Genomic DNA, 55,749 nt, shown 5'->3' with positions numbered 1-55,749 from the left:
TGCTTCAACCCGGTTTCGACCCGGGAAATCGCCGGCATCAGGTCGCGCGGCACCCCGTGCCGGGCGCCGGTCTTGGCGGCTATGGCCTCGCAATCGACCGTGCTGGCCCAGGTGGGCGGCCCGGCCAGGGCGACAAGCGCCAGGACGATTGCGAGGCCAATTCTGCGCAACGATGCAGCCACAGTACCGTACATGTCGCCTTGACCCTTCATCAGCCGATGAAATCGAACAGCGTCTGGGTCGAAATCTTGGTATAGGTCTGCTGCGCCGCTTCGCGGTTCAGCATCAGCGCCTGCAGCTCGGTGATCGCGGCGGCGATATCGATGCCCTCGTAGCCGGCCAGCGCGCGTTCCACCATTTCCAACCGGTTGTCGAGCGCGCTGCTCTGGCGCTCGCCGACCTGCTGGATCGCACCGATTTCGGCGCGCTTGTCGGCGATGTGGTTGATCGCGGCGGCCATCGCGTCGATCTGCGCATCGGCCGACAGGCTTTCGGGGATGAACACCTGGTTGTCGCCCTCGACCCCGCCGGTGATCGGGGTGACGGTCACCCGCTTGGTGCTGCGGTCGCCGCCGCCTTCCATCTGCAGATCCGACAGGGTCATTTCCCCGCCGCTGAGCCGCAGCGCCGCCGGGACGGAGGGATCGATCACCGCGCTGATCCCGGTGGTGGCGCTGACCGCGTTGATCGCGTCGCGCAGCGCCTCGGGGGAACTGGCCATATAGGGCGCGGTGATGGTCGCGGTCCCCGACGGGCCTTCGATGGTCATGGTGATTTCACCGGCCGCGCCGTTCGGCAAGAAGCGCATCTCGTCCTCGGCGCTGACGCTGTCCAGACGCGATCCGCCGCCGGTGCTCAGCGCATTCAGCGTGTCCTCGACGATCGAGAAGATATCGACGGTCTCGGTGCTGCCATCGGCGCCTGGGACCTCGACCTCCATGAAGATTTCCTGCCCGTGCAGCGAGGTCGCCAGCATGGTGTTTTCCGACACCCGCAGCGAATGGCGCCCGGTATCGCCGATGAATTCCACATTGGTGCCGTCGTCGGAAAAGGCATCGCCCTTGGTCTGATAGCCGCCGAACAGCGCCCTGCCGTTATCGTCGCGCGACTGCGCCAGCTGCACCAGGTTGTCGCGCAGTTCGTTCGCTTCGATCAGCAGGGCCGCGCGTTCGTCTCCGCTCACCGAAGCGGATGCGCCGCGAATGGCGATTTCGGAAAACCGTTCCAGGATATTGCCGACCTCTTCCAGCGTCGTGTCCGACAGGCTCAGCCGCCGGTCGATGGTTTCCAGGTTCAGGCTGAACTGTTCCAGCAGCGCCTGCTGGTCCTGCGCCGCCGACATGTTCAGCGCCCGCACCGGATCGACCGAGGCGCGCGGGTCCGCTTCGCCCGAGGCGATCTGCGCCTGCAGGCTGGAAATCTCAGTATCCAGGCGCGTGAAGTGCTTCTGCGCAAGGGTGTGATGTAAAGCAGTCCCGATCGTCATGTTACACCTCAGAGGCTATTGAGAAGGGTCGAGAAGATTTCCCGCGCCACCGACATCACCCGCGCGTTGGCCTGATAGGCCTGCTGATACTTGATCAACGCCGCGGCTTCGGTATCCAGGTCGACACCGGCGGTAGAGGATTGCGCGATTTCGGCGGCCTCATAGCGGGCCCGGTCGACCTCGACCTTGGTCTGCACCGTGGCCAGCATACCACCGACTTCGGTCCTCATATCGGTGAACATTGCATCGTATCCGCCGACCCCGGTATCGGTATCGCGCAGCCGCAGCCCAACCAGTTCATTGAGCCCGCGCGCATCGCCGCTGCCGCTGCTGCTGGCTTCGACATCATAGACATCGCCGGTCTGGATCGTGCCCGCCAGGTTCAGGCTGAAGCCTGCGATTTCGACATTGCCGTCGGCATCCAGAATGCCGCCGCCCAGCCGGTGGCCGGTGGCCTGGTCGGTCAGTTCGACCTCGCCGGTGCCTGCGTCGATCACTTCCACCCGGACCGAGCGGTCGTCGGGTTCGGTGCCGTTGCCGATGGTGATATTGCCGCCGATTTCCAGATCCCCCGCACCCGCGACGATAATCAGGTCCTCATAGGGCAGATCGGTCAGTTGCAGCCATTGCGCGCTGGCGCCGCTGCCGTCGGTGGACAGCTGGGTGCCCAGGTAATTGTCGGCCTGATCGGTCAGGCTGCCGTCATAGATCGCGCCGTCGGCAAAGCCGTTGGCGGTGGTCATCAAGGCCGAGGCTGCAGCAGCGCTCAGCGCCGGACCGGCGATCTGGGTGCCTTCGCGGGTGAACACCATGATGTCGGAAATCGACCCGCCGGTGTTGAGGCTGGCCAGGGTCACCGCGCTGGCGTTGGCGGGCACCACGCCCACCACCCCGGCGCTCAGCAGCGTGGTGGAGCTGCCATCGGCGGGCAGGATATCGGACATCTGAGGCAATCCGGTGCTGCCGACATCGGTGGTCCCCACCGTCAATTCCGCATCCCCTGCATTCGTTGCATCGGCCACCACGGTCATGCCGCCACCGGCGGCGATCTGATCGATATCGTCCAGCAGGTAGCGCATGTTCTGCGCCTGGCCGTGGGTGGCGACCAGGTTGATCACATCGGCCTCGGCGGCGCTGCCTTCGAGATCGATGATCATGCCGGGCAGAACCACCTGGTTGGTGCCCGATCCCAGCAGGGTGCCGGTATCGTCATAGGCCTGCCACAGGCCCAGGGTTTCGTCCCGCACCAACCGGATGTCGCCAGCGGGCGGGGTTTCGTCGGGAATCTCGGTGGTGGTCACGATGGTGGTGCCGCGATTGGCCGGGGCCGGTTCCGCTTCCCAGCCGACCAGCGAAAACAGCCGCCCGCCCGGGTTGCCGTCTTCGTCGCGCGACGCCATGTGCACCGCGTTCATTTCCTCGACCACCGCCCCGGCCCAGTCGTTCAGGTCGTCCATCGTGGCGTTGATCGCGCTCAGGACGCTGGACAACCCGTGCAGGCTGCCGCCCGAAGCCGCGCGGGTCTGGGTTTCCGACGCCGCGCTGCCCGCCGCCGCCGGGCGGATGACCAGCGCCAGATCGCTGTTGATCGATACCCGCGCCGCGCCGCTTCTGTCGACCAGAACCGGGCCGCCGGGCCCGTCGCCCAGGGTGACGCTGGCCACGCCCATATTGTCGTAATCCACCTGGATCTCGACCAGCTTGGACAGGTCCTTCAGCAGTTGGTCGCGCTGGTCCAGGATGGTGTTGTTGGTCCCCGGCACCGAAGAAACACCGATCTTTTCCTGCAGCCGGCTGATTTCCTGGATGATGTCGTTGACCCGCTCGACCACCTGTTCGCCCTGCCCCTGCAGGTAGTCGCCCAGTTCGTTGATGTCGTCGGCCATGTCGGCCACCGCCCCGGCGAAGGATTCGGCGGCGTTCATGAACACGCTGCGCAGACCGCTGTCGTCCGGGGTCCCGGCCAGGCCTTCGATCGCATCGAAGAAATCGGCCAGGGTTTCCTTGACCCCGCCCGCTTCGGGCAGCAGCCGGTTTTCCAGCTGTTCCAGCACCGGTTCCTGGGTTTCCGAGGAGGCCAGCGCCGAAGAAGTTCGCAGCACCTCGCCCGCGATCAGTTCGTCGAAGGCGCGGCGCACATCGGTGATCATCACGCCGTGACCGTTCAGCGCGCTGAACAGCGGGTTGGCCGAGGCCCCCGACACTTCGCTGGTGATCACCTCGCGGCGGGAATAGCCATCGGTATTGGCGTTGGCGACGTTTTCGCTGGTGGTGGCCAAGGCCGCGCTGCTGGCGGCCATGCCGGATTTTGCGATGCTGAGAAAATCGGCCATGCGTTATTCCGCCTTGTTGGTCACGAAGGGAGTGAACTGGCGCACGATCGCATCCGCCAGCCCCAGCCCGGCTTGGCCGGACGCGGTTTCGGTCAGCGTGGTGTCGAGCATGTCCTGCATCCGTTCGGTCCCGGTGCCGCCCAGCAGGTCGTCGCCCAGCGACGCGGCGCGGCCCGCTTTCATCATCTGCTGCAGGAACAGGCCCTCGAAGCCTTCGGCGGCCTGCTGCATCCGGTCCATGTCGCGGTTCGGCTCAGCCGGTTTCACGCTGCTCTGGGCCGCTTTCTGCGTCGCCAGGAAGGTCGCGTTGTTCGAAATGGACTGCGTCATGGCGCCGGTTCCTCAGATAATGATCAGTTCTGCGCGCAGCGATCCGGCGCGGTGCAGCGCCTCGAGGATCGCCACCAGGTCGGCCGGGCTGGCACCCACCGCATTGATCGCGTCGACCAGAGACGACAGCGACACGCCGGGATCGAACACGAAGGCGGGGTTGTTTTCCTGAGTCACGTCGATCTGGGAATCCGGGGTCACCACCGGATCGCCCGGGGCGACCACCACCGCGCCGTTGCCGCCGACCACGGTGGCGCCGCCCTGATCGACGTTGAAATCTTCGTTCACCCGCACGGTCAGCGATCCGTGGCTAACCGCCGAGGGCGTCACCCGGACCGACCCGCCGATCACCACGGTGCCGGTGCGGGCGTTGACGATCACCTGCGCCGCCGCTTCGGCCGGCACCACCTCGATATTTTCCAGCAGCCCCATGAAGGACACGCGCTGCGCCGGGTCGGCCGGGGCGCGCACCCGCACCGAAGTGCCGTCCAGCGCCACCGCCACGCCCTTGCCGAACATGCCGTCGATCGCGTCGACCACCGCCGAGGCGGTGCTGAAATCGCCGCGATGCAGGTTCAGCACCAGGTATTCGGATTCCAGGAACGGGGTTTCGACCAGACGTTCGATGGTCGCCCCGCCCGGCACCCGGCCCACGGTGGGCACATTGACCACCAACGACGATCCGTCCCCGGCCTCGACCCCCAGCCCGCCGACCACCAGGTTGCCCTGGGCGATGGCGTAGACCTCGCCGTCGGCGCCCATCAGCGGCGTCATCAGAAGCGTGCCGCCTTTCAGCGACTTGGCCTTGCCGGCGGTGGACACGGTCACGTCCAGCACCTGGCCCGGCTTCATGAAGGGCGGCATGTCGGCGGTGACCATCACCGCCGCCACGTTCTTGGTATCCAGGTCGCCCGGATCGGTATCCAGACCCAGGCGCGAGATCAGCGATTGCATCGATTGCTGGGTCAGCCGTGAGCCGCCATCGCCGGTCCCGGCCAGACCCATCACCAGCCCGTAACCCACCAGCGCATTGCTGCGCACCCCCGCGACCGAGGCCATATCCTTGATCCGGTCGGCCTGGGCCATGGCCGCACCCGCGAAGATGCAGACCAGGGTCATCAGGGCGGCGATCAGCTTGCGCATCATCAGGTGGCTCATCATCGCGGATACCTCTTACGATCAGAACGGGGAAACGGCGTCGAAGCCGCGCCGCAGCCAGCCCTTCTTGGCGCTGTCGGCGACGTCGCCGGCGCCGATATACTTGATCTCGGCATTGGCCAGGCGGTCGGAATCCACCGTGTTGTCGGCGCTGATATCGGCCTGGCGCACAATGCCGCGCAGCCGGACATATTCATCGCCGTTGTTCAGGGTCAGCTTCTTCTGCCCCATCACTTCCAGGTTGCCGCTGGGCATCACCCGAACGACGGTGACCGACATCCGGCCGGTCAGCGAATTCGACTGGGTGGCGCGGCCGTCGCCGTCGAAGGACCGCGAGGTCCCGGCGCTCAGCCCGCTGCTGTCGAAACTGCCGGTCAGCGCCGTCGGCAGGGTCACCGAGAAACTGTCGGACTTCGACGAAGACGCGCCCTGCGCCTTGCTGGCGGCAAATTTTTCCTTCAGCTCAACGGTCAGGATGTCGCCCACCTGCGCCGCACGGCGGTCGGTGGCGAACAGGCCCATCTGGCCGCCCGAGAAGATCGCGCCGCTGGCCATCCGGCTGGTCGCCTGCGGCATCGGTTCCTGGTAGATCGGTTCCCAATCCGCCGAGGCTGCCGCTTCCATTTCCGTGCTGCAGCCCGACAGTGCCATCGCGGCGGGAACAGCAAGCAAAACCAATGCCTTATTGAAATTCATAGCTGTCTCTCCTTACAGCTTGTTGGACAGGAAGCGCAGCATTTCGTCGGTGGCCGAGATCGATTTCGAGTTCACCTCATAGGCGCGCTGCGCCTCGATCATTTCCACCAGTTCCTGCACCACGTTCACGTTGGAGGCTTCCAGCGAACCCTGGATCAGCTTGCCGGATCCGTCCTCCATCGGGGTCGTAACCACCGGGGCGCCGCTGGCCGTGGTTTCGACCGAGAAGTTTTCGCCGATCGGGCTCAGCCCGCGCGGGTTGACGAAACGCGCCACGGTCAGCTGACCGATTTCCTGCGCCTGGGTATCGCCGGGCTGCATCACGCTGACGATACCGTCGCTGGAAATGTTGATGTCGACGACATTCTCGGGGATGTAGATTTCGGGCTGCACCGCATAGCCGCTGGCGGTGGTCAGCAAGCCTTCGGAATTCATCCCGAAGGTGCCGTTGCGGGTATAGCCCATCTGCCCGTCCGGCAGCAGCACCTGGAAGAAGCCTTCGCCGTTGATGGCGAGATCCAGCGCGTTGCCGGTTTCGGTCAGGCTGCCCTGCTGGAAGATCTTTTCGGTGTTCACCATGCGCACGCCGGTGCCGATTTCCGACCCTGCGGTCAGTTCGGTGGTTTCCGAGGTCTGCGCCCCGGCCGGCCGGACGGTCTGATACAGCAGCGTCTCGAAATTCGCGCGGTCGCGCTTGAACCCGGTCGTGTTCACGTTGGCCAGGTTGTTGGAAATCACCTGGATCCGCGACTGCTGGGCGTTGAGGCCGGTTTTGGCCACGTGCATTGCATTGGTTGACATGCCAATCCTCCTTAGAGCGGCTTTCTCACCTGTGTTGCGATTACAGGTGCAAGTGCCGTGCCAAGCAGGATTACGGGCGTTTTATCGGGAAATTATCACGCGTCAGGCGCGCGCAGCAGGCGTTCGCCCGCCTCGTCCAGCTTGCTGGCGGTGGACACCATGCGGATGCCCAGTTCGAAACTGCGTTGCATCTCGATCGAATTGACCAGTTCCTCGACCGTGTTCACGTTGCTGCCTTCCAGCACGCCCTGCGACAGGCTGGCCAGCTGGTTGGGCGGCGGCACGGTGCCGTCGGCATTGCGGATCTGGCCGTCACCGCCCTTCAGCAGCTGCTGATTGGGATCGGGAATGACCGTGGCCAGCGTGCCGACAAGAATTGGCGGATCGTTGGGATTGGCGTCGATCGGATCAACCCAGATCTCGCCGATATCGGTGATCTGGATTTCACGGTATTCCGGCACCTGGACCGGCTGCATGTTGGTGTCGAGGATGGTGTCGCCCGCCCCGTTGGCCAGCGTGCCGTCCACCGTCCGGCGCAGGTCGCCGCGCCGCGACAGCGCGGGATCGCCGATCCCGTCGGGGCGGACATAGAAATAGCCTTCGTCGATCACCGCGATATCGAGATCGGACCCGGTCTGTTGCAGCGGGCCGGATTCTTCGGAAAATCCGGCCGGCCCCGTTTCTGTCTGGAAGGCGCGCACCATTTCGGTGTTCAGCGCCCCCGCAAACCAAGCCTCGCCCTCGTTGTTGAGGTCGCGGCGGAACCCCGGCACGTTCTGGTTGGCCAGGTTTTGCGCCTGGGTCACGCGCTGGTCCCTCTGGTTGGAGAGGGCATTCAGCGCGGTATAGATCATGCGGTCCATGGGTTCAGCCTAGCTTGGTCCGGATCAGCCCCGGATGTTCATGATGGTCTGGGTCACCGAATTCGAGGTTTCCAGAGCCTTGGCCGATGCCTGATAGTTCCGCTGCGCGGTGATCAGGTTCACCAGTTCCGAGGTCAGGTCCACGTTCGACATTTCCAGAGCACCGGAATCGACCTTGCCGAAACCGTCGCTGCCGGCCTGCCCCATCAGCGCATCGCCGGATTCAACCGTCTGGGCGTAGCTGGATTCACCCAGCTGTTTCAGACCCTGCGAGTTGGGGAAGTTGGCAATCGCCAGCTGGCCCAGCGAAATCGCCTGGTTGCCCGCATAAGAGGCCCAGACCACGCCGTCATCGCCGACTTCCAGACCCGACAGGCCGCGCGGGCGTTCGCCGTCATGCGCGCTGCTCAGCACCTGGTAGGTGTCGTCGCTCATCTCGGTATCGGTCAGATCGAGGCTGAGGTTCCAGCTGGTGCTGGAAAAATCCATCGGCGCGATGGTCGAGGTGGGGGTGCCGTATTCGTCGAAGTTGATCTGCGCGGCGGTCGCCGGGGTGGTGGTCAGAACCTCGCCATCCACTTCCATACGCATTTCATAGGTGGTCGAGGGATCGCCCGCAGTGGGTTCCTGCACCTGGATGAAGAACACCTTCGCCGGCATCGCTTCGCCGTCATTGTTCCAGACGTTCACATCGGCCGAAAACGCATAGCTGGTATCGTCAGCCGGGTCGAAAGCGTTGGTCGGCGGCACCGCGTCCTGGTTGCCGACCCCTTCCGCGCCGAAGGGCAGGTTCACCGACAGATCGACAGCGGTGGTGGCCTGCGGATCGCCGACGGTCGACGGGATCCGCATCTGCTGCAGTTCCAGCGAGGTCGCGATGCTGCCGTCGGCGTTGGTCGGGTACCCTTGCAGGTAGCCGCCCGAGGCGTTCACGATATAGCCTTCTGCATCGACGCCAAAGGCGCCGGCGCGGGTATAGGTCAGGTTGCCGTCGGTCACGGCGTCGCTGACCGCGAAGAACCCCTGCCCCTGCAGCGCCAGGTCAAGCGTGTTGGAGGTCTGGTTCACCGGACCCTGCGAAAAGCTCTGACGCACGGTATGGACCCGGACGCCGGAGCCGCTTTCGGTGCCCGAGGCCGAAAAGGCCGAACGCGTGAACAGGTCCGCGAATTCGGTCCGGCTGGCATGGAAACCGTAAGTGTTGGCGTTGGCGATGTTGTTCGACGTCGTTCTCAGGTCCGCTTGCGCGGCGTTAAGACCCGACAAAGAGATAGAACTGGTCATGTGCGTCCTCTTAGGTTGCGAACTCTGATTTCAGCGCTTAGCGCAGAGCGGTAATTTCCGAGCCAAGGAAGGCCCCGTAATCCTTAACCTGCAGCGTCATTCCCCCCGATGAGGAATCCACTTCGACGCCTTCGATCTCGGCATATACCTGGGTCGATGCATCAACCGTGCCATCTTCGTAGGTCGCGTTCACATTTATCCTGATCTGGCGCCCGTCGGTGGGGGCTTCATCCCAGGAAAAGTCAATCCCGCCAGCATATTGGTTGGTCAGCGTTTCGCTGTGCAGCACCTCGCCGGATTCTGCATCGGCGTATTCGATCACCATCGTATCGGCGAAATCGTCCAGCTCGACGCGGCCGGCCACGAGGCCGGTTTCATCGGGCCGCGCCACCGAACCGGTGACCAGCGCGCTCTGCCCCAGCATGCTCGACGCCTGGCTGATCAGCGATCCGCTCATCTGGGACGCCATGCTCGACAGGGTTTCATTCAGATCGTCGATCCCGCCCACCGTCGACATCTGCGCCAGCTGGCCCAGGAATTCGCCGTTTTCCATCGGCTGGAACGGGTCCTGGTTCTGCAGCTGCGTCGTCAGCAGGGTCAGGAAATCGGTGCTGCCCATGTCGCTGGCATCGGTGACGGTCGAGGTCGCAGCCGTCGTGGAGATATCGCTGGCGCTGCGCAGGCTGCTGTAATCAATCGAGGTCACGCTCATTGACCCATCCTCATCGTTTTTGCCATCAGGTTGCGGATCGTCGACACCGCCTCCAGCGTGTTCTGGTACTGGCGGCTGGCTTCCATCATCTCGACCATTTCCTCATCGGTGTTGACCGCCGCCTCGTAGACATAGCCTTCCTCATCGGCGAGCGGGTGATCGGGCTGGAAGCTGCGGCTCACCTCCCGGTCCAGCGACACCACGTCGGTCACGTTGACGGTGGCCAGGCCCGATTGCTTCATCTGGTCGGCGAATTCGGTCTCGAACACCGGGCGCATCGCGCGATAGGCGTCTTCCTCGCTGGAACTGACCGTGTTGGCGTTGGCGAGGTTGCTCGCCACCGTGTTCAGCCGCAGCATCTGCGACGACATCGCGCGCGCGGAGATGTCAAAGACATTCATTGCCATGGTTATTCTCCTCTCATCGCCTGGTGCAGGCCGCGGATCTTGCTGTTCAGGAATTCCAGGCTGGACTGGTAGCGATAGGTGTTTTCGGCGAATTCCATTTGCTCCACCGCCAGTTCGACCGTGTTGCCGTCGAGCGAGGTCATGGTCGGATCGCGATACAGCATCTGTGCGCCGCCTTGGCCGCCCAGCGGGATATGGCCGGAATTCGTCGTCGACATCTGGCTGTCGTCGATCGCCTGGGTCAGCGCCGACTGGAAATCGATGTCGCGGGCCTTGAAGCCCGGCGTCGCCGCGTTGGCGATATTGGATGCCAGGATGCCGTTGCGCTGTTCACGCAACTGCAACGCCTGGGCATGGACGTTCAGGTGATCGCGGATGGCAGACATCTTTGGTCCTCTTTCTTCCTGTTTTTTTCAGGCCCCGGCCCGGTTGGTGCGATACTTGCAATCTTCGCTCTGTCCGGCGGGGCGCCACTCGAAGCGATCCATGCAAGGACAATGCCAACCGAGCGAAGCGAGGACCCAGAATGGCCAGGCCAACGAAACGTGTACCGGCGGTCATCACGAAAATTCTGAAGGCGGTCGAAGAGATGTCGACCGTCGACGCCGCCGAGGCCCTGCAGGAAGCGGCGCGGTTCGAAGGCACGGTCGACAACCGCGTGTTGCTGCTGCAGGCGCGGATCAAGCTGCTGCAGGACAGCCAGAAACCCAAACGCCCCACCCGCAAGCGCAAGCGCAAGGCCCCCAAGGTCGAAAAACCCGTCGAGCCCGCCCCCGCGCCCGAAAAGGCAGAGAACCAGGGCACGGTCACCTCGATCGATCTCGACAGCCTCGGGGCGCTGTTCGGCGCGGTGGAAAGCAGCGCCGCCGAACTCGACGCCCCCGCGAAACCGGCCAAGCCCGATACGCCCGGCAAGGTGGATTTCGGCGATCTCGATGCGCTGCTGGCCGTCGATGACGACGATTACGATGATGACGATGATGACGATGATGACGACGCCCCGGAGGACACCCCCAAGCGCGCCCCCGCCGCCGAGATCGACTTCGGCGGGCTGAACGATCTGATGGCCGATGACGACGATGACGATGAAAGCGGCTCTGCGGCGGATATCGACCTGTCGGCCCTGGCCGAGCTTGCCGCCCCGGCCAAACCCGGCGGTGCGATCGAAATGCCCGACCTGTCGGCGCTGAACGACCTGGGCAGCGACGATGCGGATGCGGACGACGACGGCTCCGACGACCTCACCGCGCTGATGGCGGCGATGAGCACCGGCAACACGTCATCCCCCGCCCAAGCGGAGAAACCCACCGCCCCGACAACAGCAAATCTCCCCGACCTCTCCGCCCTCGCCGCCTTGGACGATGCAGATGAGGACACGGAGGAGGATGACCTTTCCGCCCTCATGAGCGCCCTGTCGGTTGAGGACGGCGCAGAAGCCGCCACCGGGGAAGCGCCAGAGGCAACCAACGCCCCGGACCTCTCCGCGCTCGACGCATTGGATGAAGCCCCCGAAGAAGACACGGCGGAAGACGATCTCTCCGTCCTGATGGGGGCCCTGTCGGAAGAGGACAGCGAAGAAGCCGCTACCGAAGAGGCACCGGAGGCAACCAACGCCCCCGATCTCTCCGCCCTCGACGCCCTGGATGACGCCGACGAGAACACGGCAGAGGACGACCTCTCCGCCCTGATGAACGCCCTGTCGGAAGAGGACGGCACGGTAACTGCGACCGAAGAGGCACCGGAGGCAACCAACGCCCCCGATCTCTCCGCGCTCGACGCTCTGGATGATGCCGCCGAAGAGGACACGGCAGAGGACGATCTCTCCGCCCTGATGAACGCCCTGTCGGATGAGGACGGCGAGGAAGCTGCGACCGAAGATGCGCCGGAGGCAACCATCGCCTCCGATCTCTCTGCACTCGATGCATTGGATGATACCGCCGACGAGAACACGACAGAGGATGAACTCTCCGCACTGATGGACGCCTTGTCGGAAGAGGACGGCGCGGAAACCACCGCCGAGGACGCACCGGAGACAACCGCCACCCCCGACTTCTCCGCGCTAGATGCATTGGACGACGCAGCCGAGGAGGACACGGTAGAGGACGATCTCTCAGCCCTGATGGATGCCCTGTCGGATGAGGACGGCGTGGAAACCGCCGCCGAAGAGGCACCGAAGGCAACCGACGCCCTTGATCTCTCCGCACTCGACGCATTGGACGACGCGTCTGACGCGTCTGAAGAAGACACGGCAGAGGACGACCTCTCCGCTTTGATGGGCGCCCTGTCGAAAGAGAACAGCGCTGATGCCTCCGCCGAGGAGGCACCGGCGGACACCGCCATCCCTGACCTCTCCGCCCTCGACGCCCTGGACGATGCCCCCGAGGAAGACAGGACGGAGCAGGCGCAAACGGAAGATCCGGCTGGAGATACCGTCGAACCGGATTATTCCGAGTTCGAAGCGCTGATGGGATCGGTTACGAGCAAAACCGCCACGGATCCGCATGGCGACGTGGCGGATGACCTGGCGGACAGTGGGGCAGTTGCCGAGCCGGTTCTCGATGATGCCCAGACGGATCATGCGGCTCAGGACACAGTTGCCGCTGTTCAAGACGACACCGCGACGGCTGGCGATGCAGGGGCCGAACCGGACTATTCCGAATTCGAAGCCCTGATGGGAAATGTCGCGCTGGAAAGCGATCAGGCCCCGGCTGGGGAGGCGGAAACCGTTGAGAACGAAGCCGTGGCAGAAGCAGGGGTCGAGGTCGAGGTCACGGAACCTCGGGATGAACCTGACCTGCAAGAAACTCCCACGGCCGATGCGGAAGCGGCCCTGACAGACCCGTCGGCGGATATTCCCGAACCGGCCGCGGAGCCGGATTTTTCGGAATTCGAGGCCCTGATGGCCGCGGCAAGCAGCCAGGCGATGTCGGAGGACGGCTCGGCCGACGCCCTTGCGGCGGCCGACGCAGATGCCCCCGAAACCCCGGAGCTTTCGGCGCTCGATGCGCTAGAAGGTGAGATCGTGGATACCGATGCCGTTGGCGAGACAGAAACCCCGGCAGAGGAAGCGGAGCCGTTCCCCGCATCCGACCTGCCCGACCTGTCGGCACTGGCGGAGCTGGACGACGCGCACGAGGCAACCGACCCCGAGGACGCGCCTGAAGCGATTGCCCCACTGGACGCACAGGAATCTTCCGCCCAGCCCGAGCCCGTCGATCTGTCGGCCCCGGACGAACTGAACGAACCGGACGACATATCCGAACCCGCTGAAACACAGGCTGCAACGGAAACTTCCGAACAGCCTTCCGCCGACTTGTCAGTACTGGACGAGTTGGATGACGGCCCCGAGGTCACCGAGGCGCCGGATGCGCCGGACGCCCCTGCCCACCCCTTCCCCGACCTGTCGGTATTGGATGAGCTGGAGGACACGCCCGAGGACGACGCGCCACAGCCAGAAGTCACCGACCAGAAAGCACCCTTCGACCTGTCGGCACTTCAGGAGCTGGACGATGCACCCGAACCTGCCGAACCGCACGCCGTACCGGATGCCCCCGCGACGCAACCGGCCGCGACCGACACGACCGCGGCCTCTTTCGCGGCAGGAAAGAAGAAGGCCACGCTCGACGACCTGTATAATCTATTTCCGAAGGCGGATCAGTGACGCGGCGCGCGCATCCGTCAGCTGTTGTAGCTGCACAGGTCGGGGTGATCGAGCCCGTGGCCGTCGCACCATTGCTGATAGATGCTGGCGGCGCGTTCCTGCGCGGTCAGGCGCTGTTCCTGGTCGAGCTGGCGCGCCGTCACGTCGCGCCAGGTGCTGGCATGCGGCTGCTGCAGCGCCGCCGCGATGGTGAACCAGACCAGCGCCAGTTCCGGTTCCGACGGATCGGTCAGTTCCAGGTACACCCGGCCGAGGGCGAGCATCGCTTCCTTCTGACCCTCGTTGATGTTCTGGGTCAGGTCGTCGCGCAGCCGCGTCTGGACCTTTTCCATCAGGTCGGGCGTGGCGCTGCGGCTGAGGTATTTTGTCAGCGGCTTGGCCCGCTTCACCCCGGTGAATCGGGCGCGCCAGGCCCAGTAAAGCGCCATTTCGTCGCTTTGCGGCACGCCGATGCCGCGGGCGTAGAGTACCGCCAGGTTATACTGCGCCTCGCCGTTGCGATCCTGCGCCAGGGTGCGGAACATCCTGACCGCCTGCGCCGCCTGCCCGTCGCGCGCGGCCTGAATCGCCTCGGAAAACGCATTGGGCTGCGCCGGCTGGCCCGCAGCCGACAAGGCCGCGCCCAAAACCAGGATATGCGCGCCCCGCCACTTCATCTTCCGGCCATCATCACCAGTTGCAAATACATCACACGCTTGGGCAATTCGCCGGGGCGATGTTCGTAGACCACGACCTTGGAGCGCTCTCCGGGGTCGGTTTCGACCGACACGGTGATGTCTTCGGGAAGGAAGACATGGTAGTCGGCCAGCGTATCCTTGGGCGCCATATAGAAGCTTTGACGGAACATTTTATCGATCCAGCAACGCGCCAGCGCCCGGCCCAGAATGTCAGGCAGGAAGCGTTCGACTTGCGACACGTTCGACAGGTGGGTTTCCTGCCGTACCAGCTGGAAACCCTGATTATCCTCGTCATTGCGCGCATTCACCATGCGGTATTGGCCCAGATTGCGCGTCAGCGATCGCACCTTTTTCGAAGACATTCACTCAGTCCTTTTGGAATCTCGCCCTGAAGGTTCACACAGTAAAACGTCGCGCCCGGCATCTATCTTAGCGACCGGTCACATTTCAGCCATAAAACTCCGCTTTGCCGCTTTGTTTGGCACGGTCCTTGCTGTGAACAGTCAGGGCTTGACACGCAATGCGGGTGTTGATCAATCTGTGGGAGAAATGCGCGCCCGGTCAGCCAGCCACTCAGGCAGCCGGGCTTCTAGCAAACAGCAGAAAACCGCCGGGATGACGGAAGAAAGCACTAAGTGATGACTAAAGAAAGATTTTTAGCCAGCACCATCCATCATCTAGCGCATACGCTGGAAACCGTTGCCGGTGTCGAAGAGGCAGAAGCCTTCCTCAGCACCGTCGGCGCAGAGCTGGCGCAGGAGCTCTCAGACGGTCAAAATGCACAACCGGGAGAGGAGCCCTCCGCCTCCCAAGCGCTGTCGCAGCGGCTCATCGGCGTCGAAACCGGGATCGGGGCGGCGTTCGAGTTGGTCGAACAGGACGAGAACCTGATCGTTCTGGAAAACCACAGCTGCCCGTTCGGCCAGCAGATCGACGGCACCCGGTCGGTCTGCATGGTGACGGCGAACCTGCTAGGGCACCTGGCGTCGAAAGACACCGGATACGCCAAGATCCACCTGGAAAAGACCATCGCGCGCGGCGACCGGATGTGCCGGGTGAACGTGTCGCTGGACGAAAACGACAGGCCGGGGCTCGAGTATTTTTCCAATGACTGAGCTGGTGACCCTGACGCATGATGACAGCCTGGCGCGCTATGCCGATATCATAGCGCTGGACGTGTATCCCTGTTATCTGCTGACGGTCGACGGCAAGGTCGTGTTCAGCAACGCCGCCGCCGAACGGCTGTGCCCGGCGGATCAGTTCGAAACCGCGCTGCAGACACAGCCGCAGAATGCCGACTTCCTGATCCGCTGCGCGAAATCCACCAATCCCAAGATCGGCCGGTTGCTGCTGCAGCACGATCACGGCGGCACGTTCGGTATTCGCGGCCGCATGGCCCGCCTGCCCGCCCGCACCGCGATCCCGCTGCTGCTGGCGCGTCTCGATCCCGGCGATGTCGAGGATCAGTACCAGAAGCTGCGGTCGGAAAGTTCCCAGCTGCAGCGTGCCATCCGCGCCCGCAAGCGCAGCGACAAGCGGTTCCGGCAATTCCTCGACAGCGCGGTGGACGGGATCGGCGCGGTGGCCGCCAACGGCCGCTTCACCATGGCCAACAAGGCGCTGCTGCAGATGCTGGGGGTGGCCGACCTGATCGGTAAATCGCTGTTCAGCTATGTCGATATGGGCGCCGTTCTGCACGGATCGGCCGCGCCGTTCGAAGCGCCGACCGACCCCGGCAGTTTCCTGGAAAAAGTTTCCGGCACGCCGCTGGAAGTCTATATCGAAAGCGTCGAACACGACCGCTATCCGGTCGAGGTCACCTTCACCCCCACCGACGAACCCGGGTCTCGGCAATTCGTGGTGGTGATGCGCGACATCACCGCGCGCACCGAATATCGCGACGCGCTGGACCGGTCGCAATACCTGGAAGCGGCGCGCGATATCGCCCGGGCCAACGAACAGTCCAAGACCCAGTTCCTGGCCACGGTCAGCCACGAAATGCGCACCCCGCTGGGGGCGATCGCGACGGCGGCGGACCTGTTGCTGCAGGGCGACGACCTGAAACCGGAACAGCGGCAGCTGATGGAACTGATCCGCGGATCGTCCGACACCGCGCTGGAACAGATCAACAACACGCTGGAACATGTGCGTATGGACATGCGCCCGATCAAGGATCACCCGGTTTCGCTGTTCACCCCCAACCAGGTGCTGACACGTCTTGCCGAACAAAGCCGCATCGCCGCCGAGGCGAAGGGGCTTGAGATCAAGCTGGCGCTGGATTGCCAGGCCGACCAGCAGGTCGCGGGCTATCACCACCTGTTCCAGCGCGTGGTGCAGAACCTGATGGGCAACGCGGTGAAATATACCGATGCGGGCAGCATCACCCTGTCGGCGCGCTGCGAACAAATCGGCAAGCGCGGCGGGCAGAAACGGATGCTGGGCATCGAGATGAGCGTCGCCGACACCGGCAGGGGCATCGCCGCCGAAGAGGTCGACCGTCTGTTCGATCCGTTCGAAACCGGCAGTTCCGACTATAACAGCCTGGCGCAAAGTGCCGGCCTGGGGCTGAGCATCGTCAAGCGCGCGGTGGATGCGATGGGCGGGTCGATCCGGGTCAGCTCCACCCCCGGGATCGGCACCGAATTCCGCGTGTCGCTGAGCTTCGCCCTGCCCGACGCGGGCTTGCTTCCCGCCAGCGACGAACCCGAAATCCAAGAACCGGACGCCAACGGGTTCCGGGTTCTGGTGGTCGACGACAATCCGCTGAACCGCGACCTGATGGTCAAGCTGCTGACCAGCGAAGGCTGCATCACCACCTGCGCCGAAAGCGGCGAGGCGGCGCTGAAAGCGGTCGAAACCGATGCGGTGGACGCGGTGCTGATGGATATCGGCCTGCCCGGGATCGACGGGCTGGAAGCGACCCGGCGGCTGCTGACGCAATCGGGACATGCCGGGATGAAGGTTTTCGGCCTGACCGGGTTCAGCGACCCCGAGACCACCGAACGCGCCGGTATCGCCGGGATGGACAAGGTCTATGTCAAACCGCTGCGCCGGCCGCAGCTATACGAAATCATCCAGCGCGTCCGCAGCGCTGGCGGTGCAATGCCCGCGCCGCGGCAGGCGGCGCAGATGCCTGACCTGCTGGACAAATCCGTGTCGCGGCAGATCGCCAAGATCGCCGGTGAAAACTGGTCGGTCTTCGTGCACCAGCTGCAAAAGGAATGCCTGACCACGCTGGACCACCTGCGTAACGCTCTTGCCGCTTCGGCCAGCGACGACATCGTGGCGATGGCGCGCAAGGCCAGCGTGACGGTCACCACCGTCGGCGCCACCGCCCTGAACCAAAGCTTCCTCGAGATCGAGGAACGGGCGCAGACCGGACGGCTGGACGACCTGCCCCAGCTGCTGGACGCGACCGAAACCCTGCTTGAAGAAACCCGTCTTGCCCTGGCGCTGCTTTAACCGCCGGACCGGAGTATGTTATGATTTCCCTACCCTTTTCCACCAACAACCTGATCGGCCCCGCCGCCTTTCTCGCGGTGACGCTGACCTTTACCGGCGGGATGTTCATCTTTGCCAACCCGATCACCGTATCGCTGGCCGAGATCCAGGCCGAGGCCGCGGAAAACGATCCCAACCGCAACCGTCACTACGTGACCTTCCCGATCGACATCACCACCAACGCGCCGCGTCTGGGCGTGACGCTGCATCTTGAGATCGGGCTGGCGGTGCGCAACGAGATTTCGCTGGAAATGGAAAGCATGATCCGGGTCAATTCCGAACAGATCGTGCCCTCGATCACCGAAGCGATCCGGCTGTTGCTGGAAGACCCGACCGTGACCGATGTCGAAGCCTTCCAGCAGGAATTCCCCATCTATGCCCGCGATGTCCTGAACCGGTCGCTGAAGACCGACGAATTGCCGGACCCGGTGCTGGAAGTGCTGATTTTGAAGCTGATTGCCGCCTCCTGACCCGATTGCGCCCGCAGTTGGCAAGGAACTTGCAACCCGTATGGCAGGACAAAGCAAAGGAACTGCCATGCTTAATCAAAGCCTGAAGACCCTTTTCTCTCAGACCGAGGGCGATGCCGTCAAAATGGGAGTTGAAGTTGTGCATTTCGACGCCAATGACATCCCCGCCAAGCGCAGCGTGATGTCGATGGAGCACCTGTTGTCGCCGCTCGACGCGGAGCAACTGTCGCGGGGCAGCGGACGGGGCTGAGGATCAGCCCCCTCGCCTCAAGTTTCCTGCTCAGCCTTCCTGCTTGACCAGGCGGGCCCAAAGCCAAAGACGAAACACGAAAGCCACAGCGCCCAGGACCATGCCGCCGACTGCCAATGACAGGGGGTCAGGCATCATCGCGGCAACGACCTGGGCGGCTTGCGGTTTCATTCCGATCAGGACGATGAGGGCGAAACCGGCCCCCAGAAAGGCCCTGAGCCACTGGCACCGCTGGCATGTGTTTCGCTTACTCATCACCACAACTCCTTATTTGCGAGAATAGGCCAACCTGACCTTCTGGTCCGCCTCACGCCGTGCCTTGAGCATCTGGCGTTCCTGCTGAATCTCGCCTGCCGCGGTACCCAGACGGGCCACCGCATCCCGCAACGCATCGACATAGCGATCGTCCGAGGGTTCCATATCGGGCATCCCGCCGATCAGTGCCAGCGCCTTGCTGCGCAGCACATGATCGAGGCGGCGGAATTCGTTCAGGTCACCGTCGCGGGCGGCCTTTTCGAATTGCTCAAGAAGGGTGTCGAACTCCTCCAGCAGATCCGTTTCGGGTTCGCCGCTCTGCGGAACGTCGCTCATCCGGCTTGCCTTTCCACCTGCGGCCCGATTTCGGTCCAGGCATCCAGGATGCCGGTAATCGCATCCGCGGCGCTGGCGATATCCGCGCCCTCTTCTCGGCGGAACGCCTGCAGCACGGTCTGGCGGCAATATTCGTACAGTTCGAACAGGCTGGTGGCGATGTCGCCGCCCTGTTCGAAATCGAGGCTGGATTGCAGCAGGTAGATCGCGCGCAGGGATTTGTTGACGTGATCCTGCGGATAGGTGCTGTTGCTTGCATCGGCCGCTTTGAGAACACTCAGCGACTGCTCGAGCTCACTCAGGATCACGCGAATGATCTGATAGGGATCGTCGGGAATGTTCACACCCGATGTGCCGGTCTGGCGGTACTTGTTACGAGCGAGAGCAAATGTCATCGGGCGGTTCCTCTGGTAACATCCATCTGTCTGTCCCTAATGAAAACGGCACGGCGGGCCGCTTTATTTAGCTGTTTTTTCGGGATCGTATTTTCGATCAGACCCAGTCCGGGCGCAGCGCCCTGCGGGGGTCTGATGCGGCCTGTTGCGCCCGTCGCGGCGCGCTGCCGACATCGGCGGGGCGCCGGATCGCGGCCGGCTGCGCCGGGCGCCCTGCCCCGGCACGCACCGGCGGCCGGATCAGCCTGCCGGTGAAACGCGCGGCCCTGCTCAGGCCGGCAAAAAGGAGCCGCCGCAAGGCGCCGGCTCCGATGAAAAGGGCGAATGCCAGGTGTTGTCGTAGTGATTTCATCGCCTCGTTGTCGCTGTGTGATGCGTTCAGGCCGCGTCGGCCAAACGATCTACAGCAACAACCATGCCGACTTCGCCGCCCGACAGCAGTGCAAGCCCCATCATATTGCGAATTCCCACCAGCGGCCCCTGCAGCGGGCGCAGCAGAACCAGCTGCTGACCCAGCATTTCATCGACCGGCACCGCGATGCGGGTGTCATCGCTGCGCAGCACCACATAGAGGTTCGCCGCGCCGCCGTCGTTGGCCGCGTTCAACTTGGACAGAACGCCGCCCTGCAGGCCGGTGGCGTCCAGCGGCCGGATCGGCGCCAGTTCGCCGGTATCGGTGCGCAGCATGGCGTTGTTCTGCGACGCCGCGATCGGCAGCAAAGCGTCCGAGGCGCCCAGCTGGATCCGCTCGATCGAATTGACCGGCATGACATAGCAGACATCGCCGACCCGCACGACCATCCCGTCCAGCAGCGCCATATGCACCGGCAGCGACAGGTGGAACCGCATGCCGCCCGACGGCATCTGCACGGGGCGGAATTCGCCGCCTTCGCGCACCGCCACCTGGTGCAGTTCCTGCAGCACTTCCTGATCGGGATCGGATTTGCCGTCGTCTTCGAGCTGGACCGAAATCCGGTTGTCGTTGCGCGACAGCGACAGGTGGAACTGGGCCGGGCCCTCGGCGCCGGTCAGGCGGCTGCGGATCAGCTTCTTCAGCAGCTTGGCCAGCGAATCCAACATGGTCTGGTCGATCACTTCGTTTTCGCCGTTATGCGACATCCGCGCTTCCTTGCCGGCCTGGCGCGACCGCGCCTCGACAAAGGCCGCGAGGGTGCGCAGCAGGATGCCCGCGGGACGTTCGCGCAGCTTGGCGGTTTCTTCCTGCAGCCGGCCCATCTGGGTGTTCAGCTGGGTTTCGGCCTCGGCGGCGCGGGCGACCTTGTGGGTATAGGTTTCGATCAGATCGCGCAGCGCGTTATAGGTGTCGCCCTCGATCGCCGGCCCGGCATCGGAACCGCGGCGGCGCAGCACGTGATCGACCGCCTGCATCAGGTCGCTGGAGGACAGATCGTCCAGGATGTGGTGCACCATCGCCTGACCGGCCGAAATCTCGCCGATCGCTTCCATCAGCGGCAGGCTGATCGACGGGCCGGCATGGCCGCCCTCGGCGATATGGTCGTCCTCTTCGTGGTCGTCCTGGTCTTCTTCCGAACTGTAATCGGGTTCCAGCACCAGTTCGACGAACAGCTTGGTCGCCGACGGGTCCATCGCGGTCATGTCGCCGACGATGGCATCCTGTTCCAGCTCGGTGGCCAGCAGGAAATCGAACAGCGTCTTGTCGTCCTGGAACACCGTCACGTTGGTGATCATCTGCGCGTTGCCCGCGCCGATCCATTCCAGGAACTTCTCTGCCAGGGCTTCGTCTTCGTTCAGATCGGCCCGGATCACGTAGAAATGCTTGCGGTCCAGCAGCGCCTGATGCGCCGCCTTGACGCTGTCGGGCGACAGCACGCGGTGGAATTCCTCGGGCAGGCCCAGCTTGCGTTCGATGGTGCGGGCCGACACGACGCCGCCCTGCTGGAAGGAAATATTGGTGGCTTCCTCGAACAGGTCGTCGATCTTGGACAGGTCGGGATCGTCGCCCTGGTCCAGCGCGTCGAACACCAGCTCGATGGTTTCCAGGAAACCGCGCGCCATATGCAGCATCAGCGCATCGGCGACCGAATTGGTGTCGTTCACCCGGCCGAACAGATCGACCAGCGCCATGGTCAGCTGACCGGCGGTATCCATCCGGTAATGGCTGCAGGCATGGTACACCAGCCGCATGTGATGGTTGAACGAGGCGAACCAGTCGTCGCCCTCGCCGGTCAGCGACACCCGTTCCATCATGTTGCGCAGTGCGCCCAGGGTGTCGAAAATCTGATCGGTGGCCCAAAGCTGCACCAGATGCGACGGCCGCACGGTCAGATCGCCCGACACGCTGCTTTCGATCGGCATCACGTGTTCGTAGCTGATCAGTTCCTCATAGAAGGACAGCTGCTGAATCCGGGCCGCCTTGACGGTTTCGGCCTTGGCGATGCGGCGCACCGCATCCTCGGCGCGGACCAGGCCGAAGGGGTCGACCTTGGAAACGACTTCCTCGGCCAGGTCGTTCAGGGTGGCCTGCGAGCCTTCGAGATCGTCGTCCAGCTTCAGCACCGCCTCGGCGATCTTGCTGTAATAGGGTTCCAGCTGGCGGAACAGATCGTCGGCCTCGTCGCTGCCCGATCTGGGCTGGGCGATCGCCCCGCCCTTCTGCAGCGCCTCGGCATTGGCGAGGAAGCCGTCGATACCTTCCTGGATCGCCGCGTCGCTGCTCAGCTTGGCGGCGTTGTTTTCGAACGCTTCCAGCAGCACGATCCAGTTGTCGAAGCCCATCTGCTTGGCCGCGTGCAGCAGGTTGCCGACCTGCTTGACGATGCTGTCGCGGCGCTCTTCGACGCTGTCGGAGGATTTGCGGATGCCTTTCAGCTTCTTGACCAGGTCCTCGGTCATATCGGCATAGATGGCGCGATAGGTCGGGTCGTCGGCCAGGGATTTCTTCCCGCCCGCCGCGTCTGGCGCGGCGGCAGGTTCGGCAGCGGGCGCTTCGGCCACGGGGGCCGGGGCCGGTGCGGGCGCCGGTTCAGGAGCCGGGGCCGGTGCGGCCTGGGCGACGGGTGCAGGTTCCGGTTCCGGCGCGGGGGCCGGTGCAGGCGCGGCGGCCGGGACGGCGGCCACTTCGCCGCCGTTCTGCAGCGTCTCGACCTGACCCAGGAAGGTGTCGATCCCGCCCTTCAGATCGGATTCCATGGCGAAACTGGCAGCGCTCGCCTCGAACCCTTCGAGAACCGAAATCCAGTTGTCGAATTCCATCTGCTTGGCCGCGTGCAGCAGGCCACCGACATGTTTGACGACGTTGTCGCGACGCTCTTCGAGATCGTCATCGGCATCGCGGATGGTTTTCAGCCGCCCGACCAGATCCTCGGTCATATCGGCGTAGATCTTGCGATAGGTCGGGTCGTCCGACAGCTTCGCCTTGCCTTCCTCAGTGGCAGGCGCCGCTTCGGCCGGGACTGCGGCGGCTGCCGGTTCCACCGGGGCTGCGGCGGGCGCCGGTTCAGCTGCGGGGGCCGCAACCACCTCGCCGCCATTCTTCAGCGCCTCGACCTTGCCAAGGAAGCCCTGCAGGCCAGCGACCAACGCATCGGCGGTTTCCAGCGCCGGGCAATCGAAGGCGAAATCTTCAAGCAACGACACCCAGTTGCCGTATTGCATCTGCTGGGCGGCGTGCAGCAAGCCGTCGACCTGGCGTTCGGCCGCCTTTCGGCGTTCTTCGAAATCGTCGTCCGAACGGATGATCGTGCCGATCTTCTCGATCATCTCCTCGGTCATTTCGTCGTAAATCTTGCGATAGGTCGGGTCGTCCGCCAGCGTGTTCAGCGGCGGGCCGTCATCGACCGGGACCGAAGATTCCACCGGGGCCGCCGGGGCGGCGGCGGGGGCGGCCGATGCCGCTTCCTGCGCTGCCAGTTTCGCCGCCGCGTCGCTGCCATTGCGTACCGGGCCTTCGGCCTCGTGCGCTTCCATATCGGCCTCGGCCGCGGCCTTCTTGGCGGCCAGCGCGTCGGGGTCGAGATCTTCGTCGAATTCCCAGAAATCATCATCGTCCGAGGACCCGGACTCTTCGCCGTCGGACATTTCGTCGAACAGCGCCGACATGTCCATGCCGCCGACCGCTGCCGGGGCTGCGGCCGGGGTTTCAGCTTCCGCAACGGGTTCCTCGGCGGGCTCTTCTGCCGGGGCTTCCGCCTCGGCGGCGGGTTCTGCCGGGGCCGCGTCGGGATCGCATTTGGCGATCATTTCCTTCAGCTGGCGCAGCAGGTCTTCGGAGGGTCCGGGATCGACATCGGCACGCGTCGCGGCCACGTCTTCCAGCATCTCGCGCAGCGTGTCGCCGGCGAGGAACATCAGGTCGAGGATTTCCTGGCTCAGCGGCACGCCGGAATCGCGCACCAGACCGATCAGATCCTCGGCCAGGTGGGCCCGGCTTTCGACGACCGACAGGCCCAGGACCCGGGAATTACCTTTGAACGTGTGAACCGCGCGGAACAGGGCTGAAATATGCGGCACCTGATCATCGGCGCCGTCGGACAACGCGTCCAGCGCCGCTTCCATCGCGTCCAGGGACTGTGCGCCGTCATCGGCAAAGAGTTCCCAGATTTCATCCATTTCCGACATGGCTCACCCGTTCCTACAATTGTTACTTGCTACCGATCCCGCCGACCTTATCGACCCTATCGACCTTATGCCGCGACCAGCCTGCGCATGGTGTCGCGCAATTCGTCCCCGGTCTTTTCTTCCAGGTCGTGCGACACGGTACCCGAGGGTTTGGCGACGACGCCGTCGGCGCCCAGTTCGCGCGCCTTGGCGGCGTGCGGCGACCCCTGCACGGTGACCGAAGACAGCATGCAGATCTTGGCCCGGGTCTTCAGCTTGGCGTGACGCAGGAATTCCAGCCCGTCCATCACCGGCATTTCGATATCCAGCAGGATCAGGTCGAGATCGGGATGATCGGACAGTTTGTCCAGCGCTTCCTGGCCGTTGGCGGCCTGGGCCACCATCTTGAATTCCGGCAGGGAATTCAGAAAGCTGGAAATATAAAGCCGCATCATCGCAGCGTCGTCCACGATCATCACTTTATAAGACATTGTGGTTTCTCCTTGAGGAAAGGTTTGCCCCCTGCCCCGCGGCAGGAGGCATGAAGCGTCAGAAGTTGCTGAACCCGCGTTCGTCGTAATCGCCGTGGCCGTTGGCGTGGCCATTGCTGCGGCCGTTGCCCTTCATCACGGCGGCGGCGGCGACCGGCGGAACCGCGTGGCCCGCATCCATCATTTCCTGCAGCTTGGCCATCATTTCGGGCGGCAGGTTGTCCAGCCCTGCGATGGCATCCCACTGGCCGGCATTGACGGCGGTTTCGCTGAGCCGGAAGCGGCCGATTTCCTTCGCCATATGTTCGGTGGCGGCGGTCATTTCGGCCGAGGTCGCGGCCAGTTCGTCGGCCTGCTGGCTGGTCGACAGCGCGGTGCGGGCGACTTCGCCGATGGCGGTGTTGATCTGGGCCACGCCGCGCGACTGTTCTTCCGAGGCGCGGTTGATGGTTTCCACCAGGTCTTTCACCTCGGCGATGTTGACGGCGATCTTTTCGAAGCTTTCGCTGGTTTCGGCGGCCAGACGCACACCGGCGGTCACGCGGTTGGCGGCCCCTTCGATCAGGTCCGAGGTTTCGCGCGCCGCCTTGGCCGAACGTCCGGCCAGGTTGCGCACTTCCTGCGCCACCACCGCGAAACCGCGGCCATGTTGACCGGCCCGCGCCGCTTCCACCGCGGCGTTCAGCGCCAGCAGGTTGGTCTGGAAGGCGATTTCGTCGATCACCTTGATGATCTTGGCGATATCCTGCGACGAGGCGTCGATGCCTTCCATCGCTTCGACCATTTCGTTGATCTTGCCCTGGCCTTCCTGCGCCACTTCGGCGTTCACGTTGACCAGGTGCGCCGCGTTCTTGGCGGCCTCGGCATTGGCCTTGACCTGAACATCGGTTTCTTCGGTCGAGGCCGAAACCTCATCCACCGAGGAGGACGCGATCTGCGAATTGGTGGCCAGTTCCTGGCTGGCGCTGGACATCTGGCCGACGGTCTGGGCGACCTGATCGACCTGCGATTTCAGCGCGTGGAACGACCCGTTCAGGCTGGTGAAGGCGGCTTCAAAGGCTTCGACGACTTCGCGGTATTCGCCGCTGAATTTGTCGGTATCCGCCTTGACGTCCAGGTTGCCTTCCATGATCGCGTTGGACAGGCGCTTGATTTCCTCGGTCACGTCGGTGAACCGCTTGCGGGTGCTGTCGATGGTGCGGTTCAGCTGCGCCTTGTCGCCCGGCAGCTGCGCCATATCCGCGGAAAAATCGCCCTGGCTGAACTTTTCGAAAACGTTGATGCCTTCGAGGATCGGCCCGACATGGCCGCGGGTCATCGTGTTGATCGCCTCGGCGGCTTCCTTCACTTCATCGCAGCTCAGATCGTCATGCTCGATGAAGTGGCCGATATCGCCGCTTTCCTGCGCGTCGCACATGGCCTTGATCCGCGCCAGAAGCGTCTTCAGTTCGCTAGCCTGCTGGGCCTCTTCATTTGCATTGGTCATCGGAGTAGTCCTTTCCTGGGGGCGGGCTGTTCTCGTATTTCTCTTATTAGCGGCAGGTTTCAGATTTTCTTTAGGCTCTGCGGCCTGCGCCTCTGTCGGTTTTTCGTTTTCAATCTTCGGTGGTTCGCTATCGGTTTTCAGCAATCTCGGCTTTGGCTGAACCCGGCGCCGGCTCTGGGCTTGCGGCTTACGCTCAGTCATGTGGTTACCTCTGAAATTTCAAATCGTTACCAATCAAAGCTCACCCCTGCGGCGAACCTGTATTCCTTCGGTTTCAGGCCGTGGGGCCCCGCCGAAGGCCGTCGCTCCGGCCTTCGGTATCGTCACAGTTACGTCTGGCCTTGATCAGGCGGAGACCGCTTCGGGCATGCTCAGTTCCACATCCGAAACCAGCATCGCGCTGTTGAGGATGATGGCGACGTTTTCGCCGACGCGACCCAGGCCTTCGACCAGGCCCTGGCCTTCGCCGCCGCCCATGCCGCGGGCGCTGTCGATATGATCGTCGGCGATTTCCAGAACCTCGCTGACGCGGTCGACGATCAGGCCGACGGGCGATCCGCTCAGTTCCAGCACGATGATCACGGTGCGGTCGTCATAGGCGCGTTCTTCGAGGTTGAAGCGCAGCCGCACATCCATCAGCGGGATCACCTTGCCGCGCAGGTTGATCACGCCCTTGATGTAACGCGGCACGTCGGGAACGGTCATGATCCGCTGCATGCCCACGATTTCCGTCACCACCGCGATCGGAACCCCGTAGGTTTCCTTGCCGATGGCGAAGGTCAGGTACATGTTGTCGATATTGTCATCGTCATGCAGCAGGGTTTCTGCCTCTGCCGGGACGGTTTGGTCCTTGGTCATATCGGTCATCCTCAGGATCCTTTCAAACCTTGTAACTTTCGAGCCTGTCGCCCGCGGTCGCGCGGGCACAGGAATTCATCAACCACGAAGACACGTCGTCGAGGGGAAGCAGCGTTTCGGGCGCCCCGATCTGGTGCGCGGCGTTCGGCATCCCGAACACGACGCAGCTCGCCTCGTCCTGCGCGGCGGTACGACCGCCGGATTTCCGAATGGCCAGCTGGCCTTCGGCGCCGTCCTTGCCCATCCCGGTCAGGATGGCCGAGGACACTTTCCCACCCGCCACCTGGGCGACGGAATGGAACAAGACATCGACCGAGGGGCGCGAGAAGCAGACTTCGGGCCCGTCGATCAGCCGCACCTGGTGGCGGCCCATATGCTTGATGACGGTCATGTGTTTCGGACCGCCCGGCGCCAGCAGAACCAGGCCGTTTTCCAAAACGTCGCCGTCTTCGGCTTCCTTCACCCGCAGCGGCCCCATCTGGTTCAGGCGCTTGGCGAAAGAGGCGGTAAAACCTTCCGGCATGTGCTGCACGATCACCACCGGCGGGCAATCGGCGGGCAGCGTTTCCAGCACCCGGGTCAGCGCCTGCACCCCGCCGGTCGAGGCGCCGATGGCGATCATCCAGTCGGGTACCTTGGCCAGCGACGAGGGCGCCACCGGTTTGGGGCGCATCGGTTGCGCGGCGGGCTGACGCGCCGCCGACATGCGCACCTGCGCGCCCGCGGCCACCTTCACCCGCTGGGCGATGCTGGCCATCATGTCGCCCAGGCCACCGCCCAGTTCCATCCGCGGCTTGGCGATCACGTCGACAGCACCGGCAGCCAGCGCATCGACCGTGGCCTGCGCGCTGCGTTGGGTTTGCGACGAAATCACCACGGTGGGGATCGGGTCGGTCTTCATGAAGCTGCGCAGGAAGGTCAGCCCGTCCATATTGGGCATTTCCAGGTCCAGCGTGATCACGTCGGGCTTTTTGCGCGCCAGGTATTGCATCGCCATATTGGCGTCGGCGGCGGTGCCGATGATTTCGATTTCCGGGTCCTGGCCCAGACCGATCGACAGGATTTTGCGCACCATCGCGGAATCGTCGACGATCAGGGTGCGGATCTTGCGTTGCTCCTGCATCAACCCGCCCTCCGGTAAATCCCGGTGGTGACCGGGATCCAACCCGGGCAGAGGTCGCGCACCGCTTCGGTGACACTGGTGATCAGCCAGCCACCGGGTTCGGTGGCGTCATAGAGCGCGCGCAGCGTCGCGGCCTGATCTTCGGGTTCGAAGTAGTAGAGGATGTTGCGGCAGAACACGACCTGGAACTGCTTGGCAAAGGGGTAAGGCGTGGCCTTCAGGTTCAGGCGGCGGAAGGTGCAGGTGTTGCGCAGCTCTTCCTTGACCCGGTGCTGTTCGATCCCGGTGGGGATCATGTATTTCTGCCGGATGCCCGGATCCATCTGGGCGATCTGGCGGCTGGAAAACACGCCCAGTTCGGCCCGTTCCAGCACCGGGGCGCTGATATCGGTGCCCAGGATCATCAGCTTGTTCAGTGCGTGCATGCCCAGATGTTCGGCCACCAGCATGGCGATGGTATAGGCTTCGTCGCCGGTCGAAGCGGCGGCGGACCAGATCCGCATCTGTTCGCGCTGGTTCAGCTGCGGCAGGATGTTCTTGGCGAAAGTATCCAGCACTTCCGGTTCGCGAAAGAAATAGGTGTGGTTGGTCGAGGCCGCGTGCATCACCGCCAGTTCGACATCGTGACGGTCGCCCTTGATGATGGTGCCGGCCAGTTCGTCCAGGTCGGTCAGGCTGAAGCTGCGGGTCACCCGCGCCAGACGCTGGCGCAGCAGGTCGGCCTTGTGATCGGGATAGGAAATGCCGCAGCGATCGCCCAGCCAGGACCGGATACGCTCGTACCCGGCGTGATCCTGATAAGCGCCATGATCCATCACAGACATTAGTTTTCTCCCGCCGCCAAGCGCTCGGCATCCAGCACGAGAGCGACTTCACCAGTACCCAACAAGGCGCAGCCCCAGCTGGCACGCACCTGCGCCAAAACGCCCGAAAGCGGCTTCATCACCACCTGCTGACGGTCCAGAACTTCGTCCACCGGCACCGCGATCAGGCGGCTTCCGGCCTTCAGCACGATCACCACCGTGTCCGACAGCGGCACCAGATCGGGCAGGCTGTCGCCATAGAAGGTTTCCAGGCGACACACCGGCACATGGCTTTCGCGCAGCCGCAGCATTTCGGCCCGGCTGCCGGCGGAAATCGACATGCAGGATTCCGGCCCCGGCTTGACGATTTCGAAGATGTCTTCGACCGGCACCGCGAACAGATGGGTGCCCTGGCGCAGCAGGATGCAGTCGAGGAAGGCCAGCGATACCGGGATATGCAGCGACACCTGGGTGCCGACGCCTTCGGTGCTGTCCACCGCGATCCGGCCGCGCAGATCGCGCATGGTGGTGTTCAGAACGTCCATGCCGACGCCGCGCCCGGACAGGTTCGACACCTTTTCCGCGGTCGAGAAACCGGGCTCGAAGATCACCTTCCAAAGCTTTGAATTCTCCGGCTCTTCATCGGGACCATACAGACCCCGCTTGCGCGCGATATTGAGGATCTTGTCGCGGTTCAGCCCGCGGCCGTCATCGCCGACGACGATCTGGACCTCGCTGCCGACCTGGGCCGCCGACAGGGTGATGACACCCTTTTCCGGCTTGCCCGCGGCGATGCGTTCGTCGGTCTGTTCCAACCCGTGGTCGGCGGAATTGCGCAGCACGTGCAGCAAAGGGTCGTAAAGGCGGTCCGCCACCATCTTGTCGATCGCGGTATCGGCGCCAATGACCTCAAGCGAGATACGCTTGCCGGTCTGGCGTTCCATTTCGCGGATCATCCGCTTGAGCCGCTTGAACACCTCGTCCACCGGCACGAGGCGCAATTCGGTGGCGGCATCCTGGACTTCGCGCACGATCATGTTCAGCCGGTGGGCGGCCGCTTCGAACTGGGTGCGGTCCCCGGTATGGTCAAGGTCGGGGGAATTCACGGTCTCCGTAACGCTCAGAGACAATTCGCCGACAAGATCCATCAACCGGCTGATCTTTTGCGAAGAAACCCGCAAAAGGGCGCCAGCGGTGGCTTGCTTGTCTGCAACGGTTTCTACCTCAGCCGACATTTTGACCCTGATCCTTCCTGTTACTCAACTCTTCACTATTCAAAGCATTCCAAGAGAAGGAGCGGGCCTAAGCCGCGTTTTCGTTCCCGTCGAAGCTGAAGATGCACACCCCGTCGAATCCGGTGGATTTGAACAGGAAGGTTTTCTTCATCATGTCGACAAAGCCGCCATGTTTCTTCTCGAAATTCTTCAGATCTGCCACGGTGGGGAAAAAGAGGTTTACCGAAATGTCGCCTTCCTTACTGATAAGAACTGTCAGCCCCGACAGGCGGCATTCAGGAATCGCATTGCCGAGCGTCTCGGTGACGAACGGTGCGGCGATCTGAGCGGCGTCGAGGCTAGGGAATTTAAGATGGTACGTTTTTGACAACATAAGACACGGCCTGCAGTTTGGTTTTACGTCTGCATTGGAAAACGGCGGCGCCCGGAAAAAGTTGACCCCTGTCATTTGAAAAATAATACATCCCTAAGTATGGGGCGGCGCAAATTCGCCTATGTCAGGAAATCGTCAATTCTCCGACACTCAGCAAAATGCCGCCAAACCGACATATCCGAAGGGTATTCCACCGATATATACTTTCGATATTTTAGAAAATTGTTTCGTTGATTTTCAATTACTTAAAATCATTTTAGTAAAAAATTAAGGACTTGGTACGGTCCCTGCTTCTTCAGTTCCGACAGCAATTCGCAGGAGCGTACCATGGCCAAGGTTTTTATCATCGGACAAGATTTTGACGACGCGGCGGCACTCGCCGATCTACTGACCCGTCGTCGTATCGACAGCCTGGTGATCGACGGTCTTGGTGCCCCGGACACCAACCCCGGCAAGGGCAACACCCTGGTCTGCAGCGCCGCCGCAGAAACTGCCGCGGGCGGTCAATCGGGCCTGGTGACCGGCGCCCGTCACCTGGGCGTGTCGCTACTGGTCATCGTGCAGCCGGGCGAGGAGTTCTCGACCGTGGCGGAACTGGGCGGCCGGATGCAGCGCGTCACCCTGCCCCTGCGCGGCGAAGCGCGCCCGCCGCTCTATACCCCCTCGCTGCTGGCGCTGGCCGATCTGATCGCCACCCCGCATGGCGGCATGGTGGCCGCGGCCGAAACCACCAGCGCGCTGATCGATCTTGCTGCCCGCGTCGCCCAGACCGACGTCACCGTCTTCATCAACGGCCCGACCGGCAGCGGCAAGGAAGTGCTGTCGCGCCTGATCCATGACCGTTCGCCCCGCGCCGGCAAGCCCTTCGTCGCCGTCAACTGCGCCGCAATCCCGGAAAACATGCTCGAAGCGATGCTGTTCGGCCATGAAAAGGGCGCCTTCACCGGCGCGTCGACCGCCAATCGCGGCATCTTCCGCGCCGCCGACGGTGGCACGCTGCTGCTCGACGAAATCTCGGAAATGCCGCTCAGCCTGCAAGCCAAGCTGCTGCGCGTGCTGCAGGAAAAGAAAGTCACCCCGCTGGGATCGCAGAAAGAGGAAAGCGTCGACATCCGCGTCATCGCCACCTCGAACCGCGACATGCTGGGCGAAGTGGTGGCCGGCAACTTCCGCGAAGACCTGTATTACCGCCTGAACGTGTTCCCGCTGGCCACCCAGGCGCTGGCCACCCGCCCCGATGACGTGCCGGCGCTGGCCGTCGCGATGATCCGCCGCCATGTCGGCGAAACCGCGCCGCTGCCACTGCTGACCGACGAGGCGATGACGGTGCTGCGCGACTACCAGTGGCCGGGCAATGTGCGCGAGCTGGAAAACGTGGTGCAGCGCGCCCTGGTGCTGCGCACCGGCAACAAGGTCGTCGCCGCCGACATCATGCTGACCACCCACACCGCGCTGATCCCGGGGATGTTCGACCCGGCGGCCATGGCGGCCCAGGCGGCCTGATCGGAGACCTGAACGATGTCGATCAACGGCCTTTCCGGACAATCCACTCTCGCGGCGCTGACCTCGCGCGGCACCACGCCGGTGCAGCAAGGCAATTCCGCCAATCCCACCAAGCAGACCACGTCGTTTTCCGACCGTCTGGGCGGGGCGCTGGAACAGGTGGCGCAATCGCAGAACAAGGCGGCCGACGCGGCCAAGGCCTATGAAACCGGCCGGACCGACAACCTTGCGGGCGTCATGGTCGAACAACAGGTCGCCTCGCTCGGTTTCCAGATGACCCTGAACGTCCGCAACAAGGCGCTGTCCGCCTATCGCGACATCATGAATATGCCGGTTTAACCCGCCTGCCCTGCACGGCGCGCAAGTAGAGAGTTTGCATGGATAGCTCGACCAACCCCCTCGCCACGACCGGAGGAAACGCCGTCGCCGCCCGCGGCAAGGCTTACCTTGCGCAGTTCCAGACGATCACCAGCCAGCCGGCGGTGCGCCGCGCCCTGCCCGCGATCATCCTGGTCACCGCGGCGGTTCTGGGTCTCGCCGCCTATGCGCTGCTGAGCCAGCCCAAGCGGCTGACGCTTTATTCCGACCTGCCCGAGGCCGACAAGGCCCGCGCGGTCGAAGTGCTGATGTCTAACGGTATCGACGCCAATCTCGACCGCGCCTCCGGCGCGCTGAGCGTGACCGAGGCCGATTACCACCGCGCCCGCATGGTACTGGCCACCGAGGGCCTGCCCGCTGGCACCCCCGACGGCATGACCACCCTGTCGGAAATGCCGATGGGCGCCAGCCGCTCGGTCGAAGCCGCCCGGCTGCGCCGGATGCAGGAACTCGACCTGGCCCGCTCGATCACCGAATTCCAGAATGTCAGCAACGCGCGGGTCCACCTGGCGCTGCCGGAACAGACCGCCTTCATCCGCGACACCAAGCCGCCGCGCGCCTCGGTCTTCGTGCAGCTGGTGCCCGGCCGCGCGATGGATGACGGCCAGGTTTCCGCGATCATCAGCCTGGTGTCGACCAGCGTTCCCGGCATGGCGCGCTCGAACGTGTCGGTGGTCGATCAGAACGGACGTCTGCTGTCGAAGGAAGGCACCGATCCGCTGAGCGAACTGACCGATCAGCAACTGGCCCATCGCAAGCGGATGGAAGACCATTACCGCAAGCGGATCGAAACTCTGCTGAGCCCGATCGTCGGCCCCGGCAACGTCGCCGCCGAGGTGACCGTGGACATGGATTTCACCCGGTCGGAAATCACCAACGAACAGTATATGCCCAACGGGTCGGTGATCCGCTCGGAACAGGAAATGATCCAGTCGACCACCGCGCAACAGGCCAAGGGCATTCCCGGCGCGGTGTCCAACACCCCGCCGCAGGAAACCGAGTTGGCCGCAGACGGACCCTCCTCGACCGTTGAAAAGCAGGGCACCGAAAAGAACACCACCAGCAATTCGACCCGCAACTACGAAGTCAGCCGCCGGGTCGAAACCACCACCCCCGCCCTGGCGCAGATCACCCGCATCCACGCCGCCGTCGTGCTGCGCAGCCCGCCGGGCAAGATGGGCGAAGACGGCTCGCTGACGCCCGGCGAACTGCCCGCCTCGGTGCTGCAGGATGCCAATGCGCTGGTGCGCAGCGCCATCGGCTTCCAGGAAGAACGCGGCGACAGCGTAACCCTGTCCTCTCAGCCCTTCGTCAACCCGTTCGAAGAGGTCGCCAACCCCTGGTACAAGGAAGCCTGGGTCGGCACCACCGGCCGCTACCTGGCGCAGATCGTTGTTCTGGCGATCATCGTGCTGGGGCTGGTGCGCCCGATCATCGACAAGCTGCTGTTCTCGCCCACCGCGGCGGCCGGAAGCTCCGGCATGCTGGGCGCGCCGATCGCGGCGCAAGGCGTCGCCGGCCTGCCCGGCGACGCGATCGAAGTGGGCCCCGGCGAAACCCTGGCCGAGGTTCGGGCGCGGCTCGACGGGTTCGAACCGGCCGGCAACCCCTGGGCGCATGTGTCCTATGACGAAAAGCTTTCGCTGATCCGCGAACTGACCCGCACCGACAGCGACCGCATCGCCACCGCGTTCAAGGCGATGATCGAAGATGACAATAAAGAGTTGAAGTGATCCCATGGCCAGCGCAAACACCTTCGCAGATCTCGGCGGCACCAAGAAAGCCGCAGTCCTGATGATGCTGTTCGGCGAAGAAGCCGCTTCGAGCATCCTCAAACTGCTGAGCCCGCAGGAGGTGCAGCAGCTGGGCACCGCGATGTACGGGGTGCGCAACGTGGACCATTCGACGGTCAACGAGGTGCTGAACGAATTCCTCAATGAATTGCGTGAACATACCGGTCTTGGCGTCGGGGCGAACGAATATATCCGCGAAGTGCTGACCCGCGCGCTTGGCCAGGACAAGGCGCAATCGGTTATGGGGCGCATCCCGCCCAGCAGCAACGACCACCCGATCCAGATCCTGGAATGGATGGACGCGCCGGCGGTGGCCGAACTGATCGTCGACGAACATCCGCAGATCGTCGCGCTGATCGTGGCGGCGCTGGATTATGCGGTTGCGGCCGATGTGCTGAAGCTGCTGCCCGAGGACCTGCAGCCCGACATCATCAACCGGATTTCCGAACTCAGCACCGTGCAGCCCGACGCGCTACGCAATCTCGAAGAGGTGATCCAGCGCAAGTTCCAGACCAATGCCAGCCTGCGCGCCTCGCAGATGGGCGGGGTGAAGGCGGCCGCGCGGATCATGAACTTCACCAAGCAGGACATGGAACAGCGCATCCTGAAGACCATCAACAAGGACAACAAGGACCTGGTGGTGGCGCTGCAGGACAACATGTTCGTGTTCGACAACCTGATCAAGTCGAGCGACCGCGCGCTGCAGACCCTGCTGCGCGAAGTGGACAACCAGACCCTGGTCATCGCCCTGCGCGGCGCCGACGATGCGCTGCAGGAAAAGCTGCTCAGCTGCATGTCGAGCCGCGCCGCCGCCAATATCGTCGACGAAATGGATGCGCTCGGCCCGGTGCGCCTGACCGAGGTGCAGACGGCGCAGAAAGAGGTCATCGCGGTCGCGCGGCGGCTGTCGGACGACGGCACGATCATGCTGGCCGGACGCGGCGGCGAAGTCATGGTTTAACGAAAGACGGGCGCGATGGGATACCATTCCGACATTCCGGTACAGAAGCTCGACCTCGACGCCTTGTCGTCGCTGCTGCGCAACAACCGCGACAGCGCCTTCCGGCCGCGCGAATTCGCCACCGTGAAACCCGATCCCCTGCCCGAGGCGCCGCTGCAGCCGCAAGCCAGCGCCCCCGCCGCCCCGGCCCCCGAGCTGGAGGAAGCCCGCGCCAAGGCGCATAAGACCGGTTTCACCGAAGGCTTCGCCCAGGGCTATCAGCAGGGCCTGGCCGAAGCCTCCGCCGCCGAACCCGAACCGGCCCCGGAACCCGATCCCGCCCTCTTGGCCAGCGCCGAGCAGATGGAAGAGGCCCGCGCGGTCTTCGTCGAATTGTCGCGCGCGCTGGTCGATCACACCGAGGCGCATCACACCTCGCTGCGCCAGGCGATGGAACGCACCCTGATCGCGCTGGCCGGCGAACTGGCCGGCAGCCGGATCGACGCCCTGCCCCAGGCCTATGTCGCCAAGATCGAAGACCTCGCCGGCCGCGTCGGCAAGGCGGTGGAAAGCACCGTGATTTCGCTCAACCCCGACGACCTGCAGGCGATCGCGCCCTGCCTGGACGGCAGCGACGTGTTGTCGGCCTGCACCCTGCAGCCCGACCCGCGGCTGACCCGCGGCGCGGTCGATATCAAATCCGGCCCCAACCGGGTGCAGACGGTGCTGGGCGAAACCGATGATGCCATTCCCGGGGCAGACGAAGAATGACCGTGCTGCTGGAACGGCTGGAACACGACCTTGCCACCCTGCCCGACCGCTGCGCGCCGCAGATCAGCGGCGAGGTGCTGCGCTATGACGGGCTGGTGGTGGAAAGTTCCGGCTTCCCGGCCAGCCCCGGCGATCTGTGCCAGATCTTCCCGCGCCACGCCGCGCCGGGCGCCGATCCGATCGAGGCCGAGGTGATCGGCTTTTCCAACGGCAAGAACCTGTTGTTTCTCGACACCGCAGGCGCCCAGATCACGCTGGGCGATCCCATCGTGCTGCGCCGCGCCGGGCGGATGTGCGAGGTCGGCGAGGAATTGCTGGGCCGGGTGATCGACGCCAGCGGCGCGCCGCTCGATGGCCGCCCCGCCCCGCGCCCCTCGGACCGCTGGCCGCTGGCCGGCAAACCGCTGAACCCGCTGGCCCGCACCCCGGTGCGCGAAGTGCTGGACGTCGGCGTGCGCATCCTGAATTCCGCCATGACCATCGGCCGCGGTCAGCGCGTCGGCATCATGGCAGGCTCCGGCGTCGGCAAATCGGTGCTGATCGAGATGATGACCCACAACACCACCGCCGACGTGATCGTGGTGGGTCTGATCGGCGAACGCGCCCGAGAGGTGGGCGATTTCGTATCCCGCGTGATGACCGGCGAGGCGGCCAAGCGGATCTGCGTCGTCGCGGTGCCCGCCGACCGCTCGCCGCTGTTGCGCCTGCGCGCCGCCAACCGCACCACCGCCATCGCCGAATATTTCCGGTCGCAGGGCAAGGACGTGCTGATGATCATGGATTCACTGACCCGCGTCGCCCATGCCAAGCGCGAAGCCGGGCTGGCCTTGGGCGAACAGCCCACCGCCAAGGGCTATACCCCGTCCGTCATCTCGCTGATCCCGGCGCTGATTGAACGCTGCGGACCCGGCCTGCCCGGTCAGGGCACCATCACCGCGCTTTACACCGTTCTGGCCGATGGCGACGACACCACCAACGATCCGGTGGTGGACAGCGCCCGCGCCATCCTCGACGGTCACATGGTTCTGTCGCGCAGCCAGGCGCAGCGCGGCATCTATCCCGCCATCGACCTGCCCGCCTCGATCAGCCGGGTGATGAACGACATCGTCAGCCCCGAACACGTGGTGGCGAGCCAGCGGCTGCGGCGGATGATTTCGCTGTATATGGACAACCGCGACCTGATGCTGATGGGCGGCTACAGCGCCGGTCAGGACAAGGATCTGGATCAGGCCATCGCGCTGTGGCCCCGGATCGAAGCCTTCATCTGCCAGCTGAAAAGCGAAAAGGTGACCTTCGAGCAAAGCGCGCAACAACTGTTCGACCTGGTCGGGGGCCTGAATGAGCAAGCATAAGGGCGATCTTCTGCGCATGATGGCGAAGGCCGAAACGATCAAGCAGGCCGACCTGGCCCGCAAGCTGCGTCTGGTGCAGGACGAAAAGGACCGGATCGAGGCGCAGGCGGGATCGCTGGAACGGCTGCTGGACGAACACCGCATCGCCACCCCGAACGCACAGACCACCGCGCAGCTGGCCAACACCTTGCGGGTCGGCCAGCAGCTGGAAAGCCACCGCCGCACCCTGACCGCGCAGATGAAGCAGACCGAACACCGGGTCAACCGCGCCCGCACCGCGCTGGCGCAATCGGGGCACAAGCTGGAAATCCTGACCGACAGGGCGCGGATCGCGGATCAGCAGGCAGAAAACGACTAGGCCCTTCGGACTGGCACGAAACCTGCAACGCATCTGCTGAATAACGCCACGAACTCCATGGAATAACGATGCCGCAAACCGTTACGCCTGTCACCGCCTCCGGAGCGCCTTCCATTTTCCCGGCCAGCATGTCCGGAAAAGCGAAGCCCGGCACCGAAGGGGCAGCCGATTTTGCCGAGCTGCTGAAAGGGTCGCAGAATATCAATGCCGTCCCCGGCAACGTTGCCGAAGCGAAGGGCAAGCCCGCCGCGGACGACACCGCCGAGGCCGCTTCGAACGGGTCCGGCATCACCTTCTATTCCGACAATGAAAACGGCGAACCTGGCGATGGCGAAACCGCCGAGGCCGGTGAGGGTGAAAGCGAGGCGCTGCTGCCGCTTTCCGTCCTGTCCGGGGAAACCGGCGATGACGCGACGGCCCCGACCGGCCTGCCCAGCACCATCGACCAACTGACCCCGGTGGTGGCGGCGAAACCCGATCCGGCAGCGGTCGCGGCGGCCGTCGCGGCAGAAGGTCAGGTTGAAACCGCGATCCCCCTGCCCGACGCATCGCAGGGTGAGATCGAAACTGCGACCTCGCTGCTGCTCAAGGGCAAGGCGGCGACCGCATCCGCTTTGGCCGGAACCGCTCAGAAGGCCGACGGCGCCGCAGCGGTTGCAGGCGCGGCGGACGCCGTGACCGACGCAACGGCCAATGCCGCCAAGACCGCAGCCACGGCGCTGACCGGCGACACCGCCCTGTCCCAGGCCGAGGGCCAAAGCGATGCCGGCAAGACCGCTCTGCCCGGCGCAGGGCAGGCCGTGACGGAAGCCATCGCCGGGCAACAGCTTGCGCCCGACGCAGAGACCAAGCCCGCGCTGCAACTGACGGAATCCGAGGCCGCCGCCCGGGCCAAGGAACTCGCCGAACAGTTCGCCCCCGGCCAGAAGATCGAGAATTCGGACGCCGGTAAAGCCGCGGGCAAAGCCAGTGAGGCCCCCGGCGCCGCCGTTGCGGCCGCCGCCCGGATGGCCAATGGCAGCCTGTCCGAAACCGGCGAGGCGGGCGCGGAAACCGCCGTTGAAGCCACCGCCCCCGACACTCAGGCGGTCAAGGCCGCAGTGCAGGCCGCGCTTGCCGATGCCGGACGTGGCCAGGCCGCCAATGGCCAGCCCGCGCCGCTGAATGGCGGCGATGCGCAGGCCGCAGCGACGGATCATGTCGAAACCGGCACCGACACCACCGCCCCTGCCCTCGACAGCGTGATCGACGAGGCGCTGAGCCTGGACGGTGCCGCCTCCGATACGCTTGAGCCCGATTTCATGCAGCAAACCGTCGCCACCGCCGCAGCGGCAGCGATCAGCGCCGCGCAGCAGGCAGAGGCCCAGGCCTCGGCCAGCGCACCGCAGGCGGGCGTCGTCACCGTGCAGGCCGGTGAAATGGGCGAAACCGTCGCCACCGCCACCTCGAGCGCCTCGAACGCGAACGCCGCCGCCCGCAACCTGCAGATGGTCGATCCGGATTGGCCGGTGAACCTGACCTCGATGATCCGCGCGGCGCAGGAAATGGGCCAAAGCGAGATCGAAATCGCCCTGCAACCGGAAAAGCTTGGCAAGATGACGATCAAGCTGGACATGCGCGACAGCAGCAACGTGGCGGTCAATATCGTCACCGAAACCGATGCCGCCGCCCGGATGCTGAACGACAACCAGTCGCGGCTGGCCGACATGATGCAAAAGGCGGGTCTGGACCTGACCCAGCACCACGCCAGCAGCGGCCAGAGCTTCCAGGACCAAGGCGGCCAGGGCGGTCAGATGAGCGGGAATTCCGGTTCCGGAACCGATGCGTGGCAAAATTCGTCGGATGAGGAGCTTTCGGCACAATCCATGCAAGCAGCCCCCGACAAGGGCATTGATATTATCGCCTGAGGTAAAAGGTTATGGCTAATGCAACGGTTGATGGATCGGTACAAAGGAAGGGCGGCGGAATGCTGAAAAACCTGTTCCTGCTCATTCTGGGCGGCGGCTTGGCGGCGGGCGGTTTCTTCGCCGGTCAATATGTGACCCAGTCGACGATGAGCCCGGCAGACGAAGTGCTGCGCCTGATCGAGGAAACCGGTCCGGACGGCACCCATATGAACGAAGACGAACCGCAGCGCATCCCGCGCGAACTGCCCGATGCGCCGCTGTTCGAGACGCAGTATTACGAATTCCCCGACCCGCTGACCACCAACCTGAAAGGGTCCACCCGGTTCCTGCAGCTGGGCATCGGGCTGGCGACGCAATACGATCAGGCGGTGCTGGGCAATGTGCAGACCCATGAAATGGCGCTGCGCTCGGACATGCTGGCGGTGCTGAGCACCTTCACCGAAGCGGATGTCGAAGGCACCGAGGGGCGCGACGCCCTGTCCGCCGCTTTGCGCGACGCCATCAACGCCCGGCTGGAACAGCTGGAAGGCTTCGGCGGCATCGAAAGCGTGTTCTTCCCCGTCTTCGTGATGCAGTGAGGCACGCAAATGGCAGGCAACATGTCAGGGACGCACAAGCTTTCCTCCGGGGAACTCGCCGCACTCGTTGGCGGCCTGATGGATCTCGATACCGCCGAGAACGAATTCCAGGACGGCGAGATATCCTACAAGCCGTACAAGTTCGGCGAAAACAACCTGTCGCTGATGGGCGATTATTACGGGTTGCGGATGATCAATGAACGGTTCTGCCGCCTGGCCCGGACCGTGTTCCTGCCGATGCTGCGGCTGCAGCCGAGGATTTCCGCCTTCCCGCCCGAGGTCAAAAGCTTCGCCGATTACAGCGACGAGGTGGAAAATTTCGTCAGCCTGACCACCAGCCGGGTCGAGGCGCTGCGCGGCAGTCAGATGATGGTGATCCCGCGCGATTTCGTGTCGATGCTGACCGATGCCTATTACGGCGGGTCGATCCGCAACACGCCCAGCAACAGCAGGACGGAATTCACCCCGACCGAACAGCGGGTGATCGAACTGGTGTCGGACGGGCTGAACGAAGCGATGGCGCTGGCCTGGCGCGACCTGATGCCGATCACCTTCGACGTGCAGAACCGCGAGGAAAACCTCAGCTTCGCCAGTTTCGCCGATGCCGAGGACATGGTGGTGAACTGTTCCTTCATGGTGCAGCTGCCCGAAGCCGACCCGGCCAATTTCGACATCATCTATCCGCTGCAGACGCTGAAACCGATCGCCGCCCAGCTGCGCTCGCGGATGCATTCGGACCTGCTGGAGGAAGACCTCAGCTGGCGCGAGAAGATGGAACGCGCGGTGCTGAACGTGCCGCTGAACATCACCGCCATCCTGGCCGAACCCTCGGTGCCGCTGGGCCGCATCGGCAATGTCGCACCGGGCGAAGTGGTGCCGGTGCAGATGACCCCTGCCCCGCGCCTGCTGGTCGAAGGCCGGCCGCTGTTCGAAGCCGATCTCGGCGAAGCCTCGGGCAAATCCGCCCTGAACCTGACCCGCCGAATTGCAGACTAACCCGGCCCTATGAGTCGAAAGGACCAAAGTCATGAGTGAAGACACCGCCGTGCAAGACCCTTCTGTTCCCGCCACCACCCCCGCCCCTGAACAAACCAGCCAGCTGCTCAACGGGCTGGGCGTGCTGGAAACCGTCAAGGTGAAGCTGACCGTCGAAGTGGGCCGGACCGAAATCACCATCCAGGACCTTTTGAAACTCAACGAGGGATCGGTGGTCGAACTGGACCGGATGGCGGGCGATCCGCTGGATATCCAGATCAACGGCACCACCATCGCCAAGGGCGAAGTGGTCGTGGTCGGCGAACGCTTCGGCATCCGTTTCGGCGATATCGTCGACCCCAAGGACCGGATGCAGATCTGACCCTGCCGCCGCCTTTCCAATATTTTCCAGCCCACGCCTGCTTGGCATGAAACATGCCCCTAAACGGTCAGTATAGCCGTTTAGGAGAGGCGTGTTATGGTTACCGATGTCCTGCAAATCGACCAGATACTGACGGTCGGCGGGTTCCTGGCCGTTCTGGTTGCTGCACTTTTGCTGGTTCAGGCCAATCGTTCTAAATTGTCCGGCCGCATGGCCAAGGGCCGCCGGATGCAAATCGCCGAGGTCACCGCCCTCGGCCCCGATGCCCGCGCGATGCTGCTTGCCGTGGACGGGGATGAATTCCTGGTGGTCACCACCAAGCGGCAGGCCCCGGTGGTCACCGCATTGCCCAAGGGCGCGGCCAAGCCCGAAATCGTCAAGGTGGCGGCATGAGGCGCCTTGTTCCGCTGCTCGTGATCTTGGGGCTTGGCGCCACGCCGGCCCTGTCGCAAGGCCTGCCGGCGCTGGAAATCACCGCCCCCGGCGGCGACACCCAGACGCAATATTCGCTGTCGCTGCAGATCCTGGCGCTGATGACGGCGCTGACCGTGCTGCCCTCGATCGTGCTGGGGATGAGCGCCTTCACCCGCATCATCATCGTGCTGTCGATCCTGCGCCAGGCGCTCGGCACCCAGCAGACGCCACCGAACCAGGTACTGATCGCCATCGCGCTGTTCCTGAGCTTCTTCATCATGCAGCCGGTGCTGACAGAGGTCTATGACAGCTCCATCGCGCCCTATCTGGACGGTCAGCTTGCTCCGATGGAAGCCTTCGACAAGGCGCGCACTCTGATCAGCGGTTTCCTGGTGGAAAACACCCGCAAGAACGACCTGATGATGTTCGCCGACCTGGCCGGCGACGGGCCCTATGAAAACGAAGCCGACGTGCCCCTGTCGGTGATGTTGCCCGCCTTCATTACCTCGGAGCTGAAAACCGCGTTCCAGATCGGCTTCCTGCTGTTCCTGCCCTTCCTGGTGATCGACATGGTGATCGCCTCGATCCTGATGGCTTTGGGGATGATGATGCTGTCGCCGATGCTGGTATCGCTGCCGTTCAAGCTGCTGCTCTTCGTGCTGGTCGACGGCTGGGCGCTGACCATGGGATCGCTGGTCAACAGTTTCGCCAGCGGGGTCGGAGGATAAGCGATGGATTTCGACGCGAATATCGAACAGCTGAAGCTGGCCTACTGGAACATCCTGCTGACCGCAGGCCCGGTGCTGGCCATCGCGCTGGCGGTGGGTCTGCTGGTCGGCATCATCCAGGCCGCCACCTCGATCAACGAATCCACGCTCAGCTTCGTGCCGAAACTGGCGGTGGTTCTGCTGACCATGGCGCTGGCGGCGGGGTTCATGATGACAACGCTGACCGACTATTTCACCCATGTCTTCGACATGGTCGCCAATATGCACTGATCCGTGGAAGACTTTATTTCATACGATTCCGGCGTGCCCGGCGTGGAAATGGGCCAGGCCGTCGAGATGTCGGTGCTGTTCCTGTTCGCCATGCTGCGGATCGGCGGCTTCATCATCGCCGCCCCGGTGTTCGGCGCCCGCTTCATTCCGCTGCAGGTGCGCATCGTCACCTCGGTCATGCTGACCATCCCGGTGATGAGCTTTGCCGACCTGCCCGATCCCGAAACCCTGATGGATACCGCCGCCGTGGGGCTGATCCTGGGCGAGCTGGCGATCGGGCTGTCGGCGGGGCTGTTGCTGATGATCTTCTTTTCCGCCGCGGTGATGGCGGGCGACCGGATCGCCGCCACCGCGGGTCTGGGCTTTGCCGCGCAGGTCGACCCGGCCTCGGGCGCGCAGGCACCGGTGGTGGGGCAATTGTTCAGCCTGGCGCTGATGGTGTTCTTCGTCGCCTCCGACAACCACCTGGTGGCGCTGCGCATCCTGCTTGACAGCTATACCTATATCCCGCCCGGCAGCGTCTTCGACCCCGGCATCCTGATCCAGTCGGGCGTCGCGGCAGCTGGCGAAATGTTCACCTTCGCCGCACGGCTGATGATGCCGGTGGTGACCGTGCTGCTGCTGGTCAACATGGGCATCGGCGTGATCACCCGCTCGGCGCCGCAGCTCAACATCTTTTCCTTCGGTTTCCCGCTGACCATGACGGTCACCATCGTGCTGCTCTATCTCGGCGCGCCGATCCTGGGAACCGCGTTCGACCGGCTGATCGAGGCGTCCATCGACGCGTTGATGCAGATGATGACGGAGGCCGCCAATGGCTGAGAGCGACGACGGCCAGGAAAAGACAGAAGAACCGACGCCGAAAAAGAAACAGGACGCGAAAAACGACGGCAAGGTCGTTACTTCCAAGGAAATGTTCGTCTTCGCCTCGATGCTGGGGGCGATCGTGATCCTGATGGCGGCCGGGCTCTACGGCCCCACCATGGCCACCGCCTGGAGCACCTTCTTCCGCTTCGGATCGGCCGAAACGCTGGATTCGCTGATGGTGGTCCGGCTGCTGGAGGGGATGAAATATGTCGGGATCATTTCGCTGGCCGTCGGCCTGCCGCTGCTGATCGCGACGCTGGCAATTCAGGCGGCGATGGGCGGGCTGATCTTTTCCGGCAAGAACATGCAGCCCAAGCTGGAAAAATTCAACATCCTCAAGGGTGTCGCCAAGATGGTGTCGATGAAGGCGCTGGTCGAACTGGGCAAGGCGCTGCTCAAGGTGTTCCTGCTTGGCGGGCTGGCCGGGATCGTGCTGTGGCAATGGCTGCCGGTGCTCGACACCACCGCCTTCATGACCGTGGGTGAATCGATGGCGACCCTGTCGCGGGTCACCTACCGGGTGCTGGTCGCGCTGGTGCTGGGGCTGGCGGTGATCGGCGCGGTCGACCTGTTCTATCAGGCCTTCAGCATGAACAAGAGCCTGAAGATGACCAAGCAGGAAATGAAGGACGAGGCGAAACAGACCGAAGGGTCGCCCGAGGTCAAAGGCGCGATCCGGCGCAGGCAGATGGAAGCCTCGCAACAGGGCGCGGCGCGGCGCGCGGCGCTGGAAAACGTGTTCGACGCCAATGCGATCATCACCAACCCGAAACACTTCTCGGTCGCTTTGCGCTATGTGCCGGGCGAAACCAAGGCGCCGGTGGTGCTGGCCCTTGGCGAAGGGTCGATGGCGTTCCAGATCCGCGAACGCGCCGCCCTGCACAACGTGCCGATCCTGGAAGTCCCGCCGCTGGCGCGTGCGATCTACTTCACCAGCGACCTTGGCAGCGAAATTCACCCCGAGCTCTATTCGGCGGTGGCGATGATCCTGGCCTATATCTACCAGCTCGACCGCGGCATCAGCGCCAACATGCCGGTGATCGACCTGCCGCAGGATTTCCGCTTCGACGAGAATGGCATAAATACTGCAGGGTGATCCGGAAAGGAGACCGCAAAGATGAGAAACAAGCGCACCGGTTCCGTCGGACAGATGATTTCGACGCTCTGTTTTCTGGGCGTCGGCCTGTGGCTGATCGCCGAAGCCGCAATGACCGAAGGCGATCCGCTGCGGGTCTTCGTGCTGGTCAGCTGCGCCATCCTGTCCTTGTCGGGCGCGCTGCGCTTTCAGATCGCGACGGTGGCGGGCTGGTTTCGCCCGGCCTGACGCAGACCACGTAGAGCCCGACAATCGCCCCGAAACGCCCCCCGGCCGCAAACCCCGATCCTGAAAAACGAAACAGGGCATGCCATCGGCACACCCTGTTTACGCGAGAAAGGACGAGAGAGAGTTGCGCAGGGGCAGAACTTGTTGGGGACGAGACCCTGCCCCTACGCGTCAGGACAGGTTCTGGGCAACCGTAGGGACGAACCAGAACCAGAACAACGCGCCGCTGGACAGAAGGGGAAGCATCCACCATCCCGAACTCAGCTCGAATTCCTTCTTCTGGGGGGAAGATGGAACAGGGACAAGAGTGCTGTCAGCCAAATCGGAGGGTTTGAACTGGAACGACATAGCGACCTTCCTTTCTGTGATCCTCAGTGCGAAGCGTTTGTTCTTCAGCGGCTTTCGACCGCTTGGCACCATATTTGCACTACTCATTTTTCGTTTCCACGTCGCTTAGGGACAATCGAGGCGCGCAAATTGTCGTGTATTTGAACTAAAGTATGTATGACAGCGTCGCCTCGATCTGCCTATGCGGGAAATCCCTTAGCGCTCGATCCCCTTAAACGGTAGCACCGCGCGAAAGTCGCGCGGAATCAGCAAATCCTCGGCAATTGTTCGCCGACCAGCATGTCGACGATCCGACTGCCGCCGAAGGCGCTGCGCAGGCTGACCCGCCCCGGCGCGCCCGCAACCGCCCGGCCGATCGCCACCGCGCCGCGCCCCGCCTCGGTGCCCCGCATCGCCTGCAAGGCCGCCTCGGCCTGCGCTTCGGGGACGAACAGAACCAGCGTGCCCTCATTGGCCAGGTAAAGCGGATCCAGCCCGAGGATTTCGCACATGCCCCGCACCTCCGCCCGGATCGGCAGCGCGTCTTCCTCGATCTCGATGGCGACGCCTGCCGCCTCGGCCATTTCGTTCAGCACCGCCGCCACCCCGCCCCGCGTCGCATCGCGCGCCGCGCGCGCGCCCGGGGCCGTGACCAGAACCGCCTCCATCAGATGCCCCAATCCCTGGCAATCCGATGCGATCTCGGCACTCAGCGCCATCTCGCCCCGCGCCGCCAGGATCGCCGCGCCATGATCGCCCAGCACCCCGTTGACGATCGCCACGTCGCCGGGCCGGATGTTCATTGCCCGCAGATCGCGCCCCGGCGGGATCACCCCGACGCCGGAGGTGGTAACGAAAACCCCGTCGGCGCCGCCGCGTTCCACCACCTTGGTGTCGCCGGTGACGATCTTCACCCCGGCCTTGTCCGCCTCCGCCGCCATCGACGCAACGATCCGGCGCAGCAGCGCTACCTCCACCCCTTCCTCGATGATGAAGGCGGCCGAAATCCACAGCGGTTTCGCGCCCCCCACCGCCAGGTCGTTCACCGTGCCGCAGACCGCCAAAGTGCCGATATCGCCGCCGGGAAACTCCACCGGGTCGACCACGAAACTGTCGGTGGTGAAGGCCAGCCGCGCCCCCGGCTCGGCCAGCGCCGCCGCCTGCAGCCGCGCCTGGTCCTCCATGCCGTCGGGGCGGAACACGGAGGTGAACACATCCTCGATCAGATCCCGCATCGCCCTGCCGCCGCCGCCATGGGCCAGTGTCACCCTTTCGTCCTTCAGCGCCATCTCACCTTCTTCTGTTCACAAATATCCCGGGGGTGTCGGTTCAAAATCCCATTTTGAACCGGAGGGGGCAGCGCCCCCTATTCCGCCGCCGCCCGCGCCCCGCCATAGCGGTAATAGGCCGCGCAGGCCCCTTCGGAACTGACCATCAGCGCGCCCAACGGATCGTCGGGCGTGCAGCCGCGCCCGAAATGCGGGCACTCTACAGGCTTCGCCCGCCCCGCCATCACCGCACCGCAGGCACAGCCCTCGGCCAGCTCCTCCGCCGCCACGGCCCCGTATCCAATGCCGAATTTGGCCTCCGCGTCGAACGCCCTGTAACGATCCCTGATCCGCAGCCCGCTTTCCTCGATCTCACCCAGGCCCCGCCATTCGAAGCTGGGCCGCGTCTCATAGACATCCGTGATCGCGGCCAGCGACACCGGGTTGCCGTGCTCGGGCACCACCCGGGCGTATTGGTTTTCCACCTCTGCCCGCCCCTCGCCGATCTGCCGCAGCACCATCAGCACCGATTGCAGCAGGTCCAGCGGTTCGAACCCCGCCACCACCACCGGCTTACCGTAATCGTCGGCAATGAAATCGAACGGATGGGTGCCGATCACCATGCTGACATGACCCGGCCCGACGAACCCGTCCAGCACCATATGGGGGTCGTCCAGCAGCGCCCGGATCGGCGGCGGCACGGTGATATGGGTGCAAAAGACGCTGAAATTCGCCAATCCCTCGCGCGCCGCGGCCTGGATCGACAGCGCGGTCGAGGGCGTCGTGGTCTCGAATCCCAGCCCGAAGAACACCACCTCGCGATCCGGGTTGCGCCGCGCCAGTTCCAGCGCGTCGAGCGGCGAATAGACCATGCGGATATCGGCCCCCGCCGCCTTGGCCTGCATCAGCGACCCGCGCGTCCCCGGCACCCGCATCGCATCGCCGAAAGTGGTGAAGATCACCCCGTCTTTTTCAGCGATTTCAATACATTCGTCGACGCGCTTCATCGGCAACACGCAGACCGGGCAACCGGGGCCGTGGATGAACTCGATCCCCTCATGCACCAGCTTGTCGAGCCCGTAGCGGAAAATCGCATGGGTATGGCCGCCGCAAATCTCCATGATCCGCACCGGCGCCTCGCGTGTCGCCCCGATCTCGTCGGCAACCCCGGCGATCTGCGCCAGCAGCGCCCTTGCCGCTTTCGGATCGCGGAATTCCTCGGCGAACCTCATTGCCCGCCCTCCAGCGCGGCGTCCCCGGCCGCCATCGCGTCCAGTTCCGCCTGCGCCTCGCCCAGTTCGCGCAACGCCTGCAGCGTCGCCGCCGCCTCGTCTTCATCGATCAGCGCCATGGCGAAACCGACATGGATCAGGATCCACTTGCCGACCAGGTCCTCCAGCGGGCCGGAGGCGACCGGGGCGACGTTGACCTCGCGCCGCACGCCCGAGATTTCGGCCAGCGCCAGCATCCGCTCGGGGTCGGTCAGCGCCACGATCTGGCCGGGAATGCCCAGGCACATGTCAGACCTCTCCGTCCAAAAAGACCGCACATTCACGCCGATATTTCAAAGTGATACACTCCACTCCTCACTCCGCCGCCTGCGGCACCTTGCGGCCCAGGTTCCCGCGCAGCCACGCGATCCACTCCCGCATCCCCTCGCCGGTGCGCGCACTCAGGCGCAGCACCTCGATCCCCGGGTTCACCCGCCGCAGGTTGGCCTCGTAAAGGTCCAGATCGACGTCGCAATGCGGCGCCAGGTCGGTCTTGTTCAGCAGCGCCAGCTTCGACACGGTGAACATGTCGGGATATTTCAGCGGCTTGTCCTCACCCTCGGTGACGCTGAGCACCGCCACCTTGCAATCCTCGCCCAGATCGAAGCCGGCGGGACAGACCAGATTGCCGACATTTTCGATGAACAAGACAGAGCCGGGCGCGATATCGAGATGTTCCATCGCATGGCCGACCATATGCGCGTCCAGGTGGCAGCCCTTGCCGGTATTGATCTGCACCGCCTGCGCCCCGGTGGCGCGGATGCGTTCGGCGTCGTTGGCGGTCTGCTGATCGCCCTCGATCACCGCCAGCGGCTGATCGCCCAGGGCCTCGATCGTCTTGCACAGCAGCGTCGTCTTGCCCGACCCCGGCGAGGACACCAGGTTGACCGCAAAGGCGCCCCTGGCCTGCAGAACCTGCCGGTTGGCCGCCGCGAAACGGTCGTTCTTCGACAGGATATCGGTTTCGATCTCGATCAGCCGCGCCTGGCTCATCCCCGCGACCTGCGCCCCGGCGGGGCCGTGGCCGAAATGAAGCTCGCCATGGGAATGGCCATGGGCGTGATCATGCCCGTGATCATGGTCATGACTGGTCCCGCATCCGCACACCGTACACATCAGATCACCTCCAGGTTCTTGATCCGCATCTCGTCCCCCGCGACCGGCATCAGCATGGTGCCGCCGCAGAGCGGACAGGGGGAAAACCGCTCGTCGATTTCCACCTCTTTCATGCAGTCATAGCACATCGCGCGCCCCGGCAGGTCGCGGATTTCCAGCCGCGCCCCATCCGCCACCGATCCGCGCATCGCCGCGTCGAAGGCGAATTCCAGCGCCTGCTTTTCGACGCAGGAAAACCGGCCGATTTCCAGCCGCACCGTTTTGACCGCCGCGAACCCGTCGGCGCGGGCGCGATCCTCGATCACCTCGCGGATCGACTGGCAAAGCGACATCTCATGCATTGCGCGCCCTCCCGTGGCACGACCGGCGGTTGCTTTGCCCCAAGGTTGCGTCAGGCGGCCGCTGAGGGCAAGCCCGGGATCACCGCATCGCCCCCGCCGCCGCGATCAGCGCCTGACCGAAGGCCAAGCCACCGTCATTCGCCGGGACCCGGCGATGGACCAGTACCGGCAGATCGCCCAACTCCCTTAGCACCAGCTCAAGCAGCAGCGCATTCTGGAAACAGCCCCCCGACAACGCCACCGCCTCCGCCTCGCCGCTTTTGACCATCGTGCGGGCGGCCCCGGCAAAGGCCCGGGCCAGCCCCGCATGGAACCGCCAGGCGATGTTTTCGACCGGTGCACCGGCGCCCAGCTGTTCCGAAATCTCCGCCCAGATCGGCGCCGGATCGATCTCGCCACCTTCGCGGGCAAACGCGAAGCCCGCCCCGGCGCCACGGTTCGCCAGCGCCTCCAGCCGCATCGCCGCCTCGCCCTCATATCCATGCCCCATCGGGCAAATCCCCAGAACCGCCGCCACCGCATCGAACAACCGCCCGGCGCTGGACGACAGCGGCGCGTTGATCCCTGCCCGCGCCGCCTGCCGCGCCAATTCCAGCGGCGCATCGGGAAACAGATCATCGGCCCAGCCGGACAAGCCCGCCTGATCCAGCCGCGCCATTCCGTTGCGCCAGGGCTCCACCTGCGCCCTGTCGCCACCGATCAGCGGCGCGGGTTTCAGCCAGACCCGCCGCTCGAAGCTGTGATAATCGCCCAGCAACACCTCGCCGCCCCACAGGGTGCCGTCGGCCCCCAGCCCCAACCCGTCCAGCACGATCCCCGCCACCTTGCCGCCATCCTGCGGCCAGAGGTTGTCGCCCAGACAGGATGCCAGATGCGCGTGGTGATGCTGTACCTTGATCAGCGCCAGGCGCTGCGCCGCCGCCCGTTCCTCCGCATGGCGCGCGGCGCGGAAATCGGGATGCATGTCGCAGGCTATCCGCGCGGGGTCATGATCGAACAGGCCCGCATAGTCGCGGTCGGCCTGCAGAAACGCCTCCCAGCTCAGCTCACTGTCCAGATCGCCCAAGTGATGGCCCAGCACCGCCTGGCCGTTCTTCAACAGGCAGATCGCCCCCTTCATCTGCCCGCCATAGGCCACGACCTGTGGCGCGTCCCCGAAACCCTCGGGCAAGGGCAAGGCGCCCGGCACGCGCCCGCGTCCCCGGCGCAGCACCATCGACCCCTGCGCGGTCACCCGTTCCACCCCGTCATCCAGCCGCCGCGCGATATCACGATCATGCATCACGAACGCATCGGCGAAGCCCGACAGCTTGCCCCGCGCGTCCTCATTGCCGATCGCCTGCGGTTCGCCCGACAGATTGCCGCTGGTCATCACCAGGGGCGCGCCGGTGGCGTCGATCAGCAGGTGATGCAGCGGCGTATGGGGCAACATCCAGCCCAGCCGGTCCAACCCCGGCGCCAGCGCGTTGGGCAGCGCCTCCCCGGCTTTCTCCAACAACACGATGGGCGCCGTCGGATCGCGCAACAACTCCCATTCCGCCGCCGACACCTTGGCATGACGCGCAATCGTGTCCTCGCCCCCCATCAACGCAAAGGGCTTGCCCGGCCGCCGCTTACGCTGCCGCAGCAGCGCCACCGCCAGCGACTGGCGCGCATCGACGCAAAGGTGAAACCCGCCCAGCCCCTTGATCGCCAGAACCGCCCCCCGCGCCAAACGTTCCGCCGCCAGCGCCACCGGATCGCCCGGCACCTCGCGCCCGTCCTCTTCCAGCCACAGCCGCGGCCCGCAGGCGGGACAAGCCACCGGCTGCGCATGGAAACGCCGGTCGGTCGGATCGGCATATTCGGCGGCGCAATCGGGGCACATGCCGAAATCCGCCATGGTGGTCTGCGCCCGGTCATAGGGCAGCCCCTTGAGGATGGAAAACCGCGGCCCGCAGCGGGTGCAATTGGCAAAGGCATAGCCGAAGCGCCGGTCGCTCGGGTCACGGATTTCGGCCAAGCAATCGGGACAGGTCGCCGCGTCGGGCACCACGCCGGTCTGCGCCCCCTGCCCGGTCGAGGCCGCGATCTCGAACCCATCGGGCGGGTCGAAGGTAAAAGCCTCGCTCTCCACCGCATCGACCCGCGCCAGGCCCGGCGCCTCCGCCCCGATCGCCGCCTCGAACCCGTCCAGATCGCCGCCCGAGACGCAAATCAGCACCCCTTCGGGATCGTTCAGCACCCAGCCCCGCAGCCCCATCCGCCGCGCCAGATGCCAGATGAAGGGCCGAAACCCGACCCCCTGCACCTGCCCCCGCACCCGGATGCGCCGCCCTGCCGCCAAAGCAATCCCCTCATTTCATCTTGGCCCAAATACCTCGGGGGAGTCGTTGAAAATCAACGATTTTCAACGGCGGGGGCAGCGCCCCCTCTGCCCTCAACAATAGGCTCCCCCGGCAAGGGTGACCCGAAAGCACCGCCAGGAAAAGAAAAAAGGGCCCACAGGCCCCTTTCCCGAAATCCCCTTACTCGGGATCGCTCAGCGTCAACTCGATCGGGTCCAGCCCGTCGATCCCGCCGGTGATCGTATCGCCCGCCACGACAGGGCCGACGCCCGCGGGGGTGCCGGTCAGGATCACGTCGCCCGGCACAAGGTGATAGTATTGCGACAGGTGCGACACGATCTCGGCCACGTTCCAGACCATGTCGTCCAGCGTCGCGTCCTGCTTGACCTCGGCATCGACCTCCAGGTGGATGCGCTGCCCCGCCGGATGCCAGTCGGCGGCGCGGGTCAACGGCGCCATCACGGCGCCGTTTTCGATATCCTTGCCCAGATCCCAAGGCCGGCGGTGATCCTTGCCGTCCTGCTGCCGGTCGCGCCGCGTCATGTCGAGCGCGCAGCCATAGGCATAGATCGCCGCCATCGCCGCGTCCTGATCCGCGCGGAACACCGGCGCGCCCAGCACCAGCGCCAGTTCCATTTCGTAATGAAAATTCTCGGTGCCGGGCGGATAGGGCACGGTGGCGCCGCTGGCGACATGGGCGCTGGCCGATTTCAGGAAATACCAGGGTGCCTCGCGGTCGACCTCGCCGCCCATCTCGGCGGCATGGGCTGCGTAGTTGCGCCCGACGCAGAAGATCCGGTTGATCGGGTATTCGCCCGCCTCGCCCTTGACCGGAACGGAATGGACCTTGGGGGGATCGAACAGGTAGCTGGTCATGTCGCGCCTTCCTAACAGAAACCATATCGGCGGCGGCGGGATGCCCCCGGTCGCCGACAGTTGCCCAAGTGCTACCGCGTCGCATCCCGACATGGAAGGCCGATCATCCCGGTTGCAAGCTGCTGGCCCAGCCCCGGCTTGCATGCCAAGATAAAACCGCGCAGATATCGGGCAAAGACACGAGGGATGGACACTTGCAGGACCTCTACAGCATGGCCGGGCACCTGATCCGGCGTCTCAACCAGATTTCGGTGTCGGTCTTCGCCGACCGGATGAAGGAGGCGGGGATCGACCTGACCCAGGTGCAGTTCGGCGCGCTTCTGGCGCTGTCAGGCAATCCCGATATCGATCAGGCGACGCTGGCCGGGCTGATCGCCCATGACCGGGTGACCATGGGGGCGGTGCTGGACCGGCTGCAGAACAAGGGGCTGATCGAACGGCGCACCAGCCCGCGGGACCGCCGCGCCAAGGTGCTGAAACTGACCGCAAAGGGCGCCGCATTGCTGGAGCGGGTCACCCCCATCGTCTGGGCGCTGCAGACCGATATCCTGGCCGGTCTCGACGAGGCCGAGCGTGCCGAGATGCTGCGGCTGATGCAGAAGGTGACCGATGCGGGCAACGAATTGAGCCGCGCGCCGCTGCAAAAGCCGAAACAGGCCGGATAAAGCCCCCCCGAGCGTTTCAAATGTCCCGAAAGGCGCCCCTGCGGGCGCCTTTCTCCTGTCGCCCCTTGAACCCCCTGCCCCCGAACGCTATATCGCCCGCCTACCGGTCGCAGCCTACCCGGTTATCAAAACAAGGACTGACAAAATGAAAACTCTCGTTATCTGCTCGGGCGGGCTCGATTCCGTGTCGCTTGCCCATATGATCGCCGATCAGCAGACCCTCACCCGGCTCGTTTCCTTCGATTACGGCCAGCGCCACCGCAAGGAGCTGGATTTCGCCGCTCGCTGCGCCGCGCGGCTCAATGTGCCGCATCACGTCATCGACATGCGCAATATCGGCGCGGCGCTGACCGGATCGGCGCTGACCGACGATATCGACGTGCCCGACGGGCATTACGCCGAAGAGACGATGAAGATCACCGTGGTGCCCAACCGCAACGCGATCATGCTGACCATCGCCTATGGTATCGCGGCGGCCAATGGTGATGAAGCGGTGGCGACGGCGGTGCATGGCGGCGATCACTTCATCTATCCCGACTGCCGCCCCGCCTTCACCGAAAGCTTCGACACGATGCAGCGCGCGGCGCTGGACGGCTATGCCGATGTGCGGCTGTCGACGCCCTTCGTGCACCGCTCCAAGGCCGATATCGTGACCGAGGGCGCCAAGGTGGACACGCCCTTCGCCGACACCTGGTCCTGCTACAAGGGCGGGCAGCACCATTGCGGCCGCTGCGGCACTTGCGTGGAACGGCGCGAAGCCTTCGACCTGGCCGGGATCGCGGACCCGACCACCTACGAAGATCCCGATTTCTGGAAGGCCGCCGTCAAGGCGGCGGAGGCGCGCTGATGTTCCGGATCACCAAGGAATTCCATTTCTCCGCCTCGCACCGGTTGGAACACCTGCCCGAGGATCACCAGTGCCACCGGCTGCACGGGCACAATTACATCGTGGTGGTGGAACTGGCCGCGAAAGAGCTGAACGCCGACGGGTTCGTGCGCGACTATCACGAGCTGAAGCCGCTGAAGACCCATATCGACGATGATTTCGACCACCGGCACCTGAACGACGTGATGGATGCCCATCCGACCGCCGAAAACATGGCGAAGTATTTCTTCGACTGGTGCAAGCAGCGCTGGCCGGAAACCGCCGCGGTAAAAGTCAGCGAAACGCCCAAGACCTGGGCCGAGTACCGGCCATGACCCTGCGGATCGCGGAAATCTTCGGCCCCACCATCCAGGGCGAAGGGGCGCTGATCGGCGAACCCACCGTGTTTGTGCGTGCGGGCGGCTGCGATTACCGCTGCGCGTGGTGCGATTCCATGCACGCGGTGGACAGCAAGTACCGGCACGACTGGGCGGCGATGGACCCGGCGCAGGTCTGGGACGAGGTGCGCGAACTGTCGGGCGGGCAGCCGCTTACCGTGTCGATATCCGGCGGCAACCCGGCGATCCAGGACTTCGCGCCGCTGATCGCACTGGGCAAGCTAGAGGGCTACCGCTTTGCCTGCGAAACCCAAGGGTCGGTCGCGAAACCGTGGTTTGGCGATCTCGACACGCTGGTGCTGAGCCCGAAACCGCCGTCGAGCGGCGAGGTCACCGATTGGGACGCCTTCGACGCCTGCCTGAAGGCTGCGGGCAACGCGCCCCAAACCGTGATGAAGATCGTCATCTTCGACGATGCCGATTACCAATGGGCCAAGGACGCGGCGGCGCGCTATCCGCATCTGCCGCTCTACCTGCAGCCCGGCAATCCCGAGGTCGACCCGGACCTGCCGGTCGACCTGCAGCAAACCACCGACCGGCTGCTCTGGCTGATCGAGAAAGTGACCGAAGACAAATGGTTCGCCCCCCGCGTGCTGCCGCAACTGCACGTTCTGGTCTGGGGCAACAAGCGCGGCGTCTGAGCCGCCGGATTGGAGACAAAAGATGAGCGACGAAACCATCTACAGCAACCTCAAGCAACTGGGCGGCGCGACCGTCATGCCGCAAAGCCCGGATCAGGCGGAACTGGAACGGGTGCAGAACCCGCAGGCCGATGTGCTTTACAACGTGCGCTTCACCGCGCCGGAATTCACCTCGCTCTGCCCGATGACCGGGCAACCCGATTTCGCCCACCTGGTGATCGATTACGTGCCGGGCGACTGGCTGGTGGAAAGCAAGTCGCTGAAACTGTTCCTCGGCTCGTTCCGCAATCACGGCGCGTTCCACGAAGACTGCACCGTGTCGATCGGCCGGCGGCTGGTCGATTTCCTCGACCCGAAATGGCTGCGCATCGGCGGTTACTGGTATCCGCGCGGCGGCATCCCGATCGACGTGTTCTGGCAAACCGGCGCAATTCCCGAAGGGGTCTGGATCCCCGATCAGGGCGTGCCGCCCTATCGCGGCCGGGGCTGACCGGCAGGTCCGGGCACACCCCGGGGCGCGCGCCCCGGGACCCGCCCGGCGCGCGCCGGGCG

At 64.3% G+C, this 55,749-nt stretch carries 60 protein-coding genes (1 of these 60 only partly in view); 27 read left to right on the top strand and 33 right to left on the bottom strand.

Features of this window, described 5'->3' with window-relative positions; translation table 11 throughout:
• From GR167_RS00300 to flgB, 12 genes are all read right to left on the bottom strand, one after another.
• On the bottom strand, positions 1–194 hold the 5' portion of the coding sequence (locus GR167_RS00300; protein ID WP_160971446.1) for a lysozyme family protein. The gene continues 670 nt to the left of window position 1, outside the view; 194 of the gene's 864 nt are visible here — the first part of the coding sequence; the start codon lies at positions 192–194; its stop codon lies off the left edge, out of view.
• Positions 195–211: 17 nt separating this feature from the next.
• A complete protein-coding gene (gene flgL, locus GR167_RS00295) occupies positions 212–1,486 on the bottom strand; it encodes a flagellar hook-associated protein FlgL (protein WP_160971445.1) in 1,275 nt (424 codons plus the stop codon).
• An 8-nt stretch (positions 1,487–1,494) separates the two neighbouring features.
• Positions 1,495–3,819 carry a flagellar hook-associated protein FlgK gene (flgK, locus tag GR167_RS00290; protein WP_160971444.1) on the bottom strand — a complete coding sequence of 775 codons (2,325 nt, stop codon included), beginning with the start codon at positions 3,817–3,819 and terminating at the stop codon, positions 1,495–1,497.
• A 3-nt stretch (positions 3,820–3,822) separates the two neighbouring features.
• Positions 3,823–4,149, bottom strand: coding sequence for a rod-binding protein (locus tag GR167_RS00285; RefSeq protein ID WP_160971443.1), 327 nt, complete (start codon positions 4,147–4,149; stop codon positions 3,823–3,825).
• Positions 4,150–4,161: 12 nt separating this feature from the next.
• Positions 4,162–5,292 (bottom strand): flagellar basal body P-ring protein FlgI, encoded by a 1,131-nt coding sequence (locus GR167_RS00280; RefSeq protein WP_160971720.1) that lies wholly within the window; start codon positions 5,290–5,292, stop codon positions 4,162–4,164.
• A gap of 36 nt (positions 5,293–5,328) precedes the next feature.
• On the bottom strand, positions 5,329–6,003 hold the full coding sequence (locus GR167_RS00275; RefSeq protein ID WP_160971442.1) for a flagellar basal body L-ring protein FlgH: 675 nt from the start codon (positions 6,001–6,003) through the stop codon (positions 5,329–5,331).
• 12 nt (positions 6,004–6,015) lie between these two features.
• Positions 6,016–6,804 (bottom strand): flagellar basal-body rod protein FlgG, encoded by a 789-nt coding sequence (gene flgG, locus GR167_RS00270; protein WP_160971441.1) that lies wholly within the window; start codon positions 6,802–6,804, stop codon positions 6,016–6,018.
• A 95-nt stretch (positions 6,805–6,899) separates the two neighbouring features.
• Positions 6,900–7,667, bottom strand: coding sequence for a flagellar hook-basal body complex protein (locus GR167_RS00265; RefSeq protein WP_160971440.1), 768 nt, complete (start codon positions 7,665–7,667; stop codon positions 6,900–6,902).
• A gap of 24 nt (positions 7,668–7,691) precedes the next feature.
• Positions 7,692–8,951 carry a flagellar hook protein FlgE gene (locus GR167_RS00260; protein ID WP_160971439.1) on the bottom strand — a complete coding sequence of 420 codons (1,260 nt, stop codon included), beginning with the start codon at positions 8,949–8,951 and terminating at the stop codon, positions 7,692–7,694.
• A 37-nt stretch (positions 8,952–8,988) separates the two neighbouring features.
• Positions 8,989–9,663, bottom strand: coding sequence for a flagellar hook assembly protein FlgD (locus GR167_RS00255; protein WP_160971438.1), 675 nt, complete (start codon positions 9,661–9,663; stop codon positions 8,989–8,991).
• Positions 9,660–10,070: a flagellar basal body rod protein FlgC gene (gene flgC, locus GR167_RS00250; protein WP_370741199.1), complete on the bottom strand. Its 411-nt coding sequence runs from the start codon at positions 10,068–10,070 to the stop codon at positions 9,660–9,662. The genes GR167_RS00255 and flgC overlap by 4 nt, the downstream gene beginning before the upstream one ends.
• A 2-nt stretch (positions 10,071–10,072) precedes the next feature.
• On the bottom strand, positions 10,073–10,456 hold the full coding sequence (gene flgB, locus GR167_RS00245) for a flagellar basal body rod protein FlgB (protein WP_160971437.1): 384 nt from the start codon (positions 10,454–10,456) through the stop codon (positions 10,073–10,075).
• A 140-nt stretch (positions 10,457–10,596) separates the two neighbouring features.
• Between flgB and GR167_RS00240 the strand changes: the two genes are divergently transcribed.
• Positions 10,597–13,731 carry a midas domain-containing protein gene (locus GR167_RS00240; protein WP_160971436.1) on the top strand — a complete coding sequence of 1,045 codons (3,135 nt, stop codon included), beginning with the start codon at positions 10,597–10,599 and terminating at the stop codon, positions 13,729–13,731.
• 17 nt (positions 13,732–13,748) lie between these two features.
• Here the strand turns inward: GR167_RS00240 and GR167_RS00235 are convergent, their stop codons facing one another.
• Positions 13,749–14,387, bottom strand: a complete 639-nt coding sequence (locus GR167_RS00235) for an SEL1-like repeat protein (RefSeq protein ID WP_160971435.1) — start codon at positions 14,385–14,387, stop codon at positions 13,749–13,751.
• Positions 14,384–14,770: a hypothetical protein gene (locus GR167_RS00230; RefSeq protein ID WP_160971434.1), complete on the bottom strand. Its 387-nt coding sequence runs from the start codon at positions 14,768–14,770 to the stop codon at positions 14,384–14,386. Before GR167_RS00230 ends, GR167_RS00235 begins: the two co-directional genes overlap by 4 nt.
• A 276-nt stretch (positions 14,771–15,046) precedes the next feature.
• On the opposite strand from GR167_RS00230, the gene GR167_RS00225 reads away from it, so the two are divergent.
• The 4 genes from GR167_RS00225 to GR167_RS00210 all read left to right on the top strand — a co-directional run bounded on the left by GR167_RS00225 (position 15,047) and on the right by GR167_RS00210 (position 18,629).
• Complete coding sequence (locus GR167_RS00225) at positions 15,047–15,523, top strand: methanogen output domain 1-containing protein (protein WP_160971433.1); 477 nt, start codon at positions 15,047–15,049, stop codon at positions 15,521–15,523.
• Positions 15,516–17,870 (top strand): ATP-binding protein, encoded by a 2,355-nt coding sequence (locus GR167_RS00220; protein ID WP_160971432.1) that lies wholly within the window; start codon positions 15,516–15,518, stop codon positions 17,868–17,870. Before GR167_RS00225 ends, GR167_RS00220 begins: the two co-directional genes overlap by 8 nt.
• A gap of 20 nt (positions 17,871–17,890) precedes the next feature.
• Positions 17,891–18,379, top strand: coding sequence for a hypothetical protein (locus GR167_RS00215; RefSeq protein WP_160971431.1), 489 nt, complete (start codon positions 17,891–17,893; stop codon positions 18,377–18,379).
• 67 nt (positions 18,380–18,446) lie between these two features.
• Positions 18,447–18,629, top strand: a complete 183-nt coding sequence (locus GR167_RS00210; protein ID WP_160971430.1) for a hypothetical protein — start codon at positions 18,447–18,449, stop codon at positions 18,627–18,629.
• Positions 18,630–18,659: 30 nt separating this feature from the next.
• Here GR167_RS00210 and GR167_RS00205 read toward each other — a convergent pair whose 3' ends face one another.
• The 11 genes from GR167_RS00205 to GR167_RS00155 all read right to left on the bottom strand — a co-directional run bounded on the left by GR167_RS00205 (position 18,660) and on the right by GR167_RS00155 (position 30,562).
• Complete coding sequence (locus tag GR167_RS00205; protein ID WP_160971429.1) at positions 18,660–18,884, bottom strand: hypothetical protein; 225 nt, start codon at positions 18,882–18,884, stop codon at positions 18,660–18,662.
• Positions 18,885–18,896: 12 nt separating this feature from the next.
• Complete coding sequence (locus GR167_RS00200; protein WP_160971428.1) at positions 18,897–19,220, bottom strand: hypothetical protein; 324 nt, start codon at positions 19,218–19,220, stop codon at positions 18,897–18,899.
• Positions 19,217–19,615: a flagellar export chaperone FliS gene (locus tag GR167_RS00195; protein ID WP_160971427.1), complete on the bottom strand. Its 399-nt coding sequence runs from the start codon at positions 19,613–19,615 to the stop codon at positions 19,217–19,219. Before GR167_RS00195 ends, GR167_RS00200 begins: the two co-directional genes overlap by 4 nt.
• Positions 19,616–19,993: 378 nt before the next feature.
• Complete coding sequence (locus tag GR167_RS00190) at positions 19,994–24,214, bottom strand: Hpt domain-containing protein (RefSeq protein WP_160971426.1); 4,221 nt, start codon at positions 24,212–24,214, stop codon at positions 19,994–19,996.
• A gap of 65 nt (positions 24,215–24,279) precedes the next feature.
• A complete protein-coding gene (locus tag GR167_RS00185; protein ID WP_160971425.1) occupies positions 24,280–24,684 on the bottom strand; it encodes a response regulator in 405 nt (134 codons plus the stop codon).
• 58 nt (positions 24,685–24,742) lie between these two features.
• Positions 24,743–26,170, bottom strand: a complete 1,428-nt coding sequence (locus GR167_RS00180) for a methyl-accepting chemotaxis protein (RefSeq protein WP_235915801.1) — start codon at positions 26,168–26,170, stop codon at positions 24,743–24,745.
• A gap of 345 nt (positions 26,171–26,515) precedes the next feature.
• Entirely contained in the window at positions 26,516–27,037 is a 522-nt protein-coding gene (locus GR167_RS00175) for a chemotaxis protein CheW (RefSeq protein ID WP_235915800.1), read from the bottom strand.
• A 13-nt stretch (positions 27,038–27,050) separates the two neighbouring features.
• Positions 27,051–28,151: a protein-glutamate methylesterase/protein-glutamine glutaminase gene (locus tag GR167_RS00170; protein WP_160971423.1), complete on the bottom strand. Its 1,101-nt coding sequence runs from the start codon at positions 28,149–28,151 to the stop codon at positions 27,051–27,053.
• Entirely contained in the window at positions 28,151–28,975 is an 825-nt protein-coding gene (locus GR167_RS00165; protein ID WP_235915799.1) for a CheR family methyltransferase, read from the bottom strand. Before GR167_RS00165 ends, GR167_RS00170 begins: the two co-directional genes overlap by 1 nt.
• Positions 28,975–30,189, bottom strand: coding sequence for a chemotaxis protein CheA (locus tag GR167_RS00160; RefSeq protein ID WP_160971422.1), 1,215 nt, complete (start codon positions 30,187–30,189; stop codon positions 28,975–28,977). Before GR167_RS00160 ends, GR167_RS00165 begins: the two co-directional genes overlap by 1 nt.
• Positions 30,190–30,256: 67 nt before the next feature.
• Positions 30,257–30,562 carry a hypothetical protein gene (locus GR167_RS00155; protein WP_160971421.1) on the bottom strand — a complete coding sequence of 102 codons (306 nt, stop codon included), beginning with the start codon at positions 30,560–30,562 and terminating at the stop codon, positions 30,257–30,259.
• A gap of 327 nt (positions 30,563–30,889) precedes the next feature.
• Between GR167_RS00155 and GR167_RS00150 the strand changes: the two genes are divergently transcribed.
• The 17 genes from GR167_RS00150 to GR167_RS00070 all read left to right on the top strand — a co-directional run bounded on the left by GR167_RS00150 (position 30,890) and on the right by GR167_RS00070 (position 45,102).
• Entirely contained in the window at positions 30,890–32,065 is a 1,176-nt protein-coding gene (locus GR167_RS00150) for a sigma 54-interacting transcriptional regulator (RefSeq protein WP_160971420.1), read from the top strand.
• A gap of 15 nt (positions 32,066–32,080) precedes the next feature.
• Positions 32,081–32,404, top strand: a complete 324-nt coding sequence (fliE, locus tag GR167_RS00145) for a flagellar hook-basal body complex protein FliE (protein WP_160971419.1) — start codon at positions 32,081–32,083, stop codon at positions 32,402–32,404.
• A gap of 38 nt (positions 32,405–32,442) precedes the next feature.
• Positions 32,443–34,176 carry a flagellar basal-body MS-ring/collar protein FliF gene (gene fliF / locus GR167_RS00140; RefSeq protein ID WP_160971418.1) on the top strand — a complete coding sequence of 578 codons (1,734 nt, stop codon included), beginning with the start codon at positions 32,443–32,445 and terminating at the stop codon, positions 34,174–34,176.
• Between the two features lie 4 nt (positions 34,177–34,180).
• Positions 34,181–35,197 carry a flagellar motor switch protein FliG gene (gene fliG / locus GR167_RS00135; RefSeq protein ID WP_160971417.1) on the top strand — a complete coding sequence of 339 codons (1,017 nt, stop codon included), beginning with the start codon at positions 34,181–34,183 and terminating at the stop codon, positions 35,195–35,197.
• Between the two features lie 15 nt (positions 35,198–35,212).
• A complete protein-coding gene (locus tag GR167_RS00130; protein ID WP_160971416.1) occupies positions 35,213–35,947 on the top strand; it encodes a FliH/SctL family protein in 735 nt (244 codons plus the stop codon).
• Entirely contained in the window at positions 35,944–37,299 is a 1,356-nt protein-coding gene (locus GR167_RS00125; RefSeq protein WP_160971415.1) for a FliI/YscN family ATPase, read from the top strand. Before GR167_RS00130 ends, GR167_RS00125 begins: the two co-directional genes overlap by 4 nt.
• Positions 37,286–37,657, top strand: coding sequence for a hypothetical protein (locus tag GR167_RS00120; protein WP_160971414.1), 372 nt, complete (start codon positions 37,286–37,288; stop codon positions 37,655–37,657). Before GR167_RS00125 ends, GR167_RS00120 begins: the two co-directional genes overlap by 14 nt.
• A gap of 128 nt (positions 37,658–37,785) precedes the next feature.
• Positions 37,786–39,564 (top strand): flagellar hook-length control protein FliK, encoded by a 1,779-nt coding sequence (locus GR167_RS00115; RefSeq protein WP_160971413.1) that lies wholly within the window; start codon positions 37,786–37,788, stop codon positions 39,562–39,564.
• Between the two features lie 59 nt (positions 39,565–39,623).
• Positions 39,624–40,142 (top strand): flagellar basal body-associated FliL family protein, encoded by a 519-nt coding sequence (locus GR167_RS00110; RefSeq protein ID WP_235915798.1) that lies wholly within the window; start codon positions 39,624–39,626, stop codon positions 40,140–40,142.
• Positions 40,143–40,163: 21 nt separating this feature from the next.
• Entirely contained in the window at positions 40,164–41,138 is a 975-nt protein-coding gene (gene fliM, locus GR167_RS00105) for a flagellar motor switch protein FliM (protein WP_160971411.1), read from the top strand.
• 31 nt (positions 41,139–41,169) lie between these two features.
• Complete coding sequence (gene fliN / locus GR167_RS00100) at positions 41,170–41,499, top strand: flagellar motor switch protein FliN (protein ID WP_160971410.1); 330 nt, start codon at positions 41,170–41,172, stop codon at positions 41,497–41,499.
• 96 nt (positions 41,500–41,595) lie between these two features.
• Positions 41,596–41,892, top strand: coding sequence for a flagellar biosynthetic protein FliO (locus GR167_RS00095; RefSeq protein ID WP_160971409.1), 297 nt, complete (start codon positions 41,596–41,598; stop codon positions 41,890–41,892).
• Positions 41,889–42,641: a flagellar type III secretion system pore protein FliP gene (gene fliP, locus GR167_RS00090; RefSeq protein WP_160971408.1), complete on the top strand. Its 753-nt coding sequence runs from the start codon at positions 41,889–41,891 to the stop codon at positions 42,639–42,641. The genes GR167_RS00095 and fliP overlap by 4 nt, the downstream gene beginning before the upstream one ends.
• 3 nt (positions 42,642–42,644) lie before the next feature.
• Positions 42,645–42,911 carry a flagellar biosynthesis protein FliQ gene (fliQ, locus tag GR167_RS00085; protein WP_160971407.1) on the top strand — a complete coding sequence of 89 codons (267 nt, stop codon included), beginning with the start codon at positions 42,645–42,647 and terminating at the stop codon, positions 42,909–42,911.
• Positions 42,912–42,914: 3 nt separating this feature from the next.
• A complete protein-coding gene (fliR, locus tag GR167_RS00080) occupies positions 42,915–43,733 on the top strand; it encodes a flagellar biosynthetic protein FliR (protein WP_370741198.1) in 819 nt (272 codons plus the stop codon).
• On the top strand, positions 43,726–44,874 hold the full coding sequence (gene flhB, locus GR167_RS00075; protein WP_160971406.1) for a flagellar biosynthesis protein FlhB: 1,149 nt from the start codon (positions 43,726–43,728) through the stop codon (positions 44,872–44,874). Before fliR ends, flhB begins: the two co-directional genes overlap by 8 nt.
• A 21-nt stretch (positions 44,875–44,895) precedes the next feature.
• Positions 44,896–45,102, top strand: coding sequence for a hypothetical protein (locus GR167_RS00070; RefSeq protein WP_160971405.1), 207 nt, complete (start codon positions 44,896–44,898; stop codon positions 45,100–45,102).
• Positions 45,103–45,273: 171 nt separating this feature from the next.
• Here GR167_RS00070 and GR167_RS00065 read toward each other — a convergent pair whose 3' ends face one another.
• The 8 genes from GR167_RS00065 to GR167_RS00030 form a co-directional block, all read right to left on the bottom strand.
• On the bottom strand, positions 45,274–45,450 hold the full coding sequence (locus GR167_RS00065) for a hypothetical protein (RefSeq protein ID WP_160971404.1): 177 nt from the start codon (positions 45,448–45,450) through the stop codon (positions 45,274–45,276).
• A 245-nt stretch (positions 45,451–45,695) separates the two neighbouring features.
• Positions 45,696–46,718 carry a hydrogenase expression/formation protein HypE gene (hypE, locus tag GR167_RS00060; protein ID WP_160971403.1) on the bottom strand — a complete coding sequence of 341 codons (1,023 nt, stop codon included), beginning with the start codon at positions 46,716–46,718 and terminating at the stop codon, positions 45,696–45,698.
• Between the two features lie 77 nt (positions 46,719–46,795).
• A complete protein-coding gene (gene hypD, locus GR167_RS00055; protein ID WP_160971402.1) occupies positions 46,796–47,929 on the bottom strand; it encodes a hydrogenase formation protein HypD in 1,134 nt (377 codons plus the stop codon).
• A complete protein-coding gene (hypC, locus tag GR167_RS00050; RefSeq protein WP_160971401.1) occupies positions 47,926–48,216 on the bottom strand; it encodes a HypC/HybG/HupF family hydrogenase formation chaperone in 291 nt (96 codons plus the stop codon). Before hypC ends, hypD begins: the two co-directional genes overlap by 4 nt.
• A 67-nt stretch (positions 48,217–48,283) precedes the next feature.
• Entirely contained in the window at positions 48,284–49,084 is an 801-nt protein-coding gene (gene hypB / locus GR167_RS00045; protein WP_160971400.1) for a hydrogenase nickel incorporation protein HypB, read from the bottom strand.
• Complete coding sequence (hypA, locus tag GR167_RS00040) at positions 49,084–49,425, bottom strand: hydrogenase maturation nickel metallochaperone HypA (protein WP_160971399.1); 342 nt, start codon at positions 49,423–49,425, stop codon at positions 49,084–49,086. Before hypA ends, hypB begins: the two co-directional genes overlap by 1 nt.
• A gap of 79 nt (positions 49,426–49,504) precedes the next feature.
• Positions 49,505–51,757 carry a carbamoyltransferase HypF gene (gene hypF / locus GR167_RS00035; protein WP_160971715.1) on the bottom strand — a complete coding sequence of 751 codons (2,253 nt, stop codon included), beginning with the start codon at positions 51,755–51,757 and terminating at the stop codon, positions 49,505–49,507.
• A gap of 175 nt (positions 51,758–51,932) precedes the next feature.
• Complete coding sequence (locus tag GR167_RS00030; RefSeq protein WP_160971398.1) at positions 51,933–52,628, bottom strand: fumarylacetoacetate hydrolase family protein; 696 nt, start codon at positions 52,626–52,628, stop codon at positions 51,933–51,935.
• Between the two features lie 194 nt (positions 52,629–52,822).
• On the opposite strand from GR167_RS00030, the gene GR167_RS00025 reads away from it, so the two are divergent.
• From GR167_RS00025 to queF, 5 genes are all read left to right on the top strand, one after another.
• Positions 52,823–53,293 carry a MarR family winged helix-turn-helix transcriptional regulator gene (locus GR167_RS00025; RefSeq protein ID WP_235915797.1) on the top strand — a complete coding sequence of 157 codons (471 nt, stop codon included), beginning with the start codon at positions 52,823–52,825 and terminating at the stop codon, positions 53,291–53,293.
• Between the two features lie 145 nt (positions 53,294–53,438).
• On the top strand, positions 53,439–54,140 hold the full coding sequence (gene queC / locus GR167_RS00020; protein WP_160971397.1) for a 7-cyano-7-deazaguanine synthase QueC: 702 nt from the start codon (positions 53,439–53,441) through the stop codon (positions 54,138–54,140).
• Positions 54,140–54,493, top strand: a complete 354-nt coding sequence (gene queD / locus GR167_RS00015; RefSeq protein WP_160971396.1) for a 6-carboxytetrahydropterin synthase QueD — start codon at positions 54,140–54,142, stop codon at positions 54,491–54,493. Before queC ends, queD begins: the two co-directional genes overlap by 1 nt.
• Positions 54,490–55,197 (top strand): 7-carboxy-7-deazaguanine synthase QueE, encoded by a 708-nt coding sequence (gene queE, locus GR167_RS00010; RefSeq protein ID WP_160971395.1) that lies wholly within the window; start codon positions 54,490–54,492, stop codon positions 55,195–55,197. Before queD ends, queE begins: the two co-directional genes overlap by 4 nt.
• Positions 55,198–55,219: 22 nt before the next feature.
• Positions 55,220–55,687: a preQ(1) synthase gene (gene queF, locus GR167_RS00005; protein ID WP_160971394.1), complete on the top strand. Its 468-nt coding sequence runs from the start codon at positions 55,220–55,222 to the stop codon at positions 55,685–55,687.
• The last annotated feature ends 62 nt before the right edge of the window (positions 55,688–55,749 follow it).

This window comes from Thalassovita mangrovi (assembly GCF_009857745.1).
In the GTDB taxonomy this organism is placed as follows: domain Bacteria; phylum Pseudomonadota; class Alphaproteobacteria; order Rhodobacterales; family Rhodobacteraceae; genus Thalassobius; species Thalassobius mangrovi.
The sequence above is the reverse complement of the archived record's forward strand: the minus strand, read 5'-3'. Positions and strand labels throughout refer to the sequence as shown.

Bases quoted from the DNA above. Each gene is read 5' to 3' on its own strand.
- GR167_RS00170 (WP_160971423.1), bottom strand. From the start codon at position 28,151: ATGCAGGAGCAACGCAAGATCCGCACCCTGATCGTCGACGATTCCGCG.
- GR167_RS00065 (WP_160971404.1), bottom strand. From the start codon at position 45,450: ATGTCGTTCCAGTTCAAACCCTCCGATTTGGCTGACAGCACTCTTGTC.
- fliM (WP_160971411.1), top strand. From the start codon at position 40,164: ATGTCAGGGACGCACAAGCTTTCCTCCGGGGAACTCGCCGCACTCGTT.
- queC (WP_160971397.1), top strand. From the start codon at position 53,439: ATGAAAACTCTCGTTATCTGCTCGGGCGGGCTCGATTCCGTGTCGCTT.
- GR167_RS00205 (WP_160971429.1), bottom strand. From the start codon at position 18,884: ATGAGTAAGCGAAACACATGCCAGCGGTGCCAGTGGCTCAGGGCCTTT.
- GR167_RS00130 (WP_160971416.1), top strand. From the start codon at position 35,213: ATGGGATACCATTCCGACATTCCGGTACAGAAGCTCGACCTCGACGCC.
- GR167_RS00110 (WP_235915798.1), top strand. From the start codon at position 39,624: ATGCTGAAAAACCTGTTCCTGCTCATTCTGGGCGGCGGCTTGGCGGCG.
- GR167_RS00260 (WP_160971439.1), bottom strand. From the start codon at position 8,951: ATGACCAGTTCTATCTCTTTGTCGGGTCTTAACGCCGCGCAAGCGGAC.
- GR167_RS00240 (WP_160971436.1), top strand. From the start codon at position 10,597: ATGGCCAGGCCAACGAAACGTGTACCGGCGGTCATCACGAAAATTCTG.
- fliE (WP_160971419.1), top strand. From the start codon at position 32,081: ATGTCGATCAACGGCCTTTCCGGACAATCCACTCTCGCGGCGCTGACC.
- GR167_RS00230 (WP_160971434.1), bottom strand. From the start codon at position 14,770: ATGTCTTCGAAAAAGGTGCGATCGCTGACGCGCAATCTGGGCCAATAC.
- GR167_RS00210 (WP_160971430.1), top strand. From the start codon at position 18,447: ATGCTTAATCAAAGCCTGAAGACCCTTTTCTCTCAGACCGAGGGCGAT.
- GR167_RS00255 (WP_160971438.1), bottom strand. From the start codon at position 9,663: ATGAGCGTGACCTCGATTGATTACAGCAGCCTGCGCAGCGCCAGCGAT.
- GR167_RS00265 (WP_160971440.1), bottom strand. From the start codon at position 7,667: ATGGACCGCATGATCTATACCGCGCTGAATGCCCTCTCCAACCAGAGG.
- flgC (WP_370741199.1), bottom strand. From the start codon at position 10,070: ATGGCAATGAATGTCTTTGACATCTCCGCGCGCGCGATGTCGTCGCAG.
- GR167_RS00150 (WP_160971420.1), top strand. From the start codon at position 30,890: ATGGCCAAGGTTTTTATCATCGGACAAGATTTTGACGACGCGGCGGCA.
- fliF (WP_160971418.1), top strand. From the start codon at position 32,443: ATGGATAGCTCGACCAACCCCCTCGCCACGACCGGAGGAAACGCCGTC.
- GR167_RS00160 (WP_160971422.1), bottom strand. From the start codon at position 30,189: ATGTCGGCTGAGGTAGAAACCGTTGCAGACAAGCAAGCCACCGCTGGC.
- GR167_RS00070 (WP_160971405.1), top strand. From the start codon at position 44,896: ATGAGAAACAAGCGCACCGGTTCCGTCGGACAGATGATTTCGACGCTC.
- fliG (WP_160971417.1), top strand. From the start codon at position 34,181: ATGGCCAGCGCAAACACCTTCGCAGATCTCGGCGGCACCAAGAAAGCC.
- GR167_RS00095 (WP_160971409.1), top strand. From the start codon at position 41,596: ATGGTTACCGATGTCCTGCAAATCGACCAGATACTGACGGTCGGCGGG.
- GR167_RS00195 (WP_160971427.1), bottom strand. From the start codon at position 19,615: ATGACATTTGCTCTCGCTCGTAACAAGTACCGCCAGACCGGCACATCG.
- flgK (WP_160971444.1), bottom strand. From the start codon at position 3,819: ATGGCCGATTTTCTCAGCATCGCAAAATCCGGCATGGCCGCCAGCAGC.
- queD (WP_160971396.1), top strand. From the start codon at position 54,140: ATGTTCCGGATCACCAAGGAATTCCATTTCTCCGCCTCGCACCGGTTG.
- GR167_RS00200 (WP_160971428.1), bottom strand. From the start codon at position 19,220: ATGAGCGACGTTCCGCAGAGCGGCGAACCCGAAACGGATCTGCTGGAG.
- queE (WP_160971395.1), top strand. From the start codon at position 54,490: ATGACCCTGCGGATCGCGGAAATCTTCGGCCCCACCATCCAGGGCGAA.
- GR167_RS00175 (WP_235915800.1), bottom strand. From the start codon at position 27,037: ATGACCGATATGACCAAGGACCAAACCGTCCCGGCAGAGGCAGAAACC.
- GR167_RS00165 (WP_235915799.1), bottom strand. From the start codon at position 28,975: ATGTCTGTGATGGATCATGGCGCTTATCAGGATCACGCCGGGTACGAG.
- fliP (WP_160971408.1), top strand. From the start codon at position 41,889: ATGAGGCGCCTTGTTCCGCTGCTCGTGATCTTGGGGCTTGGCGCCACG.
- GR167_RS00125 (WP_160971415.1), top strand. From the start codon at position 35,944: ATGACCGTGCTGCTGGAACGGCTGGAACACGACCTTGCCACCCTGCCC.
- hypE (WP_160971403.1), bottom strand. From the start codon at position 46,718: ATGGCGCTGAAGGACGAAAGGGTGACACTGGCCCATGGCGGCGGCGGC.
- GR167_RS00215 (WP_160971431.1), top strand. From the start codon at position 17,891: ATGATTTCCCTACCCTTTTCCACCAACAACCTGATCGGCCCCGCCGCC.
- hypA (WP_160971399.1), bottom strand. From the start codon at position 49,425: ATGCATGAGATGTCGCTTTGCCAGTCGATCCGCGAGGTGATCGAGGAT.
- fliN (WP_160971410.1), top strand. From the start codon at position 41,170: ATGAGTGAAGACACCGCCGTGCAAGACCCTTCTGTTCCCGCCACCACC.
- GR167_RS00190 (WP_160971426.1), bottom strand. From the start codon at position 24,214: ATGTCGGAAATGGATGAAATCTGGGAACTCTTTGCCGATGACGGCGCA.
- GR167_RS00285 (WP_160971443.1), bottom strand. From the start codon at position 4,149: ATGACGCAGTCCATTTCGAACAACGCGACCTTCCTGGCGACGCAGAAA.
- hypC (WP_160971401.1), bottom strand. From the start codon at position 48,216: ATGTGCCTGGGCATTCCCGGCCAGATCGTGGCGCTGACCGACCCCGAG.
- GR167_RS00280 (WP_160971720.1), bottom strand. From the start codon at position 5,292: ATGCGCAAGCTGATCGCCGCCCTGATGACCCTGGTCTGCATCTTCGCG.
- flhB (WP_160971406.1), top strand. From the start codon at position 43,726: ATGGCTGAGAGCGACGACGGCCAGGAAAAGACAGAAGAACCGACGCCG.
- fliQ (WP_160971407.1), top strand. From the start codon at position 42,645: ATGGATTTCGACGCGAATATCGAACAGCTGAAGCTGGCCTACTGGAAC.
- hypB (WP_160971400.1), bottom strand. From the start codon at position 49,084: ATGTGTACGGTGTGCGGATGCGGGACCAGTCATGACCATGATCACGGG.
- GR167_RS00225 (WP_160971433.1), top strand. From the start codon at position 15,047: ATGACTAAAGAAAGATTTTTAGCCAGCACCATCCATCATCTAGCGCAT.
- GR167_RS00235 (WP_160971435.1), bottom strand. From the start codon at position 14,387: ATGAAGTGGCGGGGCGCGCATATCCTGGTTTTGGGCGCGGCCTTGTCG.
- GR167_RS00220 (WP_160971432.1), top strand. From the start codon at position 15,516: ATGACTGAGCTGGTGACCCTGACGCATGATGACAGCCTGGCGCGCTAT.
- GR167_RS00115 (WP_160971413.1), top strand. From the start codon at position 37,786: ATGTCCGGAAAAGCGAAGCCCGGCACCGAAGGGGCAGCCGATTTTGCC.
- GR167_RS00030 (WP_160971398.1), bottom strand. From the start codon at position 52,628: ATGACCAGCTACCTGTTCGATCCCCCCAAGGTCCATTCCGTTCCGGTC.
- flgL (WP_160971445.1), bottom strand. From the start codon at position 1,486: ATGACGATCGGGACTGCTTTACATCACACCCTTGCGCAGAAGCACTTC.
- GR167_RS00155 (WP_160971421.1), bottom strand. From the start codon at position 30,562: ATGTTGTCAAAAACGTACCATCTTAAATTCCCTAGCCTCGACGCCGCT.
- GR167_RS00275 (WP_160971442.1), bottom strand. From the start codon at position 6,003: ATGAATTTCAATAAGGCATTGGTTTTGCTTGCTGTTCCCGCCGCGATG.
- GR167_RS00180 (WP_235915801.1), bottom strand. From the start codon at position 26,170: ATGACCAATGCAAATGAAGAGGCCCAGCAGGCTAGCGAACTGAAGACG.
- flgG (WP_160971441.1), bottom strand. From the start codon at position 6,804: ATGTCAACCAATGCAATGCACGTGGCCAAAACCGGCCTCAACGCCCAG.
- queF (WP_160971394.1), top strand. From the start codon at position 55,220: ATGAGCGACGAAACCATCTACAGCAACCTCAAGCAACTGGGCGGCGCG.
- GR167_RS00185 (WP_160971425.1), bottom strand. From the start codon at position 24,684: ATGTCTTATAAAGTGATGATCGTGGACGACGCTGCGATGATGCGGCTT.
- flgB (WP_160971437.1), bottom strand. From the start codon at position 10,456: ATGTCTGCCATCCGCGATCACCTGAACGTCCATGCCCAGGCGTTGCAG.
- GR167_RS00120 (WP_160971414.1), top strand. From the start codon at position 37,286: ATGAGCAAGCATAAGGGCGATCTTCTGCGCATGATGGCGAAGGCCGAA.
- hypD (WP_160971402.1), bottom strand. From the start codon at position 47,929: ATGAGGTTCGCCGAGGAATTCCGCGATCCGAAAGCGGCAAGGGCGCTG.